The following is a 41,838-nucleotide window of genomic DNA, read 5'->3' on the forward strand; positions in this document are numbered from 1 at the left end:
GAATAGGTCCGCGTCTTCACCGTATTGCACTTGAGGTAGCGCTCCCGAGCCATCCCCTCATGGTTACGACGCGAGAATGAGGGGATGGCTCAGGATGTTCAGCACTTCGTCCGCACACACTGCCCGCTGCAGTTATAGGTGCAGTCGATGAGCGAATTACAGGTTACGCTCCACGAAGCATCGGGATCGTAGCACGAGCCGTTGCTTCCCACCGACGAGCAGGATTGGCTTACAACGTACTGGGAATAGTAATAGGTACCGTTCTCCCAGCACTGCGCAGGCAAGACGGTGCCGACGCTACACCACACGTTGTGGTACAAATACAGACCAAGGCTAGCGCCATCGTTCACCCACATCTGACCGTGGGATCCGTTCCTCGGATCGCAGCTGCCCGGCGGACGGAAGGTGACGTACACCGGGTTGGTCTGGCACAGGAGGGCCCCCGAGGCATCCTTGATGACGACGTAGCGCATGTAGCTGCCGTCACGGCCAGACGCGTTGGCATAGGCGATGGTCATGGTGACGCCACTCCCGCTGACGGTAGTAGTAGTAAGCAGCTGGTTCGCGACGTCCGTCACCCCGTTCCTGGTGCCATTCCAGTAGGCGCTGGAACCTCCGGGCAGGAAGCCGGAGGTATTGAGGGTGAAGGTCACCGAGTCGCCAGCGGGCACATCGGAGCTGTTCGCTGACAGAGAGCAACTGAGGCTCGTCCCTCCGGTACCACCCGTGCCTCCAGTTCCTCCGGTGCCCCCAGTCCCACCCGTGCCTCCAGTTCCTCCAGTTCCTCCACCGCCTGAACCACCCGAGCCGCCCGAACGGCAGACGCCGGAGGTGCAGGAGAGGCCGCTCTGACAATCGGACGTGCTGGTGCACGAAGTCCCCTCCGCGCCAGGGAGCCGACAGTAACCGCTGGAGCAAGCGAGGCCGCTCTTGCAATCCATTGGGACGTCGCAATAGGCCCACTCCCCTCCCTGAATCCGGCACACTCTCTTGGAGTTGCAGTAGGTGCCGCTTGGGCACTGAGCCGAGCTGGTGCACAACCCGCCCGGCGGCCCGCAGTATCCGCTGGAGTTGCAGGAGAGGCCGCTCTGGCACTGATACGTGCTATTGCAGGTCTGCCCCGGCCCTCGCGGTGCCCAGCAGACGCCAACAGAATAGGCGCTGGAGCTGGAGGAGCAGTTGAGGCCGCTCTGGCACCGAGCAATGATGGTGCAGGATTCCCCCTCCAATCGATGTCTCTGGCAGACGCCCCCCAGCGCGTAGGGAGAGGTGGCGTTGACGGTGCAGAAGTAGCCACTCTGACACTCCGAGGCGTTGGCGCAGAGCGCCCCGGCTCCTCCCGGAGGCCAGCAGACGCCTCGGGAGGTGCAGAGGAGGCCGCTCTGGCACTGAGACGCGCTGGAGCATCGAGCCCCCGCCCGCCCCGGCGGGCCAGCCATGCTCCACGCGGTGAAGTGCTGGACGTCCACCACCCAACTCAGCCGGTCGGGGCTCGCGCTCGACGGCTGGATGGTCCCCATGCCCTGCTCGTGCCAGGCGAAGTCCGACAAATCGAGCCACCACGCGGACAGCGCGTCCCCTGTCTGATAATTGCTTGCCCAGGCCTCGGGCAATTCGAGCTCCAGCTGAACGCTCTTCCCCGGAGCCACCTGAGCGGGGGCGCCACCCGCCCAGAGGCTGACCTCGGCCATGAGCTGCTCCCCGAGCTCCACCGCCTCCCCGCCCGCCGCGCGCACGCCCAGGTTCGGGCCAGGCAGCGCCGCGGGGTCCGAGGCCGAATCCACGAAGGCAAGGGTGACCTGCACCTGCCCGGTGACGGGGTTGCCGAGGGCATCCACGACGGCCTGCGGGGGAATGGAGACGCGCACCCCAGGCGCCTGGACCGAGCCCCCCTGCTCGGCGTCGAAGGAGCGAGGCGCGCCCAGGGCGAGCAGCCGGATGCCACGGTGCACGAGGCCCCCTGCCCGCAGCGGCACGACCGCGACGGCCGGGGCGTAGCCGGGCGCATCCACGCGTACCCTCAGTTGTTCACCCGTCAGTCCCTCGAAGAGCTGGCGTCCCGAGGCATCGACGGGGAAGGTCGCCTCCAGGGTCTGGAGCACCGCGGTGGGAATGGGCTGGCCGGAGGCGTCCATCACCTGCACGAGCAGGCGGGTGCTCGCGGGGGTCGGCGACGCGGCGGGTGCATAGCGTTCCGCGGAGGATTGGTCGCCGTTGCTGAAGCCGCCAACCACCAGCAGGTGGCCATTCTCCAGGAGCACCGCCGTGTGCTGGTAGCGCCCCACCGCCATGTGGCCCGCGGGCTGCCAGATTCCCAGGGCAGGGTCATAGGCCTCGGCGGAAGTCTGGATGCCGGTGTAGTCGTGGTAGCCCCCCACCACCAGCACCTGGCCGTCGGGCAGCAGGGTGGCCGAGTGGTGACGGCGTGGAGAGGCCATGCTTGCGGTGGTGCGCCAGGTGCCCTTGGCGGGCGAGAACAGCTCCGCCGAAGCGCTACTGTTCAAATCCTCCCCACCGCCCCCCGCGACCAGCACCTGCCCGTCGGGCAGCAGGGTAGCGCTGTGGTCGACACGAGCCAGCGTCATGGCTCCCACGGCCTGCCAGGTTCCGCTGGCCACGTCGAACACCTCTGCGGAACTCAGACGAGCTCCTGCCGAGTCGGTGCCGCCCGTCACCAGCACCCGGCCGTCGGGAAGCAGGGTTGCGGTGTGGTGGCGACGCGCCGTACCGAGCGCCCCGGCGGACGTCCACAGCCCGCTCTGCGGGTCGTACAGCTCGCTCGTGGCCAGGGCCTCCTCGTCATCGCTCTCGCTCGCTCCGCCGACGACGAGCACCTTGCCGCTGGGCAGAAGGGTGGCCGTGTGATTGCGGCGGGCTTGAAGCAGTGCCCCCGTCGGCTGCCAGGTTTCCGCGACCGGGTCGTAGAGCGCCGCGGAGACCGCAGGGTTCCAGTCGCCCGCTCCTGCCACCAGCACCCGACCGTCGAGCAAGCGGGTGGCGCTCGCCTCGCGATAGGCATTGGGGGCTGCGCCGACGCCGCGCCAGATACCGGTCTCGGGGTCATAGACCTCCGCGGAGGCGTTATACCCACCGACGACGAGGACATGGCCGGTTTCCAGGACCGTGGCGGTATGGAGCAGTCGTGCATTGGCCAAAAGCCCCGTCCTGCTCCACGTCCCTTCGTCGAGGGTGACCCCCTGCCGCGTAGTGGTGAGACGTGACGCCTCTGTGGACCGCTCCGTCCTGGAGCAGTTTGTCAGAATGAAACACAAGAAAATTAGCAGACCTGTTTGTCGATGCTGTCGCACAAAATCTCCATGGGGAAGTGACTCCTGAAACCGGACTGCGCACAGGAGCCTCCGAGACAGGGTGGATGCTCATTCAGGGTTGGTCGCACCGCAGCCCAATCTCCGGGCCAAGCCCCCTCCAGAAAAGAGCGACCTTCACCACCCTAAAGGCGCCTTTGTGAGGGAGGCCAAAGATAGACAGGCCCTTCGCCTTGATGCGCCCCTAGGCCGGGCCGAAGGTTCTGCGCGAGACAATCGAGCGCCTCGGCCCGGGCCCGGACTGCCGCTCGCACCTGAGCCATCCCCTCATTCAAGCGGGGGAGCAAGGGTGAGGCACACGGAGGGGAAATCAACCCCGCGCGCCTCTGTTCCGCGACGAACCGCACGTACGCCCTACTCCGCCCCCACGCTCACCACGATGCCGGTGATGTTGTCCGTGCCACCCGCCACATAGGCCTCGTGCACGAGCCCCTCGGCCACATCGAGCGCGCGCCCCGGCTGCCCCAACCGCGCGGCCAGCCGCTCCGGCCCGAGTGGCTCATACAACCCATCCGAGCACAGCAGATACACATCTCCCGCGCGCACCTCGAGCCGCCCCACGCTGGGCTCGGCGTTCTCCGTCCCCAGCGCCCGGGTAATCAGGTGCCCATAGGGACTCTCGCGGCGCGAGGGCACCTCGCCGCCGGCCGCGCGCATCTCCTCGAGCACCGAGTGGTCGCGGGTCAGCGCCTCCAACCGCCCCTCGCGCAGCCGGTAGAGCCGGCTGTCCCCCACGTGCGCCACGGCCGCGCCCCGCTCCCCGAAAGCGAGCGCCACCACCGTGGAGCCCATCTCGCGCAGGTGCCCCACGCGGCGCGCGAGCACCGCGCGCTGGGCGAGCAAGGTGCAGTTGAGCAGCAGGTCCTCCTCGCGGCTGAGCTCGGGCCGGAGATTGTGGGGCCAGGTGGCCTCGGGGTCCTCGGCGAGGCGCTCGCGGAAGCCCGAGAAGGTGTCCACCACGCAGCGGCTGGCCACCTCACCGCCCTCGTAGCCCCCGAGCCCGTCGGCCACGACGAACAGGCCCAGGTCGGCCCGAGCCATCCACGCGTCCTCGTTGTGGGAGCGGCGGCCCACGTGCGTCCAACCCGCGCTATCGATTCGCATCGGCTGTTCCTCCTGCCCCGGGCAAGAGCAAGCAGAGGGCCGCCGCCAACCCCGCGAAAGGACACGGGCGCCTGGGGTGTCCAGACTCCAGGGCCCCGGCCCGGCCGTCCACGGGCTGGGGACTCCAGACCCCATGGCGCGCTCTGGTCTAACCTCGCCGGCTCCGGGAGGGAGCACCCATGCAGGTACCGTCGCGCGAAGCGCTGCTGTCGGAGCTGGACTCACTGGGATACAGAGCCCGCATCGCTCGGGCCGCCACGCTGGGACGCGATGGCCGGGGCGACCCCGCTCTGACGCGGCTGATGAACGAACTCCTGTCCGGTGAGGCGTACGAGGCCTGCCTGGCGCTCGAAATGGCCCAGGGCGCGCGCGACGAGGCCGTCCTGCTGCGAGGCCTCACCCACCCCTCCACGCTCGTGCGGGGCCGGGCCGCCGCCTGCGCCGGGGCATTCATCCAGGACGACGCGGCCCTCGAGCGTCTCCTTCCGGAACTGGCGCCGTTCACCCGCCGCATGGTCCTCAAGGGCGTGGTGCGGGCCCGCCGGAGCGCGCTCGCGGCCCGGCTGCTGCCCGTCGTCCGCTCCCGCCACGGCGCGGCGGAAGCGGCCCTGCTCGTCCCCGCGCTCGACGCGGACACGGTGCGCCGCCTCCTCCCCGAGCTCGAGCACACGCTGCACGCCTGGGACTCGCTCGTGCACCGCTACCCGGACGCGGTGCTGGACTTCCTGCGCTCGCGCCTCGCCGAGGCACCGGAGCGCGAGCGCACCAACCTCCTCGAGCGCTACCGCTCACCGCTCTCCGTGCTGACGCTCTACCGGGGCGAGGCGGTGCTGGCGCTCGTACGCGACTTCTCGCCGCCGGACACGCTGCCGCGCTTCGTGACGGACACCTTCCCGCGCCTCACGCGACGCCACCCCGAGCAGCTCTTCGCGCTCCTCACCCGTCCCGCATACCGCGTCACCCTGCTCTCCTACGGGCTCTCCAAGGGCCTGCTGCGCCAGGCCAGGGCGTTCTCCCCGCCCCAGCGGCTCGCCCTCGCGCGAACGCTCGCGGAGGCTCCCCACCACCTCGCCGCCTTCCTGGAGGCCCTGCCCCCCTCCGAGCGCCCCGCTCTCTTCACCCATGCCTTCGAGGGCACCTCGCCGCGCGTGCTCCCCGAGGACCTCCTCTTCACGCTCCCCCACGCCACGCGTGACGCCGAGGCCGTGCGTCAGCTCGGCCTGCGCGAGGTGCAGGAGAACAAGGACCTCCAGCTATCCCTGCACGCCCTGCGCACCATCGAGAACGCGCGCGAGCCCCTCCAGAAGGCCGCCTTCGCCAGCAAGGCCGAAGACAGAGCCCGGGCGCTCGCGCTGCTCGTGTCCAGCACGGGCCTGTCCCGCCGGGGCCTCACCGAGACGCTCGCGTCCCTCTCGCGGCTGAAGAACGAGCAGGATCCGGTGCGCCTCGCGGCCCTGTCCGCGCTCGCGCGGGTGCCCACGTCCGTCTTCGAGCCCGGGCACATTCCCGCCCTCGAGACGCTGGTGACGTACGTCGTCGAGGCGCGGGACACCTCGCGCGGCACACAGGGCACGCTTCAGGACCTGGCCTTCCGGCTCATCCGCGCCCACGCCACCGCCCCCGAGAGCCCGCTGTTCCGCTTCGCGCTCGACACGCTGAAGCGGCTGGCCGGCCAGTCCGGCACGCTCGTCCTGCCTCCACTGGAGCGCGACCTGCCGCGCGGCACCGAGCACCACCTCTTCGCGGCCCTGCTGCCGATGATCCGCTCGGCGGGCCAGCGCGAGAGCTACGGGCTCATCCTCACGCTGACGCAGGCGCTCGGCCGGCGCGCGTGGAACGTGGACATGCTCCAGGCCCTGCTCGAGCCCATCACCGAGGCCACGCCCGAGTGGCTCGCGCAGTCGGCCATCCAGCTGTGGCTCGCCCCGCCGCGCACGCGGGACGTGCGGGTGCGCAAGCTGCTCGACCGGGACGAGAGCATCGTCACCTTCCCGCACGTCTTCGAGCACCTGCACCGGCGCCGGCAGGAGTGGTTGGACCCATACCTCCAGGGGCGGCGCCTCAAGGGGCGCTTCAGCACGGGGAAGACGGGCTGGGTGCCTCCGGTGCGGGACGGCCTCCACCGATGGCTGCCGCGCCAGCAGCGGCGCTTCCTCGAGCTGCTGCAGCACATCGGCCGGGACACCGAGCGCAGCGCCTGGGAGCGGATGAGCGTGCTGCACGTGCTCCCGCGCCTGCAGGTGGTGACGGTGGACATGCTCACGCCCTTCCTCGGCGTGAAGGACGTGCCCACGGTGGAGGCGGCGCTGGGGGCGCTCGCGTGGCTGGACCGGCCGGAGGCGGGGCTGCCCCTGCTGCTGGAGAACCTCGATGGAGATCGCGCGCGGGTGGCCATGTACGCGGTGCCGCGCGTGGCGAAGCTCGTCTCCCCCGAGACGTTCTCCTCGGCGCTCGGCGCGCTGCTCTCCCGCGAGAAGCTCAAGGTGACGGTGCACAAGGAGGCGATGCGGCTGCTCGGCGCCTTCCGCACTCCGCGCAGCGTGGCCCTGCTCCGCCAGCAGTGGGACAAACCCCAGTTGCACCGGGACGTGCGCATCGCCGTGGGCCATGCCGCGCGCCAGTTGCTCGATGACGCGGCCACGTGGGAGTTGCTGGAGGCCATGGCCCAAAGCCCGGACGAGTACGTGGCCGCGAGCCTCCTCGACCAGCGCCCGGCCCTGCTGGCGCCGGAGGCCCGGCCGCGCTACGCGGCGCTCGTGCTCCAGGTGTCACGCCATCCGGAGCTCACCGTGCGCCGCCAGGCTTTCGAGGCGCTCCCGAGCTGGTCCGCCGGTATGGAGGAGCCGGTGGCGCGCGAGGCAGCCGGGCGGGTGTTGGACCTCGCTGGCGGAGCCGAGTGGCGCGAGGCCGGACGGGCGCTGGTGGAGGCCACGCGGGAGGGCAAGGCCTTCGAGCAGGTGGTGGCCTGCCTGACGTCGCTCCTCGCCACGCCCGTGCCCGGGAACCAGGACGCGACGCCCGAGCGGGACGTGCCCGCGCGACAGCGATTGAAGACGCTCTGCCAGGAATTGCTGTCCTTGCCGAGGCCCGTGCGTGTGCGATTGCGGACGCACCTGGGCGAGGTGGCGCGGGTGCTCGCGCGGGACGCCTCGCTGTGGCCCGAGATCGCCCAGCTCCGGCTCAGTGGGCTCGACTGGCGCGACGCGGGGAGCGCGGCGAAGGGGGTGCTGGAGCTGGCGGCGGAGGTGCGCGAGGAGCCGCTGTTCGCCCGGACGCTGGCCACGATCGTGGCGGCCTCGGTGGGAAACCCCCAGGCCGAGTGGACGCCCGAGTCGCTGTTGGAGCTCGCGGACCAACTGACCACGGAGGCCCCGCTCGCGGCGGTGGAGCTCGTCGCGGTGGCGGGACAGCGGCTGCACTGGCGCGAGGACGCGGCCCGGAGGCTGCGAGCCCTGCGCCAGCACCCGAGCGCCGCCATCCGCGCGGAGGCCTACGCCTTCGTCACCGCGAACGAGTAGCCCCCGTGGACGCAATTCCAGGCAAAGGCGATTGACCATGTCGGCCGAGATTGATTGGAAGCCAGTCCGTGACCTGGCCCAGCGAGTGCTCGAGGATGGCGAGCCGCTGGAGCTGACGGAAGGCACGCGCGCACTGCTACTCAGGACCGCTCAAGAGGTGGGCATCAGCCAGCCGGACGCCGAGGACGCCTTGCGTAGCGTGACCACGGCCAGCACGTTGCTGGAAGAGGCCGTGCGACGGATAGACGATGGTGCAGACCGGCTCGATGATGCACGGCTGACGATGTATGACCTTCGGGGCGAGGGGGACGTGGAGGGCGCCTGTCAGCAAATGCGCGACGTGCTCGCCGTGGAGGTGGTTCCCCTCTACCGGGAGCAAGCCGAGAAAACCCTCCGGAAGCTGTCCGAGCTCGCGGAGGTCGCTGCCACCGGGCGCGTGAGTGCGAACCTCCCCGACCGGGACCAGCTCGCGGTTCTCGAGCGCCGCATTCAGCAGGGACACGCCCTGGAGCTCTCCGACGACTTGCGCGCCATCCTCCGCCGGACCGCCCCCACGGCGGGCATCGACAATGCCGAGACGGAAGAGGCCCTCGCGAGCCCGGAAGGCGCCGAGGCCCTCATGCGAATGATTCTCTCCCGCTTCCGGGAGGCCAAGAAACGGCTCACTCGCGCGATGTTCCGGATGACGAGCCTCCGGGACGCGGGCGATCTCGAAGGTGCGCGCCAGCAGATGCGCGACGTGCTCGCCGTGGAGGTCGTGCCGCGATTCCGGCAGGCCGCCGAGGAGCAGCTCAGGGGCCTCGACAGTCCGCCCCCGGAGCCGTGACACCGGCTACCGGCTCGTCGCCTTCGGGGGCAGCGCGAGCGGCCACAACCGGGCGAGGTCGGCCCGGAGCGCGGCGGCGCTCGGGTAGCGCTGCTCGGGGTGCTTCTGCATCAACTTGAGCACCATGCGCTCGAAGGGCTCGGGCAGGTTCGGATTGAGCGTGCGCGGCGGCGTGGGCGGCTGCTGCACGTGCAGGAACATGAGCGGCACCGGCTGTGGGTGGCGGAAGGGCAACTGCCCCGTGAAGAGCTCATACGCCACCACGCCCAGCGAATAGAGATCGCTCGCGGGCGACATCGGGTGCGCTCCCGAAATCTGCTCGGGAGCCATGTACTCGGGGGTGCCGAGCACCGCGCCCTGCGTCGTCACACCGGCCACGTGCGCGCTCTTGGCGAGCCCGAAGTCCATCAGCTTGAGGATGCCCGGCTTCGTGAGGAAGAGATTGCCTGGCTTCACATCGCGGTGCAGCACGCCGCGCCCGTGCGCGTGCTCCAGCGCGGCGGCCGCGTGCGTGAGCCACCGCAGGGACTCGGCGAGCGTCGGACGGGGGCCCATCAGGCGGTGCTTGAGGTCCATCCCCACCAGCAGCTCGGTGGTGAGGAAGTGCCGTTCCCCATCCACCCCCACGTCGTACACGCGCACGATGTTGGGATGATCCAACAGCCGCGCGTGCTCCACCTCCTGGCGGAAGCGGGCGATCTGCGAGGCATCCGCGCTCGGCACGGCGAGCACCTTGAGCGCCAGGTGCGTGCCCGTGGTCAGGTCCGTCACCTCGTGCACCATGGCGCTGCCGCCGGAGCCCAGCCAGCGCTCCACCCGGTAGCGCTCGGCCATCACCTGCCCCGGGATGAGCCCGCGCACCACCGGTTGGCCGGGCACGGCGGGCACTCGGTCCACCGGGTGCTCGCTGCTCCCCAGCAACAGTGTGCGCGCCGGCCCGCTCCCCCGCGAATCGCGCGAGGGTGCTGGCGCGGCGGCCGGAGCAGGCACCACCGCCCCCTCCTCGAGGTTCAGGTACGCCACAACGCTGTCGTGCTCTCCGTTCCTCACGGCAGCCTCCCCTCGGTGCCGGCGCCGTCAGCCGTTGAGCAGCGACACGTTCGAGGCCATGCCATTGCCCTCGATGTCCAAGTGGGGCGTGGGCAGGTTGTACTCGGCGGCGGCCGTGGTGGCCTCCATCATGATGGGGCCGGAGATTTCCGGCGGCTCGCCGTGGCACAGCAGCTCCACCACGTGCTCCACCGTCCAGCGCCCCAGCCGCTGGATGGACACATGGCCCGGCTCCACGCGGGCCGTCTCGGCCAGCTCCGTGCTGCCCAGGAGCTTCTCGTCCACCGAGCCGCCCAGGTAGCCGCGCGCCAGCGTCAGCACCCGCTCCAGCACCGCGCTCCACGCCTGCAGGTGCGAGCGATCCTGCGCCTCGTCCATGATGTCCAGGCCCACCGGCAGCTTCTCCATCCGCTCCAGGAACGTCTGGATGAGCGGCCCGCGGATGAGCCGGCCGTGCTGCGGCGCGATGATCTCCACCCCCGGCTCCAGCTTGCGGATGGTGGCCACCACGCGCTGAAGGGCCAGGTTCACCGGCATGTAGATTTGATGGAAGGCGCGGATGCCAGTCCAGTCGGACTCATCGGCCCACAGGCCCTGGGCGTTGACGTCGGTGACGCCGCCGAACAGGTCTCCCGTGAAGAGCACCCGCGTCTCGGGGTCATAGAGCATCACCGCGCCGCGGAAGTGGCAGAAGGGCGAGGGCACCGGCAGCAGCCGGTGGCCGGTGGGCACGTTGAGCCCGTGCGAGAACTTCTCCGTGGCGATGAAGCGGCCGCGCGGCAGGTTCTGGTGGACGATGAGCCGCCAGGTGTCCTCGGAGCAGAGGATGCCGGCCTTGGGCGCGTAGCGCGCGGAGATGATGCTCGCCGACGAGCCCACGTCCGGGTCCTGGTGGTTGATGAAGACGGCGCTCAGCCGATCCAACCCGCCAATGAGCGACGTCACCTTCGTGGACACCTGGGCGAAGTCACTGCTCGAGCCCGGGTCGATGAGCAGGTTGAACTCGTTGGGGCGGCCCGTCTTGGGATCCGTCCCGCGGAAGCGGCGCAGGTAGGGATTGGCGTAGAAGATGTTGCCCGGGTCGCGCTTGCCTACCCAATAGGTGTCCGGAGCGATCTCCACCGGGACCAACCTCAAGTCGGTCACCTGGCTGTTGGACGGGCTGACGTTGCTCGGAGGGGGGGTGTTGCGGTTCGGAAACGCCTGGACGCTGCTCATTCGGGCACTCGCGCTTGCTGCTGGGATGAGAGGGGCCCCTGGGGGAGGGGTTGGGAACACCCCCTCACCTAGCAAGGCCCGGGCCGATCACCCGGGGCCCCTCGGCCCCTCGCAATCACCCGCGGGTCCGAACGCCTGGCTCAATACCGGACGCAACCACTGCGCGGGCTCGCGTCACGAGACCGCAAATCGTGCGTCGGAGCCCCATGAGCCGCGAGCACCCGGCCCATGAGGCGCGCTCTCAGGGCGCCGGGGGGCTCTTCGGCCCGCCGAGCCCGCCCAGCGTCCCCTCGGCCTCGTTCACGTCCTTGGTGAACTCGTCGAGGTAGCGCTGGCGCTCCTCGCTCGTCCACTCGTCGGGCGAGAAGCGGTCCGGCGTGTACTCCTGGGTGACGTGCACGTAACCGGAGAGGGACTTCATCAGCTCGCGGTCCGGGTCCGCGTTCTCCCGGAGGAGGAAGCCCTCCACGTCCCGCAGCTTGAGGGGGAACTCGGGCGTCTTCTCGCGGATGAGCAACCCGAAGACGGTGAGCCGCACCTCGCGGGCCCCGGCCTCCAACTCGTTGTTGAACATCACATAAGCGAAGGGAATCCCCCCCGCGTCGTCCACGCGCCCCGCCATCACGTAGCGGCCGGCCTTGCGCACCTGGAGGCCCACGTACAGTTGCAGCGAGCCCTGCTCCACCACCTCGCGCACCTTGCCGGTGAAGGTGGCGGGAGGGGCCGAGGTGAAGGTGATGTCGAAGAAGGCGCCGCCCTCGATGCTGCCGTTGGCGCGCACGCGGAACTCGATGTGCAGCGTGCCCTCGAACATGGCGAAGCCCTGTTTGGCGGGCTGGAAGCTGCCGGTCCACGTGCCGTCGCCGGCCACGTCGTCGCCGTTGCGGCCCGAGTCGTTGAAGTCCAGCGGCACCGAGCTGGCCTGCCCCGCCTGCGCCAGGTACGCGGCCTCGTGGGCCACGGCGGAGTGCACCTCGCACGGCAGCGGCTGGTGGCTGGCCGCGTTCTCGCAGCCCACGAAGAAGCGCACCACCTCGTCGCCCGCGACGAAGACCTTGTCCTGCTTGAGCACCAGCGAGACGTCGCGCGACTCCTTGTTGATCGGCTGCTTGCTCTCGGGCGCGAAGGGGTACACCAGGTCCGGGTGCTCCTCGATGGGACGCGACTCGGGCGGGAAGCGCGTGGACTGCCGGTAGGAGTCGAGGGTGAAGCGCGCCCGCTCCAGCCGCTTCTGCCAGAGCTCGCGCTGGGCCTCACGCTCGGCCTCCTCGGGCGACAGCGGGGCCGCGGTGGGCGTGGGCGCCGAGGGCCGTGCCGGCACGCGCGTCGGGGGCCCGGCCTGGGCCTGGGGGGAAGACTCCGGAGCGGGCGCGGACGAATCCACCGCACCCGCCCCGGGACGGATGAGCCCCACGGACAGCAGCACACCTCCGACTCCGAGCACGAGGGGAACGAGCAAGAGGAGCCACCGGCCACGACGCGCGGGACGCTCGGGCCGGGGGGGAGTGGCGGAGGGGCTGCTATTCGGATTCATGGGGCTACATCCAATGATGCCAGAGAAGGCCTACTGGGCGTAGGTGACCATGTCGCTGCGCACGGGCCCGACGATGCCGGCCCAGGCGCCGTTGGCGTAGTGGTTGTACGCCTCGCCGTCATCGCGCAGCGACACCGTGTGGAAGGACCACTTGGCCTTGCCGTTGCTGGTGGCCGTGGTGCCCGTGTTCAGGGTGCCGTCGCAGAACAGGTCGCCCGGGTTGCAGAAGCCGCCGGTGACGGAGACACCGCCGGTGGAGTGGTACGCCACGGCCTCGTCATCCTGGCCCGGCAGCGCGCCCGCGTAGACGGTGCCCTTGGCGCCGGCGAACATGTAGAACCACTTCGAGGTGGTCACGTTGTGGTTGTACATGCCGCGCGCAGTGGAGGTGACCAGGTCGCTGGTGAGCGGCTCGCTCGTGGCCCAGTCGCCCAGGTTGGCCAGCTCGCTGCCACCGCCGGCGCCCGAGGCCACGTCCACCCACTTGATGTTCCAGCCCGTCTGCGTGGTGCCATCCAGGTTGCCGCACACGCCGCTGGCGTTGGGGACGGCGTTCTTCTTGGTGCGCGCCGAGCTGCCGTACAGGGACAGCGCGTAGCCGATCTGCAGGTTGCCCGCGCTGTGCACCGCGACGTAGCACCAGTTGGCGCCGGTGCAGTAGCAGTCGAGCGCGTCGCGGACGCGGTAGTTCTCGACGGAGATGCGCTGCGTGCCGTTCCAGTTGACGGCCTTCTTGTTCACGCCGGCCGCGGTGCTGCTCGAGCCCCAGTAGCTGAAGTCATTGTAGTTGCCGGCCTGGGTGCTGTTGCCGTTACGGCCGTGGATCCACAGCGAGTAGTTGGTGGCCGAGGCCTCCGCGCCCACCAGGGCGGTGGCGGCGACAAGGGCCGTGCAGACGAGATTCTTCATGGGAACGCCTCCTGGGCGAACGTCCTTGGGGGAACCCGCCCGGCTGTCCGCCTGGCAGGTCACGCCACTGTAACGCCAAGCCCTTGAGAACCGTAAACCTTTCATTCCCATTAAACAGGGTTTTCCCGACCCATTGCGTCAAACCTGGAGCTCCAAGCAGGGCCCGGAGGGGGTTGCACGGGTGGGGAGGGGCCGGGCGCAGGGGCGTCTGGCTCCGGGATGCGGGGTGCGGATGCATAGCTTGAATCGCGTCCTCACCCACCTCTTGCGGAGGCGCTACCGATGTCCTCGCTCGACGTTCCCTTGACGCTGTTGGATCCCGAGGGGGGTTGGATCAACGCCCCCGTGCACGTGCACGACCTGCGTGGCCGGCCCACCCTGCTCTACTTCTGGTCCGAGTTGAGCCCGGCCAATGAGCAGCAATTGCCGAAGATCAAGACGCTGTTGGACGAGTACCTTCCCAAGGGCTTGCAGGTGATTGGAGTCCACGTGCCCATGGCGGGGGAAGACCTGGGCCACGCGCTGGACACCAACGACATCGAGGCCATCGTGAAGCGGATGGGCTTCCGGCATCCGGTGGCGGTGGATGACGGCTCGATGGAGCAGGCGTACGGCGTGGAGGACGTGCCGACGTTCCTCGTCTACGACTCGTTCGGCATCCTGCGCTTCCGCGTGTCGAGCGAGGACGCGACGAACCCCGAGCTGCTGCGGATATTGGACAGGCTCACCGGGCCCGAGGCCACCACTGGCGCGTTCGCGCCCTGAACCCCGCACAGCGAGGAGCGACATGGCAGGCCGGAACAAGAAGGAGGCCTCCCGTCTGTCGCTGGGAGCCCTGACCGCCGCCGGAATGGGGGCAGTGATGGGGCTCCGGGCGCTGCTGCGGGAGAAGGTGAGCTTCGAGGGCCGCACGGTGTTGCTGACAGGCGGCTCGCGAGGGCTGGGACTGGTGATGGCGCGCCAGTTCCTCCAGGAGGGAGCACGCGTCATCCTCACGGCCCGGGAGGAGGTGGAGCTGGCGCGGGCGCGCGACGAGCTGGAGCGCGACGGGGGCGAGGTGCTGGCCCTCGCCTGCGACGTGAGCGACCGGGTGCAGGTGGAGGCCCTGGTGGCGCAGGTGCACGAGCGCTTTGGCGCGGTGGACGTGCTGGTGAACAACGCCGGCACCATCCAGGTGGGCCCGCTCGAGTCGATGACCGAGGAGGACTTCGAGGAAGCGATGGCCGTGCACTTCTGGGGGCCGCTCTACATGACGCTGGCGGTGCTCCCGGAGATGAAGCGGCGGGGCTGGGGCCGCATCGTGAACGTGTCGTCCATTGGCGGGAAGGTGAGCATCCCGCACCTGCTGCCGTACAGCGCGAGCAAGTTCGCGCTGGTGGGCCTGTCGGACGGGCTGCGCACGGAGCTGGCGCAGGACGGCATCCTGGTGACGACGGTGTGCCCGGGCCTGATGAGGACGGGCAGCCCGACCAACGCCTTCTTCAAGGGCAACCACGAGGCGGAGTACGCGTGGTTCGTGCTGGGCGACTCGCTGCCGGGCATGTCGATGAACGCGGAGCGGGCGGCGCGGAAGATTCTCGAGGCGTGCCGCCGGGGCGACGCGGAGGTGCTGGTGGGCCTGCCGGCGAAGCTGGCGGCGTGGGGCCGGGCGCTGGCGCCGAACCTGACGGCGGCGATGCTGGCGCACATGAACCGGCTGTTGCCGCAGGACAGCAGCACGGACCGGCACCGGGGACGCGAGAGCGAGACGCCCCTCACCCGCTCGTGGGTGACGCGGCTGACGCGGCAGGCGGCCCAGAAGAACAACGAGGAAGACTTGCTGCACTGACCTCCCAGGTTCCCCCCGGTGCCAACCGCGCGCACCGGGGGACCCGGTTCACACACGAAAACCGGAACCCGAGAGGGGAAGCCGGAGGCTGAAGGTAGAGCCCTCGCCCAACGTCGAGCGCGCGGAGAGCGAGCCGCCGTGGAGCCGGGCGATCGCCGCGGCGATGTACAGACCCAGGCCATGCCCGAGCCCACTGGCGGCCTCGGCGCGGTGGAAGCGGTCGAAGATGTTGGGCAGCTCCGAGGCGGGGATGCCCACGCCCCAATCCCGCACCTGGATGACGGCCAGCCCGGGCGACAGCGAGAGGGCCACCTCGACGCGCCGCGACTCTCCGCCGTACTTCACCGCATTGGAGATGAGGTTGTTGAGGATGTGCCGCACGCGCTCGGCGTCGAAGGACAGCCCCACGCGCTGCTCCACCCCCGTCAGGTGGAAGTCCACCTGCGGCTGCAGCTCGCGCCAGTCCCGCACCACCTCCTGGAGGAAAGCCGTCAGGTCCCCGCGCTCCAGCCGCAGCGCCACCTTGCCTTCGGACAGGCGCGCCGCATCGAGGATGGAGGTGACGAGCGCGTTCATCCGATCCAACTGACGCAGGATGGTCTCGGTGCACTTCTTCTCGTCGGGGAAGTCCCGCTCGGCCTGCTTGCGCAGCAGCAGCTGGGCATTGAGCCGCGCCGAGCTCAAGGGCGTCTTGATCTCATGGGCCACCCAGTTGAGCATCTCCTCGCGCACGGCCCCGCTGGAGCGCTCCGCCCGGGCTCCCGTGGGCATGGCCTCCTCGCGGGGCTCCGGAGCGGGGCGCGAGCGCAGCACCCGCTCCACCGCGTGCTCGAAGGTGTCGAGATCCACCGGTTTGGCGAGGAAGGCATCGGCCTCTTCCAGGCCCGCGGGGCGCGCGGCGCTCAGCAACAGGAACGGCACGGTCCGCAGCCGAGGATCGGTCCGCAGTGTCCGCAGCAGCTCCACCCCCGTGCGCCGGGGCATCATGTGGTCGCTCACCACCAGGTCCGGCGGCTCCGTACGCGCCAGCAGCAGGGCCTCCTCGCCATTGTGGGCCCGCAGCGCCCGGTGTCCCAAGTCCTCCACTACCTGAGCGAAGATCTCCAGCATGGCCTCCTCGTCCTCCGCGATGAGGACGACGCTCATCTGTCTTCACCTCCGAGGCTCGTGCCCAGGGGCCGTGCCAGGCCCGTCAGCAGCCCCGTGGCCGAGCGCATCGGAGCCAGCACGCGGATGCCCGTGTCGTTGATCTCGAACTCGCGCAGGTCCCCATCGGACTGGCTGTCGCGCATCTTGAGGATGGACATGACGCGGTGGATGCGGCCGCGCAGCTCCACGTAGCGCAACAGCAGCAGGTTCTCGCCGAGAATGGCGATGGGCGTGTCGCTGAAGTCCAGCTCGGTACCGGCGATCTTCGGCACCTCCTTGGTGAACAGGGAGGTCACCCCCGCCATGCGCAGGTGCATGCTGAAGGCGGCCAGGAAGCTACGCCGCCGCGTGGGGTCCGCGATGGACAGCTCCAGGTCCGTCAGCCCATCGATGATGAGCCGCTGGATGCCCAGCCGGGCCACCTCCCGCAGAATGCGGTCGACGAGGGCGTCCGCCTCCTGCTCGGACGGTGGCTGGTGCAGCAGCGTCAGGACCCCGCTGGCCAACGCCTCGCGCACGTCCAGGCCGATCCGCTGCGCCCGGGCCAACAGCTGGGCGGGAGGCTCGAAGAAGGAGACGAAGAGCGTCCGCTCTCCCCGGCGGGCCCCCTCCGCCGCGAAGTGCGCGGCGAGCAGCGTCTTGCCAATGCCCATGCTGCCCGCGAGCAGGGTGGTGCTCAGGGTGGGCAGCCCGCCCCCCATCAGATGATCGAACTCGGGCAGGCCGAAGCCGGCCCGGGTGCGCGGCGGGGCGGGGCCGTCGTCCACGGGGACGCGCACCTCGAGCCGCGGGATGATCTCCATGCCCCCAGCCGCGATGCGCATCAGGTGATCTCCGGGCAGGTGGGGCCGGCCGCGCAGCTTCACCACCTCCATCCGGCGCAGGCGGCGTCCGCCCTGGGCGTTCACCCACAGCGAGACAATGCCATCCACCGTCGTCGCTTCCGGCAGCGACATCAGCTTCTCGAGGGAGTACTCGGTGGTGAACAGCCCGATGCAGTCCATCGCGGCCAGGCCGATCCCCAGCTCGTAGAGGAACTCGCGCAGCATCGCCTCGTCCTGCCAGAGGTCGCGGATGGAGCGCAGCCCGTCGATGAAGAGCATCTTCGCGCCGCGCTCGCGCACGGTGCGCAGGAGCGTTTCGCGCGCCTCCTTGGCGCCCTTCTTCAGCGAGGCGTAGGCGCTCACGAGGAAGAGCTTCTCGCCCAGCAGCTCGCGCTGGAAGAAGGCGAAGCCGGAGAGCGCCTCCATCAGCTTGTCATGGGGCTCGGAGGTGACGGTGGCGAGCACCACCGGCACCCCGCGCGCGGCGGCGAGGAAGGCGATCTGGCTGCAGAGAATCGTTTTTCCGCAACCGGGGTTTCCCGCGACGATGAGGCTCTGGCGCCGGGGGATGCCACCGCCCAACAACTGGTCGAAGCTCGGGATGCCGGTCTGGAACAAAAGGGGAGAACTGCCGCTGTCCATCGTGAGAGCCCGCTGCGAGGAGGAGGAGGACACGCGCGAGCCCTGGCGCCGGTCGGCCTTCGGCTGGACGGGCAATGCTCACGGCGTGGGACATCGCGCCCCTCCTAACATGGAATTCGGAGGGCCAATCGCCGACCGGCAGCTTCGATGACCAGCCGACGATTCGCCTCCCGCGGGCCTCCGGGACGTGTCACCCCTGGGTGGGCTCGTCCTGCTCCTCCCACCAGCGGCCCTTGTACTCAGCGGCGCGGGCGAGCTGCTCGCGAAGCGCCTCGATCATCTTCACATTGCCGTCCTGCTGGTAACCCTTCAGCGCTTCCTGGCATTTCGGGACGCGCTGGAGGAAGTCGCGCAGGCGCTCGATCGTCAGCTCGGGTGCGTACATGCCGTACCCCAGCTTCTCCAGGTAGAGCGCGTTGAGCACCTGCTCGAACTGGCCCTGCACCGGCAGCGACAGCACGGGCTTGTGCAGGTACACGGCCTCGCTCATGAGCGTGTAGCCCCCGCCGGCCACCACGGCCCGGGCGGTGCGCAGGTCGTCGATGAAACCCTTCTCACTGAAGGGCCGGTAGACGAGGTTGCCATCGCGCACGTCCTCGGTGAGGTCGCGGCGCATGCCGTAGATGTGGCAGGGCAGACCGCTCTGCTTGAGGATCTCGGGCAGCGCCTTGTTCGTCGTCGACGTCTGATAGACGAGCAGGTGCTCACCGGGCTCGGACTTCGCGGAGAGGATTTCCGGCCGCAGGATGGAGGGCAGCAGCGTGGTGCGCTCCTTGCGCAGCGGCGGATAGAAGAACGTGGTGACCAGGTAGTGGAAGGCCCCGGGCAGCTTGGCCTTCACCAGGGCGCGCGTGGCCTCGAAGTCATCCTCGAAACCGGCGAGCAGCCCGGGGTCGTGCTTGCACCGGTTGATGACCTGCATGTTGTCCACGCTGATGACGGGCAGGCGGTGGTTGCGCGCGAAGAGGTAGCTGAAGCTCTCGAAGTCGCTCACCACCACGTCCGGCTTGAACTCCTCCACGAGCTCGAAGTACTGGCGCACGTTCTGCGGCCAGCCCTTCACGGCCCCGGAGAGGTTCTGCAGCACCGTCTGCCACTTCTTCACCGAGTTGCCCTCGTAGGCGATGGTGAAGCCCCAGATGCCGTGCACGTTCTCGAAGCGTTTGGCCAGGTAGTCCTTGGCGCGCCCCGAGACGACGATGTGGACCTCGTGCTCCTTGGAGAGCTCCTCGAGCAGCACGCGAGAGCGGGTGGCGTGCCCCATGCCTTCGCCAACGACACCGTAGAGGATTCGCATGGGGGCGCAGCATACGCGGGATATGGCGCGCGAGCCCACGCGGCGGTAGCGTCCCGTCCATGCAACACGAAGGTACGGACACCAAGCGCCCGGCAAGCGCCGGGAACGTGACCCGGGCCGCCCTGCTGGGGTTGTGTGGCGGCATGCTGCTCGGCGGCCTCTTGCTGCTGGGCATGGGCCTCAAGACGCGCATGACGCCCACCGACTGCACGGACCTCTCCGAGCTGGAATGCGGCACCACCCGCGAGGCCGACCAGGACCTCAGCCGCATGCAGCTGCTCTCGGGCGCCGCCCTGCTGGCCCTCGGGGCCGCCGTGGTGGTGTTGGTGCGCTCGAAGGGGAGCCCGGCCTCCCACTGAGGGCGTGTCCGGGCTCCTACCCGCGGCGCTCCACCCCCCTCCCGAGCCCACCCCGCCCCTCTGCCCTCCTCCGTCAAGCAGCCGGACGGGCAGGCAGGGTAAGCCCTTTTGCGGGTGGGACGTAGACCGGCTAATTAGAGCTAGCCTCGACATAAGGCTTCGGTTAGGAGAGGCGCCCTCTTATGCAGCTTGAATCCTTGAAGATGTTTTGTGACGTGGTGGAGACGGGCTCCTTCTCGCGGGCCGCGCAGCTCAACCATGTGACGCAGTCGGCGGTGAGCCAGCAGATCCGCGCGCTGGAGAACCGCTATGAGCAGAAGCTCCTGTCGCGCAGCGCGCGCCAGGTGACTCCGACTCCGGCCGGCGAGCGCCTGTTCCGCGGGTGCAAGGAGATCCTGGCCCGCTTCGCCGAGGTGGAGAACGAAATCCGCGAGCAGTCCACGGAGGTGGCGGGCACCACGACGGTGTCCACCATCTACTCGGTGGGCCTGCACGAGCTGCGCAACGTGCAGAAGCAGCTGCTCAAGACGCACCCCAAGGTGAACATGCGCCTGAACTATCGGCGCAACGACCAGGTGTATGACGACGTGATTCTCGGGGCGGCCGAGATTGGCATCGTCGCGTACCCGCAGCCGCGCGCGGGCGTGGACATCCACCCGTTCCGCGACGACAAGCTGGCGGTGGTATGCGCCCCCAACCACACGTTCGCCTCCAAGGCGAAGGTGAGCCTCACGGCGCTCTCGGGCGTGCCCTTCATCGCCTTCGACCGCGAGGCCCCCACGCGCAAGGCGCTGGACCGGCTCTTCCGCGAGAAGAACCTGGACCTCAACCCGGTGATGGAGATCGACAACGTCGAGACCATCAAGCGCGCGGTGGAGATGGGCATTGGCGTGGCCATCCTCCCCGTGTCCACGGTGTCGGCCGAGGTGGCGCAGGGCTCGCTGGTGTCCAAGCCCTTCGCCGAGGGCACCGTGTCGCGCCCCATCGGTCTGCTCATCCGCAAGGGCAAGTACCTGGACCGGGCCTCCGACGCGGTGCTCGAGGCCTTCAAGCACGCCGAGATCACCATCGAGGAGCCGTAACGGGCCCTCCCCGTCCTCTCGGTCCCGCTTCACTTCCCGGCCCCGTGCCGCCCCTTCCGGGTGGCACGGGGTCTTTGCTTCCTCAGGCGGCGGTTTCGGTTTCCGTCTCGTTCTCGAGCTCGCGGCCGGGAGCCAACGCCGCCAACCAGGGGGTGAGCAGGCGCGCGCACTCCTCGGGGTGGGTGAAGTAGGGGACGTGGCCCACGCCGCGCATCAGGTGCCGCGGCGTGCCCGGAGGCAGCGAGGCCGCCAGCCGCGCCATCGAGGACGCGGGCACCAGCACGTCCCGGTCTCCCTGGAGGCACACGCACGAGAGCCGCAACCCGCGCAGCTCCGGCGGAGGCGGCTCGCCCCGCACGGCGAAGGCGCGGTGGAGCGTGCTCATCCGCTCGCGCTTCGTGGTGGGGACCACCTCGGCCACCTGATTGAACGCAATGGGCTTCCACGAGGCCAGGGCCGCCGTGAGCGGGCCGGGACGGCCGAGCACGGCGATGGGCCCCATCATCGCGATGAGGTGGCCGCGCAGGCCCAGGTGCTCGGGCCGGGTGAAGGAGCCGAGGAAGGCCACGCCTCGCACGGCGCCCGCGGCCGCCAGGTGCGCGGCCACCATGCCTCCCAGGGAGCTGGCCACCACCGCGTCCAGGGAGCCCGCCGCCAGCAGCACCTCGCGGGCGAGCGCCCCCGGGCCACACGCGGCATGGGTACCCTCCGGGTACTCGACGAGGACTGGACGGGCCACCTGGGAGAGCTGCTCGGCGAGCGCCCGGAAGCCCGAGCCCCGAGCTCCCAACCCCGGCAACAGCAGGACCCGGGGACCGGTACCTCCACCCATCTCCGTCAGCTCGACTACCCGGCGCATGTGCCTCCTCGCGAACGCGCTCGGAACACCGTCCGCGCACGCCTTCTGCCCGCCCCTGCCCGCCCGCCCGGCCAGCGGACATGAGAGCACGGGGCTACCAGGAGACGTCGATTTCCGTCTCGCGCAGGCTCACCTGCCGTCCGGTGGTGTTCACCTGCGCCACCCGCGAGGACTCGAAGAGGCCCCGCACCACGCCCTCCAGGTACTCCGTGGGCAGCGTGCTGCCTTGGAAGAGGACGCGGCCGCGGGCCGGCCCGGTCCACTGGACGGAGCACAGGCCATGCTGCACCGCCATGCGGTAGGCCGAGGGAAGGCCATCGAGCATCCGCCTCGGCTCGCCGCCGGCCAGCATCAGCAACACGCGCCCCGCACCGGACTGCAGGTAGACCGGCGCGATCCGTTGCCCCAGGTACCGCATCGCCCCGCCGAAGCCGTCGTGCCCGCTGCTCAGCGCCCACGCCGCGGCGTACAGCAGCCGATTCAACGTGCCGACGGGGTAGCTGAAGAAGGTCATGAACCGCTCACCGCCGGCGGCCGCGATGCAGCACTCCAGCGCGGTTGGATCCTCCAGGCCCCGCACCACCTCCAGCGCGCCGGTGAAGAACAAGCCACGCAGGGTGTCCTCTGGCCCACCCAGGGCCAGCCGATGCTCCAACTCCTGCTGAGAGCCCTTCTCCATCTCGCTTCGAAGTAGTGAGCCCGTGGCGTGCGGTCAAGACGCGCCGCGTACCGACCTGCGACGTCATCCCTCCGCGGTGCTCCGCGCGTCGAGCGCATGCACCTTCGCACCGCCACGCGCGAGGAGCTCATCCGCCAGAGCGAGTAGAGGATGAAGGCCACGGCGGTGGAGCGGCCGATGCCGGCCTCGCAATGCACCAGCACCTGATGGGTCGTGTCGGCGATGAGCCCCGCGAATCGGATGAGCCGCGAGGTCCGAGCTTCGAAGCCCGGGAGCACGAGGTAATCACGATATGGGATATGGGGGAGGTGTCGGGCCAGGCCGCCCATGGGGAGCCGCCTCGTGTTCGAGGATGGACGTCTCCCGGGAGGCCCCCTGACGTCCCCTGGGGTCATGCCGTCTACACTCCAGGAAATGAGCGCGCTGACCGCAGGCGACATCCTCGGAGGGAAGTGGCGCATCGTCCGTCCGGCCTTCGGCGACGAGCCCGGCTCGGAGTTCCGGGTGGAGCCCGCCGGGGGGGAGGGAGCCTGGCGGCTCACGCTGTGGCGCACGCTGCGCGTCCCCCGCCCCGCCGAGCTGGAGCGCTTCGAGCAACTCGTGCGCACGGGCGAGCGGACGGGAAACCCCTCCTTCGCGCAGGTGGAAGAGGTGGGGTACGACCGCTCCCGCGAGGCGCTGTGGCTGGTGCGCCCCTGGTGGAATGGCGAGTCACTGCCCTCCATGCTGGGAGGACTCCATCCGGTAGGGCTCGAGGTTTCCTACCTGCACTCGCTCGCGGAGCAGCTGGCGCAGGCGCTCACCGATGCCCAGGCCTCCGGTGTGGCGCACGGGCGGTTGAGGTCCTCGCGGCTGCTCGTCGCACCCGGGCCGCAGGGGGTGAAGCTGAGCATCCTCGACCTGGGGCTGGAGGTCTTCCGGCGCACGCACGCGCACGGTTGGTTGAAGCCCCCGCAGGTGGGTGCCGCCTACGTGGCGCCCGAGCTGGGGGACTCGGGCCCCGTGCCGCCCTCCGCCGATGTCTTCTCCTTCGGGCTCGTCGTGCGGGACATGCTGGCCACGCGCAAGGATGGGGCCTGGCGGGGACGCTGGGAGTCCTGGGTGGAGCGGGCCACCGCCACGGGCCCCGGCAAGCGGTTCGCCACCCTTACCGAGGCGATGCGGGCCCTGCTGCCCGTACTGCGCTCCCTGCCCGACCCGCGGCCGCCACCGCCGGACAACTACGAGCGCGAGCCCTCCGAGGCCGGGTAGCGCCTCAGTACAGCTTGCGCAGGCGCGCGGCGAAGAAGCCGTCCCAGGCCTCGGGGCCGGGAAGCGTGCGCAGGTAGGCCTGGGAGAGCGGGAGCTTCACCGACTCGTGCAGCACCGGGGGCTCCGCCGTCCACTCAGGGTGGCTGCGCAGGAACATCTCCACCTGATCCTGCCCCTCCTGCGGCTCCGTCGTGCACACCGCGTACACCAGCAGGCCTCCCGGCGGCACCGACTCCTGGCAGTTCTCCAGGATGCGCCGCTGCAACACCGCCAGCCGGCCAATGTCCTCCGCCTTGCGCCGGTAGCGCAGCTCCGGGTGCCGCCGCAGCGTCCCCAGCCCCGAGCACGGCGCGTCCACCAGGAACGCGTGGAACTCGCCCCACTCCTCCGGGTAGGGCTGCGAGGCATCGTGCGCCTCGGCCTTCAGCCGCGCCGAGAGCCCCAGCCGCTTCGCCTCGGACTCAATCTTGCGCAGCTTGTTCGCGTGCAGGTCCGTGGCCATCACCTCGTGCTTCTCGGCCAGGTGGCACGCCTTGCCTCCCGGCGCCGCGCACGCGTCCAGCACCCGCGCCGTCTCTGGAATATCCCCGTACACGCCCACCAACTGCGCCGCCTCGTCCTGCACCTGCCACAGGCCCTCGGCGTAGCCGTACACGTCCTCCAGGCGCCCCAGCGGCGGCAGGACGATTCCCACCGGAGACACGCCCGTGGGCCGCACCTCCAGCCCCGTCTCGCGCAACTGCTCCAGCAGCGCGTCGCGCGTCACCTTCGCGCTGTTGGCGCGGATGACCACCGGCGGCGTCTGGTTGTTGGCCACCAGCATCGCCTCGGCGCGCTCGCGGCCGAGCTGGCGCAACCAGCGCTCCACCAGCCACTTCGGATGACTCTCGCGCACCGACAGGTGCTCGACGAGGTCCGTGTCCGGGGGCAGCGGCTGCGAGGGCAGCGTGGACAGCTTGCGAAGAATCGCGTTGGCGAAACCCGCCGCGCGCACCAGCCCCACGTCCTTGAGCGCCTGCACCGTCTCGGCCACCGCGGCGCGCGCCGGCACCCGCGTGTAGAAGAGCTGGTAGGCCCCCACGCGCAGCGCGGCCAGCACCTTGTCCTCCAGGGCGTCCAGCTTGCGGTCCGCGAAGCGGGTGATGGCGTAGTCCAGCGCGAGCTGGCGGCGGGTGGCTCCATAGGTGAGCTCGGTGATGAGCCCCGCGTCCCGAGGGTCCGCCGGTGGCGACTCCGAGAGCACCGTGTCGAGCACCACGTTGAGGTATGCATCCGTGGCCCGGACGCGGCTGAGCACCTGGACGGCGATGGCGCGTGCGTTCATCCTCACCCTCTCACCCTTCCAACCGCGTCATCATGTTCACGAGCTCCGCGTCCGACAGCTTCCGCGCCGGCAGGGAGGAGAGCATGAGCAGGGAGTCCTCCAGAAGCTCCTTGTAGCCACTCTCCGCCGGAGCCCCGCGCTGCACCTCGGTCCACTTCGAGCGCGCCCAGGTGGCCAGATCCGCGGGCGTCAGCCGCCCCGCCAGCCGGTCGGCGATCTTCTGCCGCACCAGCGCCCGGGTGAGGAAGTCCGCGGCGGGCGTGGCCCCCTTCGCCTTGCGGCCCAGCGTCTTCGAGGGCGCGGCGGACGCGGCCGGCGCCTGCGCCTTGCGGCCCAGCGTCTTGTTCCCCCCGCCCACCGGACGCGCCAGCGCCTTCGCCGGAGCATCGGCGGCGCGCGCCAGGGCTCGCGAGGGCATCACCGCCAGGGACTTCTCCCGGGGAATGTCCTTCTTCCGGCGGCCGAGCGTCTTCGCGGGCTCCTCGCCCTCCTCGCCCTCCTCATCGGCCCAGCCGGCCTCCACCACGTCGTCCTCGCCCTCCGCGCCGACCTCCTCCTCCTCCTCGGACTCCTCCTCCTCCTCGGACTCCTCGTCCACCTCCTCGTCCTCGTCCCCGGCCGCCTCCTCCTCGTCCGTCAGCTCCCCGGTGAGGTCGCCGCTGGCGAAGCGCTCCAGCGCCTCGAGGTACGAGTCGAAGCCCTGGCCCTCGAGGGTGGCGGTGCAGGCCTCGGCCACCACGGACTCGCGGTCGCCGAGCTCCTCCAGGTACACCTCGAGCGCGGGCAGGCCCACCGCCTCCAGCGCCTCCCTCAGCGGGTACGAGCCGAACAGCCCCGCGGGGCTCACCACCACGCCCTCCGCCCGGGAGCGCGCGGCGTGCAGTGTGTCGATGAGGACGCCCTCGTGATTGGACTGCACCACCTCGAGCTCCAGCCCGAGCTCCGCGGCCCGGGCCCTCAGGGCGGCATCGAGGTCCGCGAGCCGTCCTCCCTGCCTGCCCTCCCGCTCGCCCAGCAGGTTCAGGTTCGGCCCATGCAGTACCAACAGCCTCTTGCCCATGTCGCGTGTCCTCTTCCTACGATTCAAAAGGCCGGCTGCCCGGCGCCAGCTTGCGGCCCGCGAGGAACTCGCCCGCCGCCATCACCCGCTTGCCCTCGGGCTGCACTTCCAGCAGCACCAGCGAGCCCTCACCGCACGCCACCTCCAGCCCCTGCGGACCCGCGGACACCACCGTCCCCGGCGCGCCCTGGCCCTGCCCCACCTTCGCCCGGTGCACCTTGAACAGCTTGCCCTCCAGCGTGGTGAAGGCCCCCGGCCACGGGGTGAAGGCGCGCAGACGCCGCTCCAGCTCCACCGCCGGCCGCTGGAAGTCGAGCTTCCCGTCCTCCTTCTGGATGATGGGGGCGAGCACCACGCCCTCCGAGGGCTGCGGCCTCGGCTTCAGCTCGCCGCGCAGGTACGCGGGGAGGCACTCGCGCAGCAACTCCCCTCCCAGCTTGGAGAGCTTGTCGTGCAGCGTGGCGCTCGTCTCGTCCGGGGCGATGGGCAGGCGCTTCTCGGCGAGCACCGGGCCGGTGTCCAGGCCCTCGTCCATCACCATCAGCGCCACGCCCGTCTCCGCGTCCCCATGGGCGATGGCCCACTGGATGGGGGCGGCCCCGCGGAAGCGCGGCAGCAGCGAGGCGTGCACGTTGAGGCACCCCTTCAGCGGCGTCTCCAGCAAGTCCTTGGGGAGAATCTTCCCGTAGGCCGTCACCACGGCGACGTCCGGGGCGAGCTTGCGCAGCTCCTCGGAGAAGGGCGGCGTGCGCAGCTTCTGGGGCTGGAGCACGGGCACGCCGCGCTCGAGCGCGTAGGCCTTCACCGGGGAGATGGCGAGCGCCTGGCCGCGGCCCTTGGGCTTGTCCGGCTGGGTGACGACGGCCACCACGTCTCCGATGTCGAAGAGGGCGGCCAGGGAGGACACGGCGAACTCGGGCGTGCCCATGAAGACGATGCGGGGGCGGGTCATATGGAAGTGTCTTCTCCTGTACCCGGGCGCCTCAGGCAACGGACTTCAGCGCGCCCGCGGTGGGACCTTCGCTGGCCTGACGTTTGCGGGCCCGCAGCGAGCCGAGGATGCTCAGCGCGGCCTGCGTCTCCTCGGTGGTGGCCAGCGGCTGAAGCGCCTCGATGACTTCCGAGAGCAGCCGGGCCTCCTCGGCCTCGCGCTCGCGGATGCGGTCCACCGCCTCGCTGAGCCGGTCGAAGAAGCCGCGCAGCTCGTCCTTCTGGCGCAGCGGGCGCATGCGCGGGTAGCGGCCGGCGGCGAGCGTGGCGATGTAGAGGCTCATCACATACACGGGGCCGGCCACGCGGTGGGTGAGCACCAGTCCGAAGAGGGCCAGCAGCCCCGCCATGGCGAGCGCGCCCAGCCCGGTGAGCCAGAGCATCGTCTCGCCACTGGCGGCGAGCGCCACGGGAGAGGCCCCGCTCTCCACCGCCGCCCGGTGCGTCCGGTAGGCGAGCACCCCCACCAGCATCACCCCGCCCCCGCCGAGCGCGGCGAGCCGGAGCATGTACCGGAGCTGGAACCCGGCATCGAGCAGATATTTCCGGCGCACGACATGGGGACGCGAGGAAGGTTGAGTATCGACGGACATGGCGTTGGGCAGCGTACTCCAATCTCCCGGGTCGGTTTGCTCCTTCCGACAGGACGGGTTTAGGACGGAACGCGCGTTCAACCCGCAGTTCTTCGGGGGGCCACATGTCTCGCATTCTCGCCGCGACGAGCCTGGCGCTCGTGCTCGTTCTTTCCGGGTGCAAGGTGGACCCGGCGTCCCCGGAGTACTGGGAGAAGACACTGGGCAAGGCCCGCCGGGCCCAGGACCAGGTGCGGGTGCTGGAGACGCTGCGCAGCTCGGGCCACCTCGACGCGCGCTTCCTGCCCTTCCTCCATGCCGAGCTTGCCTCGGACCACAAGCCCGAGGTGAAGGCGGCGGTGGCGCGGGCGCTCGGAGACGTGAAGAACCCGGCCTCGGTGGAGCCGCTGGGCAACGCGGTGGATTTGGGGGCGACGGACTCGGCGGGAAACCTGCTCAACAAGGAGCTGGCCTCGGCGCTGGGAGAGATTGGAGACCCGAAGGCCGCGCCCGTGCTGATGAAGCTGCTCAAGGCCCGGGACAACTACACGCGCATCGAGGCCGTGGATGCCCTGGGGCGGATGCACACGCAGGAGGCCGTCGAGCCCCTCATTCAACTGGCCAGTGACGAGAGCACCGAGCCCTTCCTGAACAAGAAGGCCATCGAGGCGCTGGGCCGTATTGGCGACGCGAGGGCGGTGCCGGTGCTGATGCGGACGCTGACGAAGGAGCGCAAGGGAATCTCCTTCTACGTGGAGAGCTCGTTCTCGCTCTTCCAGATGGGGCAGCCGGCGGCGGACGCGCTGCTCAAGGTGATGGAGGGCAAGGACGACGAGCTATCGCGCTGGGTGCAGAAGAACGGCATCAACCCGGCGAGCTACTCCTTCAAGGCGGCGGAGATTCTCGGAGACCTGCGCGAGCACCGGGCGGAGGGGATGCTGGTGCAGCAGCTCGCGTTCAAGAACGAGGACCCGCGCATCCAGGCGGGCCTGAGGGCGCGAGCGGCGGATGCGCTGGCGAGGATGCGCTCGGCGGCGGCGGTGAAGCCCCTGGCGGCGATGGTGTCCGAGCCGGACGCGGGGCTGCGGCGCGAGTACACGCACGCACTGGCGCGGCTGGGCGGGCGCGAGGCCATGCCGGCGCTGGAGAAGGCGGCGGGCCAGGGGGACTGGTACGCGCGCGAGGCAGCCATCGACGCGCTGACGATGCTCGGGGACGCGCGGGAGCAGCCGGTGCTGGAGAAGCTGGCGGCGGCGGAGCCGGCGAAGACGGCGGCCGAGTGCCAGGAATTCGGAGGCGAGGGGTGTGGTGACCCGGCGACGCTGGCCAGGAAGCGGGCGGAGGAGATTGCGCGGTACGGCAAGCGGCTGGAGGCGGCGAAGGCGTGCGGAGCGGATACGGGCTGCTGGGCGAAGAAGCTGGAGGACGCGGACAAGGGCGTGGTGGAGCGCGCGGCAATGGAAGTGGGGCGCGGCAAGACGGCGGCGCACGTGGGGGCGCTGCTGGCACGGATGACGGAGAAGGACCCGGACACGCGGATGGCGCTCATCCTCGGGGCCGAGTGGCTGGTGGAGGACGCGAAGGACGCCGCGACACAGGCCCGGAGCGCCCTGCCCACGCTGGAGAAGCAGCTCACCGAGGAGAAGAGCCGCACCGAGTACGTGAGGGCCAACGAGGATCTGCGCCGGCTCGTGGCACGGCTGCAGCGCCAAAAGACCTGAGAGGGATTGCGCCCCTGCACCTGACATGACCCCGATGGGTTGGAATCCCGTCGGGGACACAAAAGCCGAAGCCGGAACCTGCCCAAGCGGGGCGGAGCCGGGCCTGGAGCCCCCCGTCCTTCTGATGCGCACGGGGCGGCGAGTCGCCATCTCCCCCAGGGCCCGGCGCGCATCTCACGGGCAAGTCCCACGGAGATACACCATGGCGGCATCGAAGCGGGTGTTGGTGACCGGCGCGACGGGGAAGCAGGGCGGCGCGGTGACGAAGTCGTTGCTCGCGCGGGGGCACCGGGTCCGGGCGCTCTGCCGGAACCCGACATCTCCGACGGCGGAGGCGCTGGCGCGCCGAGGGGTGGAGCTCGTCCCCGGTGAAATCCAGGGAGCTGCACTCGAGGGTGCGATGAGGGACGTCGACGCGGCCTTCGCGCTCTGCACGCCCTTCGAAGGCATCCGCGAGGAGCTCCGCAATGGCTTCGCGCTGGTGGACGCGGCCCGGCGGGCGGGGCTCGAGCACCTCGTCTATTCGTCGGCGGGGAGCGCGGATCGGGACACCGGGATTCCGACCTTCGAGAGCAAGAGACAGATCGAGGAGCACCTCCGCGAGTCCGGTGTGCCGTACACCATCGTCGGCCCCGCGTACTTCATGGAGAACCTGGGCGAGCCGTTCACCCGCGGGCATCTGCGGAAGGGAGTGCTCGCTCGGTGGATGCCAGTGGAGTGCAAGCTCCAATACATCGCCGTCGAGGATATCGGGGCCTTCGTGACGCACGTCTTCGAGAATCGCGAGCGCTTCCTGGGCCGGCGCATCGACCTGGCGGGCGACGAGCTGGACGGCGCGGAGGCCGCGGCGGTGTTCTCGCGAGTGCTGGGGCGGGAGATACAGCCGGTGGCGCTCCCGCTGGAGAGTTTCAATGTGCCGGGGGAGCTGGGCGCGAGCATCGCCATCATGCTGCGGTGGCTCGGGTCCACGGGCTTCAACGCGGACATCAACGGGTTGCGCCGGGAGTATCCCGAGGTGGGCTGGCACACCCTGGAGGATTGGGTCCGGGCCCAGGACTGGAGCGACGTGACGTCACCCTCCGCGGCGTCCGCCGGAGCAGACAGCGTCTGAGCTCTCGGCAGCGGGACCATGAGCACGGCCATGGTGAGCCGAGCCAGCCTCAACGGGAGGAGCGCCCGCCGATCTCCGGGAAGCGCTCGTAGGCCCGCTTGAGCGCCTCCAGGTGTGCAGGGTTGTCCAGGTCGAGCGGCGCATCGGTGAGCCGGACAATCCACCCGCCGGTCGCTGTGCGACGTGCGCGTGAAAGCAGCTCCGCGTCGCGGGCGGGGTCCGGGAAGCCGATGGTTTCTGCGGAAGCGGCCGACCAGTAGTTCAGCCACCCGAGGTAATAGGGAATCTCGGGCGAGCGGATGTGCTCGAAGAGCTTCAGGCCGGGCAACCCCCGGCGTGGGGACGGCGGCCCTTCAAGCGTGGGTGCTATCTGATACGCGATGTCCAGCGCAGCGGCATCCGGCGTCGCATGCCCCCAGAACGCGCAAGCGCCCTCCGCTACGTACTCCAACACATTCCCCGCTGCCGCGATAACGGCTGTGTCTAGCGGCAACTTCGCATGGACTTGGAGTTGTGGCCGACCGCCTGGGCTCACATACGCGGATTCGTGGTGCCCGGAGATCATCACGGGGTAACGCTCATCGCCGTTACATACCAGAGGGAACTCGCCGCGCGTGGTCGCCTCAGCCAACCACGCATCGCGTTGTGGCAACGCGGCAAGCCGTCGCCTCTCGGTCACTCTCCACTCCAGGCGCAAGCCGGGCAACGCTCGTTCCAAGCCATGGACGGCAGCGAGCGTGCGGTTGCCGTCACTCGCGAGTGGAGGCGCGTAGACGGTCAGAACGAGGCGATTTCGAGTGGTCATCGTTTGCATCCCGTGACGACGAGCTTGAGGGAGGGAACGACAGCGAGCAGCGCGTCTTTGTGCTCTTGGGTGCTCACGCCAACAACGAAGTCATATCCACAGGCCCGCGCAGCGTCGCGCTCCTTGCGCAATTGCTTGAGTTCCTTCTCAATCTCCTGATCCCGAATAAAGTCAGGGTACGTGTCAAATTGATGGGTCTTGATTTCCCACAGCACACGCACGCCGACTTGCAGCGCATCGAAGCGCACACCGCCCACGAGCACGTCCATTCCGGGATAACGGTTAGGCGGAAACTTATCGGCGCACTCGTTATGCGGGTCATCCTCGCCCGCGTGCAGCACCGGGATGGGCTTGCACTCCGGGCGGCGGTCCCGCTCCGTGACTTCGATTGGCCCAATGGGAGGGAAATCCGGCCCTCTTGGCTCCGGCTTGGGCCTTTGTTTCGGCGAGGGTTCCTGCGAAACGGGCTTTGTTTCAGGCACGGGGCGCGTTTCTGGCACGGGCCTTACCTGGGGACGGCCCCTCTTCTCCGCATACGTATCCAGGGCCTCTTTAATGGCGAAGCCCACCACCACAACACCCGTGATGATCACCGCTCCCACGACGATCTCCGGTGCCGCCAGGACGCAGGCCCCAAGTCCCACGGCAGCGGCACCAGCGGAGGCAACCGCGCATCGTCCTGTGGGGTCGTGAAACTCGAGCCGGTCATGGTCGAGCGCCGGAAAGCACTGCTCCACCAGCACGGGCCACGGCTCGGAAGCTTCGCGGACAGCGCAACGCCCCCCATCCGTCCAGGGCAGCGTCGCCGCTCGCTGGAGGTTGGCGAGCCTCGGGTCGCGGGCCGCTGGTTCTCTTGGGCTCGGCGCTGTCGTAGCGCAGGCCGAGACATAGAGAAGAAGTGCGATGCACGCTCGGAGACGCATGGCCGGGTCCTCCAATCAAGTCAGGACTGGCGGGTCCCGTTCTGGAGTATGCCAGCACGGCCCCAGCGGCGACGAATGAGCACGCGAGGGAAGCGGTGAGCGGGGGCACACGGCAGCCGCAGCTCGGGTCTGCCCCCGCGGGCTCAGCTCACCCAGCGTTTTCACGAAGTTCGTGTGTCAGCTGCCCCCTCGTGCGTTCCCACCCGCCAGCATGGGAACCAGGTCCACTCCGTGCCAGAGCCGTTCACGCATCTCGCGCGAGTCGGCCAGGGCTCGCGCTCCCCGAGGCGTGAGCGCGAACAGCCTCCGGGAGCCTCCAGGGCCCGACTCGCCGCGCTCCGAGCCCACCAGCCCCTTCGCCTCGAGCCGGTCGAGCGTGGCGTACACCGCGCCGATCGTCACCTCGCGCCCCGTCACCGCCTCCAGCTCCCGGCGGACGGCCATTCCGTAGGCGCCATCTCCGCCGGGCGCTCGCCCGGTGCGCACCACCGCGAGCAACACCTGCTCCTCGAAGGTGCCGAGAGGCGCATCCGATACTGTCTGGGTTTTGGATGGCATGGGGTCTATCCCTGGCGCAACACGACGGCGGGATCCATACGGCTGGCGCGCCAGGCGGGCAACAGCGCCGCGGCGATTCCGACCGCCAGCAATGCCAGGATGGCTCCCGCGAGGGACAACGGGTCCACCTCGCTCACCCCGTACAGGAACGAGGAGAGCAGCCGCGATAGCACGAGCGCCGCGACAGTGCCGAGCACGCTCCCCATCAGCACCAGCACGCCACCCCGGCCCACCACCTGCGCCACCACGCGCGACGGCCGCAGCCCGAGGGCGATGCAGATGCCGAGGTCGCGCTGGCGCCGGCGGACGAAGTGCGCGGTGACGCCGTAGACCCCGACCGCGCCCAGCACCACCGCGAGCGCCGTGAGGAACGCGAGCACCGACATCACCTGGCGCGCGGGGCCAATCGCCTGGGCGAGCACCGCCTCGAGGGTGGTGGTGCACTGCACGGCCACGGACGGCGCGGTGTGCGCGAGCTGCCTGCGGGCGTCGTCGAGCAGTGACGCGGGATCGTGGCCCGGCTGCGCGCGGAGCACCAGCGTGTGCCGCGCCGGCGTGTAGCCCGTCACCTGCGAGTAGAGCATGTAGCGCGCGGGCACGGCCCCATCGGTGAGCCCCGCCTCCGCCACGTCCTCCACCACTCCGACGATCCGCGCCCACGCATCGCGTCCCATCGCGAGCCGCCGCCCGAGGGGGCTCTCACCCGGGAAGTACTTCGCGGCGAGCGCGTGATTGACGAGCACGGCGGGCTCCGTGTTCTCCCGGTCGTCAACATTCAGCAGACGGCCCTCGAGCAGCTGAATCCCCATCGTCTCGAAATACCCGGGCGTCACCAGCCGCATGTAGGTGGTGCTGGCGGGGAGGTCCGGCTTGTCCTCCAGCGTAATGCCCCAGCTATCGCCCGGGCCCCGGAGGGGCAGCTTCTGGGCCGCACCCGCCGCACGCACTCCGGGCACCGCCGCGAGTGCCGTCTCCAGGTCGGCCAGCAGCCGCCGCCGGGCCTCGGGAGTGACGTTCCCCTCCATCACCACGTCCAGCACCGCCACGCGGCCCGTGTCCACGCCCGGGTCGATGGAGCGCAGGTTCGCCACCGAGCGCACCAGCAGCGCGGCCCCTGCCGTCAGCAGCACCGCGAGCGCCACCTGCCCCACCACCAGTGCGCCCTCGGTCCTTCCACCGCGTGCGCCAATCCCTCCCGTCCGGATGCTACCGAGCGCGCGCTGCGGATCCGACTTGCGCAACGAGCGGGCCGGCAGCAGCGCCACCGCGAGCGCGGCGACCAGGGCAATCACCAGCGCGGCGAAGAACACGCCCCAATCCAGCGAGCCGTGGGGCGCGAGGGGCCCGAGTGGAAGCGCGTCGGCGAGCACCTGGAAGCCCTCGGCGGCGATCAGCGCGCCCACCCCGGCGGCGGCGAGCCCCAGCAGGAGCGCCTCGGAGAGCAGTTGCTGCGTCATCCGGCGGCCGCTGGCCCCGAGTGCCAACCGCACCGCGAGCTCGGTGGCGCGGCTGTCCATCTGCCCGAGCATCAGCGCGGCGACGTTGGCGCACGCGATGAGCAGCAGCACCGCCATGGCCGCGAGCGTCGCGAGCAACGGGGCCTGCAATGGCCCGAGCAGGTGCTGGCGAAGGGGCGTCAGCGAAGGCGCACGCGTCTTGTCCCATTGCGCCGAGTACTGGAAGCGCTCGCCCAGACGCGAGGCGATCCGCCGCAGGGCCAGCTCGAGCGCGGGCCCGTCCGTCCCGGGCGCGCGCCGTCCCACCAGCGCGTAGTTGCCGGAGGTGTCCTCCTCGTTCAGTGGCTCCGCCACCCAGGCGCGCACCGTCGGGTCCGGAAACCAGAAACCCCGGGGCATCACCCCCACCACCGTGTGCGCCTGCCCATCGAGCTCCACCGTGCTGCCCACCAGCGACGGCTGCCCGCCGAGCTCCTCGAAGAGCGCGTGGCTGAGCACCACGGCCGGCGCGGCACCGGGGCGGTCTTCATTGGGCTCGAAGCCGCGGCCGAGCTCGGGACGAACCCCGAGCACGTCGAAGAGTCCGGCGGTGGTGGAGAGCGCGGGCACCGTCTCCGGAGACGCCTCCGGGCCGCGCCGCATCGGGAGCTCCCTCGACTTGTACGCCGCGACCCCGCTGAAGCCGGACCAGTCCGGGGACAGGTGGAGGAACTCCTGCTCGGACCAGTCCCTCGGGGACCAGAACAGGCCGAGCCGCTCCTCCGCGGCATAGGGCAGCGGCGTGAGCAGCAGCCCGCGCACCAGCCCGAAGGCCGCCGCCATCCCGCCCACGCCGAGCGCGAGCGTGAGGACCGCCAGCACCGTGTACATCGGACGCAGCCGCAGCCGGCGCGCCGCGTACCGCAGGTCCATGATGAAGCTCTCCATCGGGGGCCCTCCCGGGCGTAGGCGGCTGGAGGCCGGCTCGAAGCCAGTCCAACCGCGAGAGAACGTCCGCCGCACCAGCGGCGGCACCGAGCCGAGCACCTGCCGCCACAACCACGCGCACGCGTCCCGGCGGCCTTCCCGGGCCTCCCGGTCGGCGAACTCGGCGGAGAGCTCGGCCATGACCTCCTCCCGCTCGGCATACGGGAGCCACGCCCGCAGCAGCGCCAGAGGCAGACGGGGGACTTCCACGGGGCCTCCATTCCTCGGGGCGGACTGCGACACGGACACCTCGGCTCGCTGGCGGGGATTTGATTACTACAATGTAGAATACGGGGCCAGCGGGGGACGATTGCGTGGCACGCGCCGCGTCATGCCGGGAGGGCTACCGGGGAGGACTACCAGCCGCCTCCACCGCCACCACCACCGCCGCCGCCCGAGAAGCCGCCACCGCCTCCGCCGCCGAAGCCGCCGCCACCGAAGCCGGAGCCGCTTCCGTTGCTCAGCGCTCCACCCACGCTCGAGCTGAAAGAACCCACCGCGTTCGAGAGCGCGCTCGCGCCGAGGAGGGTGCTGCCCGAGGCTCCGAAGAACCAGACGCCGTGGGCAGTGCGGGTGAGCGCCTGGGAGGAGAGCCCCGAAAATACGCGTCCCCACGTGTCCTCGGCACCAAAGGCAATGGCGTAGGGCAGCAACCCGGTGAAGAGGTCCTGCTGTCTGGAGAGCTCCGCGCGCCGATTCTCGGCCGTGAAGATGAACGCGCGGAAGGCCTGGGCCCGCTGGAGCATGGCGCTGCCCTCCGGCGTGCGGCGCGGCATCCGTATCGCGAAGCTCCCCAGCGCGAAACCGCCGAGCACGAAGGGAAGCAACCAGAGCGCGACGTCGTGGCGTCCGGCTCTATAGGCCCCGCAGCACAGAGCGACGCTGACGACCCACAGAAACAACGAGCGGATCCCCCACTCCGTGCGCACGTAGTCCGCCTGGCCATGGAACCAGTCCCGCGCCTCGGGAGCGTCGTAGATGAGCTCTCGCACCCGCCTATAGTCGTTCGCGAGCCGGCTCCGGACCTCCGACAACGACACGGAGTCCGCCCAGAGGAACAACGAGGTGAGCAACACGCGCTCGTACTCCGCGAGCGGCGGCTCTCCCGGCCCCTTCTGGCGATGGCACCGGGTGAGACGCCAGCCGGGCCTACCGCTCCAGAAGCTCCCCGGCAATTCCTCGATGGACAGGTAGCCACGCACGGCCAGGTCGACGAGGGTCGCCGTGAGGTCCCGCTCGCCGACGCGCTTGTTGAGCAGGAGGTTCAACACCGCCGGTCGCAGCCTGTTGGGTGGCTGGCCCTCGGGACCGTGGGGGACGTGCCTCGTGGCCGGGTCGTCCATCACCTTCCGCAGGTAGAGCCGCACGAGCCAGAAGCCGATGAGCCCACACAGCAGGGCCGCGAAGAGGTAGTCCGCGGTGGCCGGCCGGTGGATGCCCGCGAAGTCGAGCAGGTGCCCCGATGGGGGGGACACGGGCACGAGCCGCGGCGGAGGAACCTGGACGCTGCCTGGCGGGAAGGCGACGACAATGGTCATGCCCTCGCCGGGCTCGAGTGAACCGGTGTTGGCCTGGCCCTCGCGCTGCTGGATGCCCGCGAAGGGGCAATGCTCCGTGCTGCCGGTGGGCCCCCGGTAGCAGGCCATGCGTGTCACCTCCGCCGGCCCGGGGATGTGGACCGAGACGCGCTCGATGGGCACGCTCCACTGCGAGCCCGTCACGTTCCAGTAGAGTTCCTCGTGTGTCTGGAACGGGTTCATCACGCCGGCGACACGGTAGGTCAGCCGGTAGCGATGAGGGCCGGAGACGGTCTGGGAGGGCGAGCCGATCCTCAGGCGCACCGTGTCGCCCTGCTCCATCACCACGAGGTCGGCCGGAGTCCCCGGGTCCCCCTCGACGCGTGCGTCATCGATGTGGATGAGCCGGTCCCGCGTGGCGTCGTAGCCATTGCGCACGGGGATGTCACGGTAGATGCCGTGCTTCTGCTGGGAGCCGAAGTCGACGGCGATGTCCTCGGTGACCCGCACGTCGGCGTTGGCCTGCACGGTGAGCTGGGCGTCGAAGCTCTTGATGACCCAGCCCGAGTCCCGGGCCACGGCCGACGTGGCGAACAGCAACACGAGGGCACAGAACGTGGTGACGCTCCACACACGCCCCGGGAGCGCAATCCCACGCGAACAGCCAGCCGGGCGCCTGCTTCTCCAGAACCAGACCATCGCCCACCTCCTTCGGGAGCGAGGCAACCGACGGAGACCACGCCCCCTGAGGTCAACGGATGGGCAGACATCCGTCATCCCAGGGGGCCATGTGCCTGGCGGCCCTGGCTAGAGCTTCGCGAGGGCGGCGTCGTAGTTCGGCTCCTGGCCGATCTCCGGCACCTGCTCGGTGTGGAGGACCTTGCCGCTCTCGTCGAGCACGACGACCGCACGCGAGTAGAGGCCCGCCAGGCCGCCATCCTTGATGGTCACGCCGTACTGCTTGCCGAAGTCTCCGCGGAAGCCCGAGAAGGTCAGCGCCTTCTCGATGCCCTCGGCGCCGCAGAAGCGCTTGAGCGCGAAGGGCAGGTCCATGGAGACGTTGATGACGGTGACGTTGGGCTTCTCGGTCGCGCGCTTGTTGAAGGTGCGCACCGAGGTCGCGCACACACCGGTGTCGATGCTGGGGAAGATGTTGAGCACGCGCTTGCCCGGAATGGACGACAGCTTCTTGTCCGCGAGGTCCACACCGGTGAGCGTGACGTCCGGCGCCTGGGCGCCCACGCCGGGCAGGTTGCCCTCGGTCTGTACCGGATTGCCCTTCAGGGTGATCTTGGCCATGTGTGCGTCTCCTTCGAATGCGGGGAGCGCCCGTCGTAATGGCACTCGTGGGCCGGATGCCAGGGGGAACATGGGTCCGCTGGCGCCGAGCGAACGGTTGACCCCGCTTCACGCCCTGGGGGAAGAATTCGTTGCCCAGGGAAGGCAGCCACGGGTCCAAGGGATGACGACACCGTCGATTCCCTCGAGCAGGGGCCCATGAAACGCACCCTTCCCTTCCTGCTGTCACTGTCAGCCCTCCTTGTCAGCGCGTGCGGTGACACCCACGCGCCCCGGCCCACCCTCATCGCCCACCGGGCCGGGTCCGGCTACTGGCCGGAGAACTCCCGCACCGCCGTCCTCGAGAGCGTCCAGCACCGCTACCCTGGCATCGAGGTCGACGTCACCCTCACGCGGGATGGGGTGCCGGTCCTGGCGCACGACCCCTGGCTGAGCGAGACGCTCTGCACCACCGTCGACGGCGCACCGCTGCCCGGCCGGGTGCTCATCCAGGACCTGACGCTGGAGCAGCTGCGGGAGGCCTACCGCTGTGGCGGCGTGGAGAACCCGGAAGCGCCCGAGGCACGGGTGGTGGCGGACACGCTGATGACGCTGGACGAGCTGCTGGACGCCCTCGCCGAGGCCCCGGAGATGCTGCTGCACCTGGACCTCAAGTGCCAGCCGGAGCTGACCCCTCCGGCCGAGGAGTTCGCCGAGCAGATCATGACGCGCTGGCAGGCCCGGGGGCTGCCCAATCCCATGTACGTGGACTCGGGGTGGCCCGAGGTGCTGGAGGCCTTCCGTGCCCACGGTCCGGTCACCACCACCCTCTCCTGGCCGAAGTTCCCCGCGGGCGACTCGACCACCGCCATCGTGGTGGAGCATGAGTTGCTGACCCGCGTGGGAGTGGACGACATGGTGGCGGCGGCCCTGCGGGCAGGCTCCGACGGCGTCGTCATTCCCTACCAGATGGCGGACCAGCACCTGGTGGAGCTGGCCCACCGCGAGGGGCTGAAGGTGCAGCTCTTCGCGCCCAACACCCGGGAGTTGCTGGAGTACTTCTGCGACTGGCCGGTCGACGTCCTCATCACCGACTTTCCCGAGGAGGCCCCATGCTTGCGCTAGTGGCGGCGGTGGTGCTGGCGGCCGAGCCCGCCAGTGTCCGGCTGGAGCGGGTGGATGTGTTGTCCGAGGATCCGGGGTTGTGGCTGCACCAGGAGGCATCGCGGCTGAAGGTGGATCCGCTCACGCCGACGGTGCGCTTCCTCACCCAGGTGAAGCTGGTGTGGAGCACCCCGGTGCGCGGGCTGGATTTCGGGGTGTCGGTGGGCTCGCAGTCGCTGGTCTACGAGCTTCCGCTGGTGCCCCGGGCGAACCTGTCGCTGAGCGTGGGACTGCAGACGCGCTTGCTGCTGCCCCGTGGGGGACTGGTGGGGCTGGCCTGGCGTGCCGGGCCGGTGCGGCTGGGACTGGGCCTGAGCGTCTTCTCCGAGGCCTCGTGGTCCCACGTGGACTACAGCCATTGGACGGCCCTGCCCACCGTGGGGCTCGGCTTTGGCCGCTTCGCCACTCCAGCGCCGGCCGGAGAATGACTCGCGGGAGGTCCGTGCAAGACCCGGAGCATGGCCTCCTCCTAGAATGCACGCATGCGCCCCGTGGCTCTCCTGCTGCTTCTTCTGACGGTCCCTTCGCCGAGCTCCGCCGACGAGCGCTTCACCGGCTTCGACAGCTTCGTGAGTCAATACCGGGAGGCCCCCGCGGACTCCCGGAAGGAGCTGGTGCAGTCGTTCATCGCGTGGCAGCAGGCACGCGGTGGCTTTCCCCTCATCGAGGCGGATGGGAGCGTGGTGTTCTTCTTCCAGGGCTCGGGGCAGGAGAAGGACGTCCGCGTCATCGGGGACTTCAAGCAGCGCACCTTCAGCGTCGCCTGGGACGAGGCCGGTGAAGCGCTGTCGCGCGCCAGCGAGAGCGGCGAGGTCTTCTTCAAACGCCTCGAGTTCGAGCAGGACGCCCGGCTCGAATACAGGTTCATCGTCGACGGTGCGCAGAAGCCCGATCCGCTGAACCCACACACCCTCGACAATGGCGTCATCGGGATGGTGTCCGCGCTCGAGATGCCCGCCTACAAGGAGGCCCCGGAGGTGGCCGTGCGTGAGGACGTTCCGAAGGGAACCCTGACCATGCTCGCCGAGGCCTGGGCCACCCCCAAGGTCACCGTCTACCTTCCCGCAAACTACGAGGCCTCGAAACGCTACCCGGTCGTCTACACCGCCGACGGCAGCGCCTGGATCAATTACCTGAAGCTGCCAACCGTCCTCGACAATCTCATCGCGGACGGAGCGATCGAGCCCGTAATCGCCGTCATGATCGACCCGGCCGCCGATCGCTCCAGCTGGTATCAATTCAATCCCGAGTATCTGGCGTACCTGGAGAAGGTCGTCGCCTACGTCGATGGCCACTACCCGACCCGGCCCCGCGCCGAGGACCGGCTGCACCTGGGCTCGTCGGCCGGAGGGCGCTGCTCGCTCTATGTAGGGCTGGAACGGCCCGGGCTGTTCCGGAAGCTCGCCATGCTGTCCCCCTCCCTGGCCGGCGCCCCTTCCTACTACGAGCCCTACTTCAGCCGCCGGAAGCGCCCCGACCCGAAGCTGCGAATCTGGATGAGCGCGGGCTCGTACGAACGGTACATCCATGAGGACACCCGGCTCATGGAGAGGTACTTCAAGGAGACGGGGCTGAAGCCGAGGGTCGTGTACACGCACCGGGGACACAGCCTGGGCTCCTGGCGGTCCCTCTCGGTGGACGTGTTGAAGTTCTTCTTCCCCGCGGAGAGGCATTGAGCCCACGCCCGGTGCTGCACTTCATCGCGGGGAGGATCGGGTCGGGGAAGACCACGCTCGCGCGCGGGCTCGCGCTCAAGGTGCCCGCGGTGCACATCTGCGAGGACCAGTGGATCGCCACGCTGGGCGGTGAGGTGAAGACACTGCGGGACTACGTGCGCCACTCCACGCGCTGCCGCAAGTTGCTGGTGCCGCACCTGCGCGACGTGCTGCGCATGGGCGCCTCGGTGGTGCTCGACTTCGCCGGGAACACGCCGCGAGACCGCGCCTGGGTGCGGAGCATCTTCGAGTCCGCGGGGGCCGGCCACGTACTGCACGTCATGGATACGCCAGACGCGCTGTGCCTGGAGCGGCTGCGCCAGCGCAACGCCGAGCGCCCCGAGGGCCGGTTCTGGTGGGAGGTGGGCGAGGCGCTCTTCCACGAGGCGGCGAGGTACTACGTGCTGCCCTCGGAGGCCGAGGGCGTCCGCGTTGTGCGGCACATTGCGGCGAAAGCGAGTGGTTGAAGTACAATATGCGCCATGAAAAGCGCCCCCCGTACAACGACGACCACGACCGCTCAGACTACGGCTCCCATCTCTTCCGACCGACCAGCCAAGTCGCTTGCTCAGGATCGCTACGGACTCAAATCCAACTTCATCCCACGACTCGTCCGTCTCGCGTTGGAGTGGCCGACCGAAGATGGGTTGGTCCTCGGGCTATTTGGGCCATGGGGCATCGGGAAGACGTCCATTTTGCACATGTTCCGCGATCACGTGGAACAAAACCGAGCACAGCATAAAAACGTGCACATCGCCTTTTTCAATCCTTGGTTCTACGAGGACACTGGCGCACTCGTAACATCGTTCTTCGCGACCATCGCGGAGGAACTCAAGACGGGCGGCGGGAATTTTCTGAAGGCAGCAGAAAAGGGATTCAAAGGGATGGGAGCATTTCTTACCGCTGCATCCAAAGGAATCACCATCAGCGGCATCAACGTCGACATAGGCAAGATTGGGGAGAGCCTCAAAAACTCAGGAGAACTATCAAATAACCTCGCGGGTCTCGCCGCGCTTGCCGATGGCGGTGAGAAGAAGTTCGAACAATATCGGGCAGAAGTGGAAAAAGCACTCAACAAACTAGGGGCGAAAGGTGGACGAGTTGTCGTCTTGGTCGACGATGTCGACCGCCTAAGCAAGGTAGAACTGCTCACCATGCTACGACTCATCCGAACAGTAGCAGACCTACCTTACATGACTCTGGTAGTGGCAATGGACGACGA

General features: G+C 69.6%; 35 protein-coding genes. 14 read left to right on the forward strand and 21 right to left on the reverse strand.

Features of this window, described 5'->3' with window-relative positions; all coding sequences use genetic code 11:
- Positions 1 to 98 precede the first annotated feature (98 nt).
- Complete coding sequence (locus ACJ8AN_RS32090) at positions 99 to 3,155, reverse strand: kelch repeat-containing protein (protein ID WP_407759346.1); 3,057 nt, start codon at positions 3,153 to 3,155, stop codon at positions 99 to 101.
- 525 nt (positions 3,156 to 3,680) lie between these two features.
- A complete protein-coding gene (locus ACJ8AN_RS32095; protein ID WP_407759347.1) occupies positions 3,681 to 4,430 on the reverse strand; it encodes a PP2C family protein-serine/threonine phosphatase in 750 nt (249 codons plus the stop codon).
- Between the two features lie 179 nt (positions 4,431 to 4,609).
- Here ACJ8AN_RS32095 and ACJ8AN_RS32100 point away from each other — a divergent pair, with 179 nt between their 5' ends.
- Positions 4,610 to 7,948 carry a hypothetical protein gene (locus tag ACJ8AN_RS32100; protein WP_407759348.1) on the forward strand — a complete coding sequence of 1,113 codons (3,339 nt, stop codon included), beginning with the start codon at positions 4,610 to 4,612 and terminating at the stop codon, positions 7,946 to 7,948.
- A 37-nt stretch (positions 7,949 to 7,985) separates the two neighbouring features.
- A complete protein-coding gene (locus ACJ8AN_RS32105) occupies positions 7,986 to 8,774 on the forward strand; it encodes a DUSAM domain-containing protein (RefSeq protein WP_407759349.1) in 789 nt (262 codons plus the stop codon).
- Between the two features lie 6 nt (positions 8,775 to 8,780).
- Here the strand turns inward: ACJ8AN_RS32105 and ACJ8AN_RS32110 are convergent, their stop codons facing one another.
- From ACJ8AN_RS32110 to ACJ8AN_RS32125, 4 genes are all read right to left on the reverse strand, one after another.
- Positions 8,781 to 9,824 (reverse strand): serine/threonine-protein kinase, encoded by a 1,044-nt coding sequence (locus ACJ8AN_RS32110; protein ID WP_407759350.1) that lies wholly within the window; start codon positions 9,822 to 9,824, stop codon positions 8,781 to 8,783.
- 27 nt (positions 9,825 to 9,851) lie between these two features.
- Positions 9,852 to 11,042 carry an MBL fold metallo-hydrolase gene (locus ACJ8AN_RS32115; RefSeq protein WP_407759351.1) on the reverse strand — a complete coding sequence of 397 codons (1,191 nt, stop codon included), beginning with the start codon at positions 11,040 to 11,042 and terminating at the stop codon, positions 9,852 to 9,854.
- A 241-nt stretch (positions 11,043 to 11,283) separates the two neighbouring features.
- On the reverse strand, positions 11,284 to 12,576 hold the full coding sequence (locus ACJ8AN_RS32120; RefSeq protein ID WP_407759352.1) for a hypothetical protein: 1,293 nt from the start codon (positions 12,574 to 12,576) through the stop codon (positions 11,284 to 11,286).
- A gap of 30 nt (positions 12,577 to 12,606) precedes the next feature.
- On the reverse strand, positions 12,607 to 13,485 hold the full coding sequence (locus tag ACJ8AN_RS32125) for a hypothetical protein (RefSeq protein WP_407759353.1): 879 nt from the start codon (positions 13,483 to 13,485) through the stop codon (positions 12,607 to 12,609).
- Positions 13,486 to 13,767: 282 nt separating this feature from the next.
- Between ACJ8AN_RS32125 and ACJ8AN_RS32130 the strand changes: the two genes are divergently transcribed.
- Together ACJ8AN_RS32130 and ACJ8AN_RS32135 are read left to right on the forward strand one after the other, a co-directional pair.
- Complete coding sequence (locus ACJ8AN_RS32130) at positions 13,768 to 14,250, forward strand: TlpA family protein disulfide reductase (RefSeq protein WP_407759354.1); 483 nt, start codon at positions 13,768 to 13,770, stop codon at positions 14,248 to 14,250.
- Positions 14,251 to 14,272: 22 nt separating this feature from the next.
- A complete protein-coding gene (locus ACJ8AN_RS32135) occupies positions 14,273 to 15,313 on the forward strand; it encodes an SDR family NAD(P)-dependent oxidoreductase (protein WP_407759355.1) in 1,041 nt (346 codons plus the stop codon).
- A gap of 48 nt (positions 15,314 to 15,361) precedes the next feature.
- Here the strand turns inward: ACJ8AN_RS32135 and ACJ8AN_RS32140 are convergent, their stop codons facing one another.
- From ACJ8AN_RS32140 to ACJ8AN_RS32150, 3 genes are all read right to left on the reverse strand, one after another.
- Entirely contained in the window at positions 15,362 to 16,459 is a 1,098-nt protein-coding gene (locus ACJ8AN_RS32140; RefSeq protein ID WP_407759356.1) for an ATP-binding protein, read from the reverse strand.
- Positions 16,456 to 17,904 (reverse strand): RAD55 family ATPase, encoded by a 1,449-nt coding sequence (locus tag ACJ8AN_RS32145; protein ID WP_407759357.1) that lies wholly within the window; start codon positions 17,902 to 17,904, stop codon positions 16,456 to 16,458. The genes ACJ8AN_RS32140 and ACJ8AN_RS32145 overlap by 4 nt, the downstream gene beginning before the upstream one ends.
- A gap of 214 nt (positions 17,905 to 18,118) precedes the next feature.
- Positions 18,119 to 19,225: an MJ1255/VC2487 family glycosyltransferase gene (locus ACJ8AN_RS32150; RefSeq protein WP_407759358.1), complete on the reverse strand. Its 1,107-nt coding sequence runs from the start codon at positions 19,223 to 19,225 to the stop codon at positions 18,119 to 18,121.
- 59 nt (positions 19,226 to 19,284) lie between these two features.
- On the opposite strand from ACJ8AN_RS32150, the gene ACJ8AN_RS32155 reads away from it, so the two are divergent.
- A complete protein-coding gene (locus ACJ8AN_RS32155) occupies positions 19,285 to 19,584 on the forward strand; it encodes a hypothetical protein (protein ID WP_407759359.1) in 300 nt (99 codons plus the stop codon).
- A gap of 182 nt (positions 19,585 to 19,766) precedes the next feature.
- The gene (locus ACJ8AN_RS32160) at positions 19,767 to 20,666 is read left to right on the forward strand and encodes a LysR family transcriptional regulator (protein WP_407759360.1); all 900 of its coding nucleotides are present in this window, start codon (positions 19,767 to 19,769) and stop codon (positions 20,664 to 20,666) included.
- An 82-nt stretch (positions 20,667 to 20,748) separates the two neighbouring features.
- Here ACJ8AN_RS32160 and ACJ8AN_RS32165 read toward each other — a convergent pair whose 3' ends face one another.
- Positions 20,749 to 21,525 carry an alpha/beta fold hydrolase gene (locus ACJ8AN_RS32165; protein ID WP_407759361.1) on the reverse strand — a complete coding sequence of 259 codons (777 nt, stop codon included), beginning with the start codon at positions 21,523 to 21,525 and terminating at the stop codon, positions 20,749 to 20,751.
- A gap of 94 nt (positions 21,526 to 21,619) precedes the next feature.
- Entirely contained in the window at positions 21,620 to 22,204 is a 585-nt protein-coding gene (locus ACJ8AN_RS32170; protein ID WP_407759362.1) for a TIGR02265 family protein, read from the reverse strand.
- Between the two features lie 414 nt (positions 22,205 to 22,618).
- Between ACJ8AN_RS32170 and ACJ8AN_RS32175 the strand changes: the two genes are divergently transcribed.
- Positions 22,619 to 23,455, forward strand: a complete 837-nt coding sequence (locus ACJ8AN_RS32175) for a hypothetical protein (RefSeq protein WP_407759363.1) — start codon at positions 22,619 to 22,621, stop codon at positions 23,453 to 23,455.
- A 4-nt stretch (positions 23,456 to 23,459) separates the two neighbouring features.
- On the opposite strand, the gene rsmB is transcribed toward ACJ8AN_RS32175, so the two are convergent.
- The 4 genes from rsmB to ACJ8AN_RS32195 are packed head-to-tail and all read right to left on the reverse strand — an operon-like array spanning position 23,460 to position 27,422.
- Positions 23,460 to 24,779, reverse strand: coding sequence for a 16S rRNA (cytosine(967)-C(5))-methyltransferase RsmB (gene rsmB, locus ACJ8AN_RS32180; RefSeq protein ID WP_407759364.1), 1,320 nt, complete (start codon positions 24,777 to 24,779; stop codon positions 23,460 to 23,462).
- Between the two features lie 10 nt (positions 24,780 to 24,789).
- Positions 24,790 to 25,839 carry a type II 3-dehydroquinate dehydratase gene (locus ACJ8AN_RS32185; RefSeq protein ID WP_407759365.1) on the reverse strand — a complete coding sequence of 350 codons (1,050 nt, stop codon included), beginning with the start codon at positions 25,837 to 25,839 and terminating at the stop codon, positions 24,790 to 24,792.
- A gap of 16 nt (positions 25,840 to 25,855) precedes the next feature.
- Positions 25,856 to 26,791, reverse strand: a complete 936-nt coding sequence (fmt, locus tag ACJ8AN_RS32190) for a methionyl-tRNA formyltransferase (RefSeq protein ID WP_407759366.1) — start codon at positions 26,789 to 26,791, stop codon at positions 25,856 to 25,858.
- A gap of 31 nt (positions 26,792 to 26,822) precedes the next feature.
- The gene (locus ACJ8AN_RS32195; protein ID WP_407759367.1) at positions 26,823 to 27,422 is read right to left on the reverse strand and encodes a signal protein; all 600 of its coding nucleotides are present in this window, start codon (positions 27,420 to 27,422) and stop codon (positions 26,823 to 26,825) included.
- 104 nt (positions 27,423 to 27,526) lie between these two features.
- Here ACJ8AN_RS32195 and ACJ8AN_RS32200 point away from each other — a divergent pair, with 104 nt between their 5' ends.
- The gene (locus ACJ8AN_RS32200; RefSeq protein ID WP_407759368.1) at positions 27,527 to 29,122 is read left to right on the forward strand and encodes a HEAT repeat domain-containing protein; all 1,596 of its coding nucleotides are present in this window, start codon (positions 27,527 to 27,529) and stop codon (positions 29,120 to 29,122) included.
- Positions 29,123 to 29,324: 202 nt separating this feature from the next.
- Positions 29,325 to 30,233, forward strand: a complete 909-nt coding sequence (locus ACJ8AN_RS32205; RefSeq protein ID WP_407759369.1) for an NmrA/HSCARG family protein — start codon at positions 29,325 to 29,327, stop codon at positions 30,231 to 30,233.
- 49 nt (positions 30,234 to 30,282) lie between these two features.
- Here the strand turns inward: ACJ8AN_RS32205 and ACJ8AN_RS32210 are convergent, their stop codons facing one another.
- The 6 genes from ACJ8AN_RS32210 to tpx form a co-directional block, all read right to left on the reverse strand.
- On the reverse strand, positions 30,283 to 31,038 hold the full coding sequence (locus ACJ8AN_RS32210; RefSeq protein WP_407759370.1) for a DUF5953 family protein: 756 nt from the start codon (positions 31,036 to 31,038) through the stop codon (positions 30,283 to 30,285).
- On the reverse strand, positions 31,035 to 31,961 hold the full coding sequence (locus ACJ8AN_RS32215; RefSeq protein ID WP_407759371.1) for a DUF6310 domain-containing protein: 927 nt from the start codon (positions 31,959 to 31,961) through the stop codon (positions 31,035 to 31,037). The genes ACJ8AN_RS32210 and ACJ8AN_RS32215 overlap by 4 nt, the downstream gene beginning before the upstream one ends.
- A 177-nt stretch (positions 31,962 to 32,138) precedes the next feature.
- Positions 32,139 to 32,519, reverse strand: a complete 381-nt coding sequence (locus ACJ8AN_RS32220; protein WP_407759372.1) for a PadR family transcriptional regulator — start codon at positions 32,517 to 32,519, stop codon at positions 32,139 to 32,141.
- A gap of 5 nt (positions 32,520 to 32,524) precedes the next feature.
- Positions 32,525 to 35,152: an ADOP family duplicated permease gene (locus ACJ8AN_RS32225; protein ID WP_407759373.1), complete on the reverse strand. Its 2,628-nt coding sequence runs from the start codon at positions 35,150 to 35,152 to the stop codon at positions 32,525 to 32,527.
- Positions 35,153 to 35,298: 146 nt separating this feature from the next.
- On the reverse strand, positions 35,299 to 37,062 hold the full coding sequence (locus ACJ8AN_RS32230) for a DUF2207 domain-containing protein (RefSeq protein ID WP_407759374.1): 1,764 nt from the start codon (positions 37,060 to 37,062) through the stop codon (positions 35,299 to 35,301).
- 204 nt (positions 37,063 to 37,266) lie between these two features.
- The gene (tpx, locus tag ACJ8AN_RS32235; RefSeq protein ID WP_407759375.1) at positions 37,267 to 37,758 is read right to left on the reverse strand and encodes a thiol peroxidase; all 492 of its coding nucleotides are present in this window, start codon (positions 37,756 to 37,758) and stop codon (positions 37,267 to 37,269) included.
- A 198-nt stretch (positions 37,759 to 37,956) separates the two neighbouring features.
- Here tpx and ACJ8AN_RS32240 point away from each other — a divergent pair, with 198 nt between their 5' ends.
- The 5 genes from ACJ8AN_RS32240 to ACJ8AN_RS32260 form a co-directional block, all read left to right on the forward strand.
- A complete protein-coding gene (locus ACJ8AN_RS32240) occupies positions 37,957 to 38,862 on the forward strand; it encodes a glycerophosphodiester phosphodiesterase (RefSeq protein WP_407759376.1) in 906 nt (301 codons plus the stop codon).
- Complete coding sequence (locus tag ACJ8AN_RS32245; RefSeq protein ID WP_407759377.1) at positions 38,850 to 39,329, forward strand: hypothetical protein; 480 nt, start codon at positions 38,850 to 38,852, stop codon at positions 39,327 to 39,329. Before ACJ8AN_RS32240 ends, ACJ8AN_RS32245 begins: the two co-directional genes overlap by 13 nt.
- Before the next feature lie 54 nt (positions 39,330 to 39,383).
- Complete coding sequence (locus tag ACJ8AN_RS32250) at positions 39,384 to 40,577, forward strand: alpha/beta hydrolase-fold protein (RefSeq protein ID WP_407759378.1); 1,194 nt, start codon at positions 39,384 to 39,386, stop codon at positions 40,575 to 40,577.
- Positions 40,574 to 41,083 (forward strand): AAA family ATPase, encoded by a 510-nt coding sequence (locus ACJ8AN_RS32255; protein ID WP_407759379.1) that lies wholly within the window; start codon positions 40,574 to 40,576, stop codon positions 41,081 to 41,083. The genes ACJ8AN_RS32250 and ACJ8AN_RS32255 overlap by 4 nt, the downstream gene beginning before the upstream one ends.
- A 15-nt stretch (positions 41,084 to 41,098) precedes the next feature.
- A partial coding sequence (locus ACJ8AN_RS32260) for a P-loop NTPase fold protein (RefSeq protein WP_407759380.1) occupies positions 41,099 to 41,838 on the forward strand: 740 nt, incomplete at its 3' end.

The organism is Archangium sp. (assembly GCF_045802675.1).
Taxonomy (GTDB): domain Bacteria; phylum Myxococcota; class Myxococcia; order Myxococcales; family Myxococcaceae; genus Archangium.

What these genes read in the sequence shown, in the direction of transcription:
- ACJ8AN_RS32095 (WP_407759347.1), bottom strand. Translation starts at nt 4,430, where the DNA reads ATGCGAATCGATAGCGCGGGTTGGACGCACGTGGGCCGCCGCTCCCAC.
- ACJ8AN_RS32100 (WP_407759348.1), top strand. Translation starts at nt 4,610, where the DNA reads ATGCAGGTACCGTCGCGCGAAGCGCTGCTGTCGGAGCTGGACTCACTG.
- ACJ8AN_RS32105 (WP_407759349.1), top strand. Translation starts at nt 7,986, where the DNA reads ATGTCGGCCGAGATTGATTGGAAGCCAGTCCGTGACCTGGCCCAGCGA.
- ACJ8AN_RS32115 (WP_407759351.1), bottom strand. Translation starts at nt 11,042, where the DNA reads ATGAGCAGCGTCCAGGCGTTTCCGAACCGCAACACCCCCCCTCCGAGC.
- ACJ8AN_RS32120 (WP_407759352.1), bottom strand. Translation starts at nt 12,576, where the DNA reads ATGAATCCGAATAGCAGCCCCTCCGCCACTCCCCCCCGGCCCGAGCGT.
- ACJ8AN_RS32125 (WP_407759353.1), bottom strand. Translation starts at nt 13,485, where the DNA reads ATGAAGAATCTCGTCTGCACGGCCCTTGTCGCCGCCACCGCCCTGGTG.
- ACJ8AN_RS32130 (WP_407759354.1), top strand. Translation starts at nt 13,768, where the DNA reads ATGTCCTCGCTCGACGTTCCCTTGACGCTGTTGGATCCCGAGGGGGGT.
- ACJ8AN_RS32135 (WP_407759355.1), top strand. Translation starts at nt 14,273, where the DNA reads ATGGCAGGCCGGAACAAGAAGGAGGCCTCCCGTCTGTCGCTGGGAGCC.
- ACJ8AN_RS32140 (WP_407759356.1), bottom strand. Translation starts at nt 16,459, where the DNA reads ATGAGCGTCGTCCTCATCGCGGAGGACGAGGAGGCCATGCTGGAGATC.
- ACJ8AN_RS32150 (WP_407759358.1), bottom strand. Translation starts at nt 19,225, where the DNA reads ATGCGAATCCTCTACGGTGTCGTTGGCGAAGGCATGGGGCACGCCACC.
- ACJ8AN_RS32155 (WP_407759359.1), top strand. Translation starts at nt 19,285, where the DNA reads ATGCAACACGAAGGTACGGACACCAAGCGCCCGGCAAGCGCCGGGAAC.
- ACJ8AN_RS32160 (WP_407759360.1), top strand. Translation starts at nt 19,767, where the DNA reads ATGCAGCTTGAATCCTTGAAGATGTTTTGTGACGTGGTGGAGACGGGC.
- ACJ8AN_RS32165 (WP_407759361.1), bottom strand. Translation starts at nt 21,525, where the DNA reads ATGCGCCGGGTAGTCGAGCTGACGGAGATGGGTGGAGGTACCGGTCCC.
- ACJ8AN_RS32170 (WP_407759362.1), bottom strand. Translation starts at nt 22,204, where the DNA reads ATGGAGAAGGGCTCTCAGCAGGAGTTGGAGCATCGGCTGGCCCTGGGT.
- ACJ8AN_RS32175 (WP_407759363.1), top strand. Translation starts at nt 22,619, where the DNA reads ATGAGCGCGCTGACCGCAGGCGACATCCTCGGAGGGAAGTGGCGCATC.
- rsmB (WP_407759364.1), bottom strand. Translation starts at nt 24,779, where the DNA reads ATGAACGCACGCGCCATCGCCGTCCAGGTGCTCAGCCGCGTCCGGGCC.
- ACJ8AN_RS32185 (WP_407759365.1), bottom strand. Translation starts at nt 25,839, where the DNA reads ATGGGCAAGAGGCTGTTGGTACTGCATGGGCCGAACCTGAACCTGCTG.
- fmt (WP_407759366.1), bottom strand. Translation starts at nt 26,791, where the DNA reads ATGACCCGCCCCCGCATCGTCTTCATGGGCACGCCCGAGTTCGCCGTG.
- ACJ8AN_RS32195 (WP_407759367.1), bottom strand. Translation starts at nt 27,422, where the DNA reads ATGTCCGTCGATACTCAACCTTCCTCGCGTCCCCATGTCGTGCGCCGG.
- ACJ8AN_RS32200 (WP_407759368.1), top strand. Translation starts at nt 27,527, where the DNA reads ATGTCTCGCATTCTCGCCGCGACGAGCCTGGCGCTCGTGCTCGTTCTT.
- ACJ8AN_RS32205 (WP_407759369.1), top strand. Translation starts at nt 29,325, where the DNA reads ATGGCGGCATCGAAGCGGGTGTTGGTGACCGGCGCGACGGGGAAGCAG.
- ACJ8AN_RS32210 (WP_407759370.1), bottom strand. Translation starts at nt 31,038, where the DNA reads ATGACCACTCGAAATCGCCTCGTTCTGACCGTCTACGCGCCTCCACTC.
- ACJ8AN_RS32215 (WP_407759371.1), bottom strand. Translation starts at nt 31,961, where the DNA reads ATGCGTCTCCGAGCGTGCATCGCACTTCTTCTCTATGTCTCGGCCTGC.
- ACJ8AN_RS32220 (WP_407759372.1), bottom strand. Translation starts at nt 32,519, where the DNA reads ATGCCATCCAAAACCCAGACAGTATCGGATGCGCCTCTCGGCACCTTC.
- tpx (WP_407759375.1), bottom strand. Translation starts at nt 37,758, where the DNA reads ATGGCCAAGATCACCCTGAAGGGCAATCCGGTACAGACCGAGGGCAAC.
- ACJ8AN_RS32240 (WP_407759376.1), top strand. Translation starts at nt 37,957, where the DNA reads ATGAAACGCACCCTTCCCTTCCTGCTGTCACTGTCAGCCCTCCTTGTC.
- ACJ8AN_RS32245 (WP_407759377.1), top strand. Translation starts at nt 38,850, where the DNA reads ATGCTTGCGCTAGTGGCGGCGGTGGTGCTGGCGGCCGAGCCCGCCAGT.
- ACJ8AN_RS32250 (WP_407759378.1), top strand. Translation starts at nt 39,384, where the DNA reads ATGCGCCCCGTGGCTCTCCTGCTGCTTCTTCTGACGGTCCCTTCGCCG.